Origin of the sequence: Brucella sp. JSBI001 (assembly GCF_026014005.1) — a bacterium.
In the GTDB taxonomy this organism is placed as follows: domain Bacteria; phylum Pseudomonadota; class Alphaproteobacteria; order Rhizobiales; family Rhizobiaceae; genus Brucella; species Brucella anthropi.
This window is the reverse complement of sequence record NZ_CP110339.1, coordinates 2,400,629-2,458,299: the sequence shown is the minus strand read 5'-3', so window position 1 is coordinate 2,458,299 and position 57,671 is coordinate 2,400,629. Positions and strand designations below refer to the sequence as shown.

The following is a 57,671-nucleotide window of genomic DNA, read 5'->3' as shown; positions in this document are numbered from 1 at the left end:
CGCACCTTTCGCTTCTGCATCGCTGACCAGCTCTTCGAGAGCCATGACGCGGCGATCATTGGCGACCGGGCCCATCTGGACCCCCTCATCCATGCCGTTACCCACACGGATCGATTGCGCCGTTTCGATAAAGGCTGCAGTGAAACGTTCATAATGGCTTTCATGAACGAAGAAGCGCGTCGGCGAGGTGCATACCTGACCCGAATTGCGGTATTTGCGGCGCGCCGAGGCAATACCCGCAACGACCGGATCGGCATCCTCGCAAACGATGACAGGAGCGTGGCCGCCAAGTTCCATCAGCGCCGGTTTCATGTGGCGCGCAGCGATTTCGGTCAGGTGTTTGCCGACGGCAGTCGATCCGGTGAACGCAATCGCCCGGATTTCGGGGCGCGGGATAAGAAACTGCGAAATATCGGCAGGAACGCCGAAGACCAGATTCAGCACACCGTCCGGCAGGCCTGCATCCTCGAATGCACGCGCAATATGTGTCACCGCCGTCGGTGTTTCCTCGGAAGCTTTCAGGATAATGGAGCAACCGGCAGCCAGAGCACCCGCAATCTTGCGTGCTGGCTGGCTCATCGGGAAATTCCACGGCGCAAACGCTGCGACCGGACCGATTGGCTCGTGCACGACGATATAGCGAATGCCGGGCGCGCTCGGAATGACGCGGCCATAGAAACGAATGCACTCGCCAGCATCCCATTCGAAGAATTCGCAGCCGCGAATAACCTCAAGCCGGGCTTCGCTGATCGGTTTCCCGTTTTCCAGCGTAATCGCGCGTGCGATCTCTTCCTGCCGCTCGCGCATGAGCGCCGAGGCCTTCATGATGATCGCAGCACGGGCCGCAGGCGCAGTGTTGCGCCAGACCTGATAACCGTCCCACGCCGCCTGAAGTGCCGCCTCCAGATCCTCGCGTTCCGCGACCGCAACCTGCCCGATTTCAGTCTCGTCTGCGGGATTGATGATGGGAAGCGTATTGGCGGTCTTGCGCCATTCACCACCTATGAAAAGCTGCACGTCGGATTTTTGCATCAGAAAGCCTCTGCAATCTAAAAATTCGGGCCACGCCCAGATCATCGTTACGGTCAGAATGGGATGTTTTAATTCATGCGACAATTCATCTTAAAACCATATATCCATGAGGATAACCGCATGAATTAGTATAAAGCTGGCAAGTTTTGCCCGCGCGAAACCACCAGCCGCACTTCGCTACGCGACCGTACAATTTCTTTTCGAAAGCCGATCAGAGCATTGATCTGATCGAATCAGATCGGTGCTCCAAATGTTTGCTTTGAACCGCGCATCTTTTCCGAAACCCGTTTCACACTTTTCGGGATACGCTCTAACACTACAGTTGCAAATTCGTCAGGCCGTGGCGAAAAGAGTGATTTTCGAGTACCGGAGCGGAGCGTACTTAAAGGTACGTGAGCACCGGAACGCAGACAAATAGCTCTTTGCAGCCCGGCATCACGAAGAATGCAACTGTAGTGCTAACCGATGTTGCGAATACCGGTTAGCAGAGCCTGCGACATCTCGGTTTCGGACGAGCACCAGTCCATCAGAATATCGTAATGGTTCCGGTTTGCGACCTCGATGGTTCTCGCCTCTCCGCCTGCTGCAGCCCAGCTTTCGGCATAAGCGCGGGACTGACGCTTGAAACCGTCAGCCTCATGTTCTGCCCATGCCACGGCAATCGGACAACCGCGCACGGGAATGTGGCGGATCGGGCTGAGCTGATCGACATCGGCAGGCCCGAGATTCAGCCATTCCTGCGGAAAGGCTGCCGCCAGTGGTGCAAGCTCGAAAAGCCCGCTGACCGGCATGGCAAACTTCACAACATCCGACGGCAAACCGAAATCGTCCTGCCAGCCTTCTGCAACAAGCGCACCCGCAAGATGACCACCTGCCGAACTCCCCCCAACCGCTATCCGGTCGGGATCGAGACCATATCCCCGTCCATGACGCCAGACGAAGGCCAGAGCTGCGCGCACCTCCCGCGTAATTTCCGCAAGGGAGACTTCGGGCGCCAGACGATAATCGACGACAACGGTCGCAATACCTTCGGCCGCGAGCATCCCCGCCATCATGGCGGAATCTTCCTTTGATAGCGCGCGCCAGTAACCGCCGTGAACAAACACGAAGACCGGACACGGTCCACTCTGGGAAGGCGGGCCGAAAATATCGATCCGCTGTCCGCTTTCTTCATCATAGACGACGTCGAAATGCCGGCCCCAATCGGCCCGGGGCGCGATGCTTGCCTCGCGATAGCGCACCATTTCGGCGGCGAAGGCTTCCGGCGAAACGGTGGCCTTGGCATTGTAATCGCGATCAAGGCGGGCAGGCTCGAAGCCTGCTTCTTCAGTGAGCGCTATCATGCGTTGAACACGCTGATGACGTTAGCCACATTCGCAGGCTGTTCAAGCGTCGGGAAATGGGTCGTGCCCGGCAGCTTCCGAGGCTGGAACCACGGATTGCGCGCCGCAAAATCCACCTGTGCCTGCGTATATTCCGGCTCGAATGGCTGCGAATAGATATGGGTGACCGGACGGTTTTCGGCCATGGCCGCCATGCGCTGCATGGGGCTGCCCCATTTGCGATAAGCTTTGCCGATTTCCCGCCCCGAGCGGGCCCACATTTCATAGGAATAGCCCGCCATCTCGTTGTTCACGTGATTGACGATATCGGCGTTCTTCGTGTCGCCGATCCAGTAATCGAAGAAGCCTGCACGACCATTCTCCCAGACCTGCCGGTCCTGAATACCGTCGATCAGTTCGAAGAAGGTTTCGTTCGGCTGGTTCATGATCCAGTCAATAACAACCGATTTCGGCACGCGGCTTGATCCCAGCCGGTCAGTGACTTCGATATTGGCCCAGCCGCCATGAGAGGTCGAGACGGGAAGAAAGGTCTCAAGCTCCAGCGCGTCGACGAAAGCAACAAGATCGTCGGCTTGCTGGTTGATGTCGAAGTCGCCGTCATGGTCGCGATGGTCGCCGTGACCGCGCCAGTCGAAGCGGATGACGCGATGATTCTTCGCCAGTTCCGGCGCCAGTGTCTTGAACAGGCGGTGATCCTGACACCATCCGGAAAGCAGCACGATGGCCGGGCCGCTTCCGGTTTCATCCCAGGAAAAAACATTGTTGCCAATTTTCATCGAGTTCATAGAAATCTCCATCATCCGGCGTTTCAGGCAGCGCCTGTTGGAATATGCAAAGCGGTCTTCATGCGTTCGGCACCAAGCGGAGCGCATTTCCCGGTAATTCTCAGCACTTGCGAGCGCACATCGTCGGGCCAGTAATTCATGTCGCCCAGTCGCTCCGCAGTATCCTGCGTATGTTCGGTCAGTGGGCGTTCGCGCGCCTCCCAGACAGCCAGCGCTTCACTCACATCCGCATGTTCGTCCAGCGCAACCGCCAGCCCAAGCGCATTCATCAGAGCGCAACCACCACCTTGTCCGAGATAAGGCGGCATCGCATGAGCGCCATCACCGAGGATCGCCACCTGGCCCTTGCTCCATGATTTCAGCTTCAGGACTTCGAATGCATCCCACCGCCCCGCATCGCCGAAACGAGCGATCAAAGATGCAAGATGCGGGAAACTTTCGGTCCAGAGCGCGGTATCGACCGGTGTGCGATAGGCCGCCTCGTCTTCGACCGATGCGCAGAGTGCGATATAGAGATCGGTCTCGCTGGCGGGAGTATAAAGAATACGGCGCGAGCCGGAGAAATGCTCGATATAGCGCGGCAGATCTTCAACGGGAGCGTCTGCGCTATCACGCTTTATCATCATACGCACGGCACCATAGCCAAGCGGTTTGCGGTACATCATGAGATCGAGCGAATCCCTGACCTTGGAATTGATGCCATCCGCCCCGATGACCAGATCGGCGGCAAGGCGCTTACCATCGGCCAGCAGCAATTCACCTTCCGGTGTTGCCCCGACAGCTTCCGCGCCAGTGACGACTTCAACGCCCGCGCGACGCGCAGCATTGAGCAATGCCGTCAGCAATGTCTCACGCAGGATCGTTATAAGGCGCGCTGGTCCGTTGCCATTGATTGGAATCTCTTCCATCGTTTCATTGCGGTGATCGCGCGTATGGAATTCCGGTCCCTCATGAGCGCCGATCACGGCCTCGTCGTAAGCGCCGAGGGCCTTGAGCACATGCAGGCCATTGCTCCAGATATAAATCCCGGCGCCGAATGTGCGCAGATTGGGCGAGCGCTCATGCACCCTTACGCTCCATCCGCGTTGGGCGAGCGCTGTGGCAGAAGCCAGCCCCGCAATGCCTGCGCCAGCGATCTCCGCGTGACGTTTCGTCATTCCAATTCTCCTCAACCCATTTCGAAGAGAGATTTCCAAGTCCTGCCGACAAAGGAAAGTGAATTCTGACCGCGACAGATATGAGGAAATAGAATATCTGTGAGCGGACATATCCTTGAGGAGGCGATATGGCATTGCTCACCAATCATCTGACGATCCGGTATATCCGCATCATCGATGCGATCGAGGAGGAGCGCAGCATTGCGCGCGCTGCCGATCGGTTGAACGTTACCCAATCCGCCGTCACCAAGGCATTGCAGGAAATCGAAGCCCTGACCGGATTGCGGCTTTTCACGCGCACCAACAGGGGCGTTGTCCCGACCCATGCGGGTATGCAGCTGACCACAGATGCAAGACGTCTTCTGGCTCATCTGATGGTGGCCGAGCAAAATCTTGCCGATCTGCGCGACGGGACAGGCGGACGGCTGGCCATCGGGACCCTGCTTTCAGCGTCTGCCGATCTGCTTCCCAGAGCCATCGCCAAAGTCCGGCGCGACAATCGCCGCATCGTGGTCAAGGTCGTGACGGGAACGGATGATGTCTTGATGCCAGCATTGCGGGCGGGTGAGCTGGACATGGTGATAGGCCGCCTTTCCGAGCGGCATGAACCGGTCAATCTCGTGCAGGAAGTCCTGATTCCGGATAACGCCGTCGTCGTTGTGCGCCGCGACCATCCATTGACGTTGCGCCCCGCACTTCGCCTTCATGATCTGATCGAATGGGACTGGATTTTGCCGCCGAAGGAAACCAATCTCCGCCTCCAGATTGATCGCACATTCCGCGAGGAAGGCGTTCCGCCGCCTGCACAATCCGTCGAATCCGTCTCACCGCTCATCAATAGGGGCCTGCTTTTGCAGGCGGATTATATTTGCGTCATGCCCGCGCAGGTGGCGCGGATTGAAGAAGCGTCGGGACAGCTCGCCATCCTGCCGGTTCAACTTGGCGCGACTTCCGGCTTTCTGGGGATCACCACCCTTCCTGAGAGCAACCGTTCCGCCACGGCCGACCTGTTCATTCAGGTGCTTCGGGAAATTGCCCGGACAGGTTGAAGACAGGTTAAAGACAGGCTCCCTCCCACCCCGAACACACCCTTCTGATATTCCTGAGCCTCATAGCAGTGCGAAGAGTGTTCAGTTTACGGACTTCAAGTTTCAGCATGAAATGACCGGCAAGACCTCCTGTCCGGAACAGCGTTTTCAAGCGCGGGACAGAGAAAAGGTCGTGAAGGGCAATCAAGAGAGGAACTTTCATGCTCAAGCTTTCACTGCTTGGTGCTTCGGCACTCTGTCTATCTCTGGCCGGAACTGTCGCGGCTTTCGCCAAGGAACCCGTCACCATCGGCATGATCACAACCTTGTCCGGCCCTGCCGGTTATCTTGGGCAGGACATTCGGGACGGTTTCCAGCTCGCAATCGATCAGAATGGCGGTGAGCTGGGAGGCAAGCCGGTCGCGCTCAAGGTCGAGGATGACGGCCTCAAGCCAGGCAACGCCAAGCAGATTGCCGAAGCCATGTTGTCCGAACAGGGCGTAAAACTCTTTACCGGCATGGTCTTCGCCAATGTCGCCGGTGCGGCTCTGCCAGATATTCTCGACGAAGGCGGCATCTATATCAGCCCCAACACCGCCTCTGCCGAATTTGCAGGCAAGGAATGCCACCCGAACTATTTCGTCAGCTCCTGGCAGGATGACAGCCAGGGAGAAAGCGCTGGCGCGCTGGCGCAATCAATGGATTATCCTTCGGCATTCCTGATCGCGCCGAATTATCAGGCCGGGCGCGAGACGATGGATGCGTTCAAGCGCTTCTACAAGGGCAAGATCATCGGCGAAGTCTATACCCAGATGGACCAGACCGACTTTGCCGCTGAAATCGCGCAGATCCGTGCCGCAAAGCCAGCGATGGTCTATGAATTCGAACCGGGCGGCATGGGCATTGCGTTTCTGCAGCAATATCAGCAGTCAGGTCTGCTGAAAGAAATCCCGATGGTCGTCCATCCGGCATCGCTCGATCAGGTGATCGTCAATGTTGTCGGAAAGGCAGCAGACGGCGTACGGGTGACCAGCCACTGGAACGACGATTTCGACAATCCGGAAAACAAGAAATTCGTTGCCGCCTGGAAAGCGAAATTCGGGGATCGCCCGATCACCTATTATGCCGCACAAGGCTATGATGCCGCGCTGATGATGGGTGCCGGACTTGCTGGCGTCTCGGGTGACGAGATCGATGCCAAGACATTCCGCAAGGCATTGCTTTCCGCGCAAATTCCTTCCGTGCGCGGAGAATTCAAACTCGGACCGAACCAGCATCCCGTTCAGGATTGGTATGCGCTGGGTGTAGCCGAAGGCGCCAACGGCAAGCCTTATCTGAAGACCGAGAAGAAAGTCCTGACCGCACATGGCGATATCTATGCCGCACAATGCAAGATGGATGCGGAATAAAGCTTCCGAATAGAAAAAGCCCCGCTACTGCGGGGCTTTTCGTTAAGCAAGTGCATCAGATGACCGTCGTGGCGACACGGTTCTCGATCGCGCGCACAAGGTTGAGCGCGGTCATTTCAGACGATTTCGGGTTGGTCGCGAGCGGACCATTTTCAAAACGCAGATGCATCCGACCGAAATCGCCTTCGGCAATGATCTCATGCGTGTTGAGACGCGCTGCCGGGTCTGCAACCAATGTGACACGGGTACGATCAAGACCAATCCCCGCGAGTGAAGTAATCACCGCGACATTGGCATTTTGCGGAAAAGCATCGGCTGCCTTGCGGGCCGTATCCGTGAAGAAGACCGTGGCCTCACTGATTTCATCGAGCGGCACCAGCTGGGCGGCCTGCGTGCCTGCCCATGCTTTTGCAGGCTTGATGATGCGATGCTCGACACTTTCAATCGAAAGCCGGCTTGCGGCCGAAAGCGCATCAATGCCGCCCAGCGCACCGGGTGGGATAATAAGCTTCGCGCCGCTGGCCGCAGCCGCATCCTTCAGCCTTTGAAACAGGGCGTCGTCGACGAAAGCCGATGTCGATGAAATCGCAAAATCCATTCCGGCGCAAAGCGCCGCCTCGCCCCACGGCAAGACGCTGGGGCGACCTGCCGCCTCCACCACGAGACTTGCGCCGCTGGCTGCAAGCTCGGCAGGATTTTCAATAAGCACGGCACCCGCAGGCAATCCGTCACGGGATGCCGACCGGTCACGCACCGCCACCGCGCCGATCCTTACTGGACTTTTCCGCTCGGCGAGAAGGTCCGCAACCCGCTTGCCGATAGCGCCCCATCCAACGAGGACGATCGTCTCAGATACCGACATAAGCATGCACCTGCTCACGGTCGCGTTCGAGATCGGCACTCGTCCCGCGCCAGACCGTTCGGCCTTTCTCGACAATATAGTGGCGATCCGCCAACTTCTTCAAAACCGCGATATTCTTATCGATCAGAAGGATCGACTGACCCATTTCGCGCAATTGCATGATGCAATGCCAGATTTCCGTGCGAATGACGGGGGCAAGCCCTTCCGTCGCTTCATCGAGGATCAGAAGATGCGGGTTCGTCATCAATGCACGCCCGATGGCCAGCATCTGCTGTTCGCCACCTGAAAGCGTGCCCGCCGTCTGATCCGCCCTCTCCTGCATGCGCGGGAAAAGCGCATATATCTTGGCAAGATCCCATGGCGACTGTCGCTTGCAGCGGTTGGATGCGGTTGCGACCAGATTTTCCCGCACGGTCAATGTCGGGAAAATCTGTCGGCCCTCCGGCACAAGACCGACGCCAAGGCGTGCCACTTTTTCGGGGCTGTAGCTGGTCGTGTCGCGCCCCGCGATCTGGACCTGTCCCCCTTTTGGAGCGAGCAGACCCATCAATGTGCGTATGGTGGTGGTCTTGCCCATGCCGTTGCGGCCCATGAGGGTGACCAGTTCCCCTTCATTCACCTCCAGCGAGACGTCGAACAATACCTGCGAATGGCCATAGGCGGCCTGAAGTCCTTCGATTTTCAGCACAGTTCCTCCTCCCCGCCGAGATAGGCTTCCCGCACAGCTTCACTTGCCCGAATGTCTTCCACCGTACCTGTGAGGATGAGGCGACCATAGACCAGCACCGATATGCGGTCAGCGAGCGCAAACACCGCCTCCATATCGTGCTCGACGAGCAGCATCGAAACCTTGCCGCGCAGCCCCTGCAAAAGCTCGATCATTTCCTGGCTTTCGACATGGCCGAGACCAGCCATCGGTTCATCGAGGAGCAGAAGCTTCGGCTTTCCGGCCAGCGCCATCAGCAGTTCCAGCTGCTTGCGCCCACCACTCGACAGATCGCCTGCAAGCTTCTCCGGGTGATTGGCCAGACGGCTTCCGGCAAGGATTGCATCAACCTCACGCCAGATGGCGCTGCGGCCTTTCAGACTGTCGAGAATCCGGAAATTGTGCCCCTCGCGCGCCTGCACCGCCATCGCGATGTTCTGGCGCACACTCATGTCGTTCAGGAGCGTCGATATCTGGAACGTGCGTCCCAACCCGCGCCCGACACGCGTTGCTGCGGGTAGATCGGTGATATCTTCACCCATCAGGCTGATCGTCCCCGATGTGGGCGTCAGCTCACCACACAGCTGATTGATGAGCGTGGACTTGCCCGCTCCGTTCGGGCCGATCAGGGCATGGATATGCCCTTCCGTGACGTCGAGCGTCACATGATCCGTCGCGACCAGTCCGGCAAAGCGTTTCACCAGATCGCGGACCTGCAATATCGTCGTCATGCGGGCACCTCAACTTTCCGGTCTTTGCGAAACGGACGGCAAAGCGCGCGCCAGCCGCCGACAATGCCGCCCTTGGTTCCCAAAACAACGACGAGCAGAATGATGCCCATGGCAAGCTGCCAATGTTCAGTCCAGGAGGCGAGATAGGTCTGCAGGATCAGGAAGGCGGCTGCTCCCCAGATCGGCCCGAAGAACGTGCCGACCCCACCCAGAATGACCATCACCATCAACTCACCCGATTTGGTCCAGTGCAGCGTATCCGGGCTTGCAAAACGCATGAAGATGGTGAGAAGCGCGCCAGCCAGACCAGCGCCCATTCCGGCAAGGACAAAGCCGTAAAGCTTGTAGCGATAGGTTTCGATCCCCATGGCCGTCATGCGCCGCTCGCTCTGGCGAATGCCGGAAAGCACCGCGCCATAGGACGAATGGACAACCCGCCACAGGAAAGCGAAATACAGGATCATCGAAACGAGGATGACATAATACATCGTCGTCTTGTCACGCAGGCTGAGGCCGAAAAGATCATTTGCCCGGCGCACGATGATACCGTCTTCGCCGCCATAGGTTTTGAGCGAAACGAAGAGGAAGAACAGCATCTGGGCGAAGGCGAGCGTAATCATGATGAACTGCACGCCGGAAGTGCGCAGCGCCAGCGCACCGATGACCAGCGCGGCAAGACCTGCCACCAGCATTGCCGCCGGAACGGTGATCAGAAACTGGTCGGAACCCGGAATGAAGCCGAAAAGCAATGTCTCTTCGGCGTGGTGGAAATAAAGGATACCCACGACATAGGAGCCGATCCCGAAGAAGGCGGCATGACCGAAGGAAACCATCCCGCCATAGCCGAGGATCAGATTGAGGCTGGCCGCGGCGATGGCATAGATCATGATCCGGGTGACAAGGCTGGATGCAGCCGTCTGCCCCAGCGCTTCGGCCCCGAAGGGGAAAAGTGCAAGCGCCACGCAGCCGAGGAAAACAAACAAAATACGATATGACATGATTCAGGCTCCCACCGGAAAGAGGCCTCTCGGGCGGAACAGAAGAACGATGGCCATCAGCAGATAGATGCCCATGGACGCAATGCCCACGCCAAGCGCGTCAGCTTCGGCCCCGGCCATGAATTGACGCAGAATGGAAGGCAGAAAGGCGCGCAGGCAGGTATCGATGATACCGAGCGAAATACCGGCAATGAAGGCTCCCTTGATCGAGCCAACGCCGCCAATAACCACGACCACGAAGGTGGCAAGCAGGATTTGCTCGCCCATACCGACCTGAACGGCAAGGATCGGTCCGGTCATGAATCCTGCAAGACCCGCAAAAGCCGCACCAAGCGCAAACACCAGCGTATAGAGCAGACGGATATCCACGCCGAGCGCGCGGACCATATCGCGGTTGGTCGACCCTGCCCGAACCAGCATGCCGATGCGGGTGCGGTTGATGAGCAGATAAAGACCACCGGCAACCAGCAGGCCAGCCACAATGATGAGCAGCCGGAACGGCGGATAGCTCAGGCCTGAAAACAGTTCGATCGGCTGCGAGAGCGATGCAGGCAACTGCGTGAAAATCGGTTGGCGGCCAAAGATCAGCACGGTCAGCTCATTGAAAATCAGAATGAGCGAAAAAGTCGCCAGCACCTGATCCAGATGATCGCGCTGATAGAGCTTTCGCATGACGCCAAGCTCGATCACGATACCGGCAATCGTCGCGGCCAGAATAGCTGCGGGCAAGCCCAACCAGAAATTCCCGGTCTGCACGGCCACCCAGGTGCCGATGAAAGCGCCGATCATATAGAGCGAGCCATGAGCGAGGTTGATGACGCCCATGATCCCGAAGATCAGCGTCAGCCCTGCTGCCAGAAGGAACAACATGACGCCGTAGAGAAGGCCATTCAAAAGTTGCTCGAAGATGAGTGTCATTGGAGGAAACGACCTTCATGAGAAATGAAAAGAAGCGTGGCGCGCACTTTCGCGCGCGCCGGACGGTGGCTGTCAGAGCTTGCACTCTGCAGAATAGGAATCACCGTAATTTTCGATCAGCTTCTTCTTGATCCTGGTGGTCGGGTTGCCGTCCTCGCCCTTGACGACATCAAGGAGATACCAGTCCTGCAACGGATGCTGGTTCGGACCGAAGGCAAAATTGCCACGCACGGACTGGAAGTCAGCCTTCCGCAGCGCTTCGCGCACCGCATCGATATCGTCAACGCCGCCGGTCTGCTTCAAGGCAGAAGCAATCAGGCGAGCCACGTCGTAGCCTTGCGTGCCGTAATAGGTCAGAGGCCGGTCAGGATAAGCGGCTTTCCACTTTGCCACGAGTTCCTTGCTCGCCGCATTGTCCATATCCGGGCTCCAGTGGCTGGTGGCCATGATTCCGACCGAAGCGTCACCCAGTGATTTGAGGATCACAGCATCGCTGGACGGTTCGGAAAGAACCATCGGAATCTTGCCGAGAAGACCGGCCTGCTGATACTGGCGCATGAACGCAATGCCCATGCCGCCCGGATGAAACTGGAAAACCACATCAGGGTTTGCGGCGCGAATTTGCGCCATCTCAGCTGAATAATCGGTCTGGTCGAGCTGGGTGTAAATTTCACCGACAACTTCGCCCTTGAACCGGCGCTTGAAGCCAGCCAGCGCATCCTTGCCTGCCTGATAGTTCGGCGCAAGAATGAAGGCGCGCTTGAACCCTTCCTGTTCCGCAGCAATGCCCGATGCCTCGTGGAGCGAGTCATTCTGCCAGGAAACCACGAAGTAATTCGCATCGCAGCCCTTGCCCGCCATGTTCGATGGCGCGGCGTTGGCGCTGATATAGATACTGTCATTATCGATGATATCCGGTACGGTTGCGCCGGCTACATTCGAGAAGATGATGCCGGTAAAAAGCTTGACGCCGTCTTCCGACATGAACCGCTCGGCGATCTGTCGTCCGTTGCCGGGCTTGGCAGCGTCGTCCTCGACCTTCAGTTCAACCGGCACACCACCGAGCTTGCCGCCTTCGGCATCAATGGCAAGCTTCATACCATCGCGCACGTCCTGACCGAGATAACCTCCCGGACCTGACAAGGTCGTAATCACGCCGATCTTGACCGGTTCAGCAGCAGCAGCACCAGTCGTCAGCCCCGCCAGCAGGCCGATCATCAGGAGTTTGTTTTTCATTTCATTTCCCCTTGTCTTTTTATGGATGGGCGCCCGGCAGTTCCGCCGGGCATGCCTCGTCAGAGCGCAACCCAGCCTTCCGGCGGGTTCTTGCCGGGGTGGACGGTATTGCAATGTGGGCAGGTCCGCAGTTTCTCGTCATTGTAGAAAGCAGCATAGAGCGGCGGCAGATCGTCGACGATGGATTCCAGATCCACTTCAGCGCGATGAACGAGACCGCTGCATTCGAAACAATACCATTCGACGGCATCGAGAACGCCTTCAGGACGGGCCGGTTCGATCACCAGACCGATGGAACCTTCTTGCGGGCGCTGCGGCGAATGACGGATATGCGCCGGCAGAAGGAAGATATCGCCTTCGCGGATCGGCACGTCGTAAAATTCGCCCGTCGACGTGTCATGCAGCTTCAGCAGCATGTCGCCCTTGAGCTGGTAGAAGAACTCTTCGACCGGATCGTCGTGGTAATCGGTGCGCTTGTTCGGGCCGCCAACGACCGTCACCATCAGGTCCGCGTCCTTGAACACCAGCTGATTGCCGACAGGCGGCTTCAGCAGGTGCTTGTGTTCATCGATCCATTTCTGGAAATTGAAAGCGCTGAGTTTTGTCATTCTTGTTCCCCTTTTCGGTTCGATCAGGACAGTTTGAGACCGCAGCTATCAAATGCCTCCCGGATTGCCCGTTTTTCAGCGTCGGTCAGCTCAAGCATCGGCGCACGAACAGGTCCACCAACCTGGCCGAGCAGCTCCTGCCAGTATTTTTGATGCGAAGTGGGCTTTTCAGCCGGTCGCGTCGACTTGAAGGCATGACGGACAGGCTCGAGGCTCTGCCAGACGGCGCGCGCCTCGGCCTCTTTGCCCGCAAAGGCCAGGTCGGTATAATCGCGCATGCGGCGATCAACCTTGGTCTGCAGCGTGTAGGGCGGTGAAGAGCAGAGATAGAGCTGCCAGCCCAGTTCGAGAATATTATCCAGCCATTCGTCTTCCGATGCGGTCGAGACCAGAATGCGGTCGCCTGCAAGTTCCGTGAGCTTGCGATACATGTCGCGTGGGACCGAATATTTGATCGCGACGACGGTTTCTATATCGGCCAGACGATTGCAGAGCTCAGGGCTCATCAGATAACCGCTATCCGGATGCGACCAGAGTGCAAGGCCGATATCCACCTTGGAGGCAATGGTTTCATAGTAGCGCAGCAGCGTTTCGTCCTGCGCACGCAGGAAATGCAGAACCGGTGCATGGACGACGATATAGTCCGCGCCGCAGGCCTGCGCATGCTTGGCCAGATCGATAACCACATCCATGTTCTGGTCCGAGCAGGACATGATTGTCTGCGCCTTGTCACCTACTGCCGAGACAGCCAGATCGAACATGCGCTTGCGCTCGTCAACCGACATCGAGAAGAATTCGCCCTGCTTTCCCGCGACGAAAAGTCCGTCAATGCCCAGATCGTTGATCCAATGGTCGACATTCTTGCGAAAGCCGCCTTCATCGATCGATCCGTCCTGATTGAAAGGCGTGTTTGCCGCAGCCCAGATACCGCGCATCGTAGCGCGCGAATGGGCCTTGGCGTTCTGACGGTCATACTTCATCGGAATCCTCGCTTCGGGGCGGGTCACTCCAAACCCGCGTCTCCCTGATCGAGCCTGACTTTCTTTCATTCGAGAAGTCTTGTAAGTAGAATATATTCATAAACAAAAACTCATAAGTGAGCCGATGCGTCCCACTCTCCGCCAGATTGAATGTTTTCAAGCCGTGGTCGAACTGGGAAACTTTTCCCGCGCAGCCGAGCGTGTCAGGACGACCCAGGCCAATCTTTCCCACACGATCCGTGATCTGGAAACGGTGCTGGACGCGCGGCTTTTCGACCGGACGACACGGCGCGTCAGCCTGACGGATGCCGGACGTGCCTTTGCCGAAGGTGCGCTTGCCGGTCTTGCCGAAATTGACCGCGCCGCCGAAGTCGTGCGCGATCTGGGGAAATTGCGGCGCGGTCAGGTCAGCATCGCAGCCCCGCCTTTGCTGTGCACGACGGTGCTTCCTCATCTGGTTCGCCGCGTGGCTGATGAACACCCCAACCTTGTCATCAAGATCGAGGATGTCGGACCCGAAATCGTCATCGAACAGGTTCGCAACGGGCGTTGCGACCTCGGCGTTGGCACGTTTTCCGGTGAAGATTCCGACGTCGAAAGCCAGATGGCACTGCGCGATCAGCTGATGATTTTCGTGTCGCCCCATCACGATTTCGCCGGGCATGAGCAGGTCCGTTGGGCAGAACTCGACGATCAGCCCATCATTACGCTTACCCAGAAAAGCAATATCCGGCTTTTGACGGAAATCGGCTTCGAACAGGCAAAACTGGCGCTTCGACCGCATATGGAGGTCAACCAGATTCACTCGGTGTTGTCGCTGGTCGAGGTCAATGCCGGTATCGCTGTTCTACCCGCCTATGCCTTTACCGCGCTGCGCGGTCGCGGCATCGTGGCCCGCCCCCTGACGGACCCGGCCATCGTGCGCGAGGTGCGCCTTATCACGCCCCGCGACCGCGAACAGTCTGCAGCCACCGTCGCCGTACGATCCATCCTGCGAAACCTGCTGCGTCAGATGATCCCCGAAATTCCCGGAACCGGCAGCGCCAGTTAAACCACTTCTACGCATGCCTCCCGATCCTTTTGAGCTTGCTTCACGAGCCTTTGCGCGTTCAAATGCTGCCGCACCGCTGTTTAGAATCATCTGAAAAAGTCGATACTGAACAACCCGTTGAAGGTCGGTCGCGTCGCAAGCAAGGGAATGCAGCCTCATGAATACATACGGAAAACTATTTTCAGCCGCGCTGGTCGCGGCTGCGCTCAACAGCACGGCGGTCGGACAGGTCTTTGCCAAGACGTTGATCTATTGCTCCGAGGCATCTCCTGAAATGTTCGATGCGGCGCAAACGACATCCGGCGCCGTGTATGACGCGTCGGCGCGCAATGTGTCCAACGGACTTATCAAGATCAAGCGCGGCTCGACGGAACTGGAACCCGGCCTCGCGGAAAGCTGGGACGTTTCTGCCGACGGCAAGGAATATACGTTTCACCTGCGAAAGGGCGTGAAGTTTCACACCACGAGTTTTTTCACTCCGACGCGTGAATTCAATGCAGACGATGTGATCTTCACGTTCGACCGTCAGGGGAACAAGGACAATCCCTACTACAATCAGGGTACATGGCCGCAATTCGGAGCTTATTCCTTCCCGTCGCTGATCGAGAAAATCGAAAAGATCGACGATCACACGGTCAAGTTTGTGCTGACGCATCCCGAAGCGACGTTTATCTCGACGCTGTCGCTGACATTCGCCGTCATTCAGTCCAAGGAATATGCCGACAAGCTGGTCGCCGAAGGCCGCATTGCGGAGTTCAGCCAGCAGCCAGTCGGAACCGGCCCTTATCAGTTTGTCGCCTATCAGAAGGATAGCGCCATCCGCTATCAGGCCAATCCCGATTACTGGGCGGGCAAGCAGAAAATCGACAATCTCATCTTTGCGATCACGCCGGATGCGGCAGTGCGCTATCAGAAACTGAAGTCGGGCGAGTGCCATGTCATTGCCGCTCCCAATCCCGCTGATATTGCAGAGATGAAGAAAGACCCGGCCGTCGAAATGCTGCACAAGGAAGGTTTGAACCTGTCCTTCCTAGCCTACAACACCCAGCAAAAACCGTTTGACGATGTGCGTGTCCGCAAGGCGCTCAACATGGCAGTCAACAAGGCTGCTATCATCGATGCAGTGTATCTCGGCTCTGCGGTCGCTTCGGTCAATCCGCTCCCGCCCAGTGTCTGGGGCTACAACAAGAACGTCAAGGACGACGCTTACGATCCTGAACAGTCGCGCAAGATGCTCGATGAAGCAGGCGTCAAAGACCTGAAAATGAAGATCTGGGCCATGCCCGTGCAGCGGCCCTATATGCCGAATGCGCGCCGTGCAGCCGAGCTCATTCAGTCTGACTTCGCCAAGGTGGGGGTAACGGCGGAAATCGTCACCTATGACTGGGGCGAATATCTCAAGCGTTCGCTGGATAAGGACCGCGATGGTGCCGTCATGCTTGGCTGGACCGGTGGCATTGCCGATCCCGACAACTTCCTCGCCGCTCTTTTGAGCTGCCAGGCCATCGGCAGCGCCAATCGCGCAAACTGGTGCGATCAGGACTTCGAGAAGCTCATTCAGGCGGCCAAGCTGACCACCGATCAAGCCGAGCGCACCAAGCTCTACGAGCAGGCGCAGGTCGTGTTCAAGGAACAGGCTCCCTGGCTGACCATTGCTCATCAGATTGTCGAGCAGCCGATCAGCAAGAAGGTCAAAGACTTCCGCATCGATCCCTTTGGCGGCTATCTGTTCGAAGATGTCGACATCGAAGAATAGGCTTCGTCCTCCGCCGGTTTGATGACCGGTGATGAAATTCTGGGTAGCGGGCATAGAGCATAATCCGACCGGAGTGAAACGAGGATCGATAAGATTATGCTTTGGAAAGAAAGTTTAGAGCGCCGATCTGATTGAATCAGATCGGCGCTCTAAACGCCCGCTATTCTTCTTTGGTTCTCGGATCAAATCCGGGCCGATTCCGACCAATAACCGAGAAAATATAATGGATATCGTAGACCGCTTTCTAGCCTATACCCGCATCAACACGACCGCTGTGCCGAATGCAGGCAACCTCCCGTCGAGCGAGGGACAAACCGATCTCGCAAAGTTGCTCGCCAGCGAAATGCGCGCCATGGGTATGGATGTTGAAGAGCGTGACCACTCGATCGTTGTCGGCACATTGCCTGCCAATGTCTCGAATGCCGATCAGCAGTTTCCGACGATTGCATGGGTCGCCCATCTCGATACGTCCGGCGAATACACGACCGATACCCGTGCTCATGTGGTCGATTATCGGGGTGGAGATATCCTGCTCAACGAAACGACCGGTGCTGTCATGCGGCTTGCCGAGTTCCCGGAGCTGGAACGTTATGTCGGGGACCGGATCATCGTGACGGACGGCACCAGCCTGCTCGGCGCCGATAACAAATCTGCCATTGCCGAGGTCATGCATGCCATGCAGGTTCTGACCACGCATCCCGAAATCGAGCACGGCACGGTCAAGGTTGTTTTCGTTCCCGATGAGGAAATCGGATTGCTCGGAGCCAAGGCGCTCGACGTCGCGTCCCTGAACGCCGATTTCGCCTATACGCTCGACTGCTGTGCGGTTGGCGAGATCGTGTATGAAAACTGGAACGCCGGTGAATTCCGCCTCAACTTCAAAGGCCAGCCAGCCCATCCGATGTCGGCCAAGGGCAAGCTGCGCAATGCCATTCTGTATGCCCAGCAATTCATTGCCATGATGCCGGGCGGCGAACGCCCGGAATATACGGAAGGTACCGAAGGCTATTATTGGGCCAAGGGCATTCAAGGAACAGTCGCCGAGACCAACCTGATCATCGACATTCGCGATTTCACGAAGGACGGTTACGAAACACGTCGTGCGTTCATCGAAAACCTCGCCGCAAGTTTCAACCAGCTTCATGGCGAGGGTACGGTTCATGTAGACTACAAGGCTGTCTACCGGAACGCTGCCGAGAGCCTGCAAGGCGAAAATCGCTATCCGGTCGTTCTTGCCCTTCAGGCCATGAAGGCAATAGGCGTGACACCGACACCGCTGCCGATGCGCGGCGGTTATGACGGTGCGGTGCTGTCCGAAAAAGGACTGCCATGCCCGAACCTGTTCTGCGGCGCGCACAACTTCCACTCGATTTACGAGTTTCTACCGGTCGGTTCGCTTAACAAAGCCTCCGAAATGGTCATCGAAATACTAAAGAGCGCACGGATAACCGACAAAAGCATTGGTTGATCCGACACAGACATTGAGGAGACGTGAATTCATCTCGTCTCCTCGCTCTGTCTATGCCTTCGGCCACCGGCAAAGCGGTTCTGTTTTAGAGCATTTCCTGTTTTGATTGAATCATTAGAAATGCTCTATCTGTTTGTTTTACGCATGTCTCCCGAAACCGGTTCCCACTTTCGGGAGACATGCTCTAGTATCCTATTGCAGCACCAGCGACGGCACGGCTGTCGATAGCGCCGTAATAGCGGTTGTCACCACCCTTTTCGATTGCTGCCATATCCTTGCCGCCGACAAGAATGCCAGCTGCCTCGCCCCAGACCGGCCAGTCAGCGTCTTCCCCGACCGTATAGCCCATGCCGGTCAGCAACCGGATCGTATCCGGCGAAAGCGCGTTCGCTTCCATATAGACCCTATCCGGCAGCCACTGGTGATGGATGCGCGGGGCATCGATAGCCTCCTGAATGTCCATGCCGTGATCGATGACATTCATGATCGCCTCAAGCGTGATCGTGATGATGCGCGAACCGCCGGGGCTGCCGATGACCATGAACGGCTTGCCATCCTTCGATACGATAGTCGGACTCATTGAGGACAACGGTGACTTGCGCGGTTCGATGGCATTGGCTTCGCCTTGTATGAGACCATAGAGATTGGCCACGCCCGGCTTGATGGTGAAGTCGTCCATCTCGTTGTTGAGGAGAATTCCGGTGCCCTCAGCCACCTTGGCCGTGCCGAACGATCCGTTCAGCGTATAGGTCACGGCGACAGCATTGCCGTCCTTGTCCACGATGGAATAATGCGTCGTTTCGTTGGACTCCTTGAATTCAGCCGGCTTCAGCGCCTCGCTGACACCAGCGCGATAAGGATCGATACGACTGCGAATTTCTGCAGCATAGGCCTTGCTGGTGAGCTTCTCGATCGGATTGTCAACGAAATCAGGGTCGCCCAGCGCCGTGTTGCGGTCCACATAGGCGTGGCGCATCGCTTCCACCATCAAACGCGTGGTTTCCGCGGAACCATAGCCCAGATAGGAAATCGGGTAACCCTCAAGCACGTTCAGGATTTCACAGATGATCAGTCCGCCGGAAGAAGGCGGCGGCGATGAGACGATGTCATAGCCGCGATAGCTGCACTTGACCGGTTCCAGCTCACGGACCTTGTATTCTTCGAAATCAGCCTTGGCGAGAATGCCGCCATTCTCCTTGCTCGATTTGACAATCAGATCGGCGATATCGCCCTGATAGAAGGCCGATGGCCCCTTTTCCGAAATGGCCGAAAGCGACTTTGCCAGATCCGGCTGGACAAGCTTCTCGCCCAACGGAATCGCTTTTCCGTCTTTCAGGAAGATTTTGGCAGCTGCCGGGTCTTTCGCAAGTCTTTCATTGCCGTCAGCAAAGGAGAGAATATCGCCCAGTTCAAGCGTAAAGCCATCCTTGGCAAGTTTCAGTGCCGGGTCGATCAGCTCCTCGCGCTTGCGGGTGCCATATTTTTCGCGTGCTTCCTCAAGGCCAGCCACCGTGCCCGGTACGCCGATGGCGAGATAGGTTTCAGTGCTGGCGCCTTCGACCGGCTTGCCATCCTTGTCCAGATACATGGTCTTGGTGGCGGCGAGCGGCGCACGCTCGCGAAAATCGAGAAAGGTGCTCTTGCCGTCCTTGAAGCGGATCGTCATGAAGCCACCCCCGCCGAGATTACCGGCAGTCGGATAGACAACCGCCAGTGCATAGCCGACAGCGACAGCCGCATCGACGGCATTGCCACCGTTCTTCAGCACATCGATACCGACCTGCGAGGCAAGATGCTGGGCCGTAACCACCATGCCGTTCTGGCCTTCGGCCGGGGCTGGCGATGCCGCATGAGCCGATGGCAGATGGCCTGCAACGGCAATGACAGCGGCAAGGGAAAGCGATTTCAGTCTGTAATGCTGCATGTCTTTCCTCCCATGTGTTCTCCCGAATGGGAGTCCGACAACAACGTCCGCAATATCTTGCGCAAAAGCAAGCGTGAGAAATTCTATCCAGCCGAACTTGCGGATAGAGCGCTAAGAGATGATAATGCGAAGTATTCGGTTCAGATGCTGCTGGAGTTGCAGCCGAGCCCGAAGCCTAGCCAGTTCCTTCCGGAACACTCTGGCCATTCGGGCTGTATTTCCATTCCATTTCTGATGATGCGATCTCACCTTGCAGGAGAAATCCATGACCTATGCTCAATGCGCATGCGGAAATCTGACAGTAACACCCAACGGGCCACCGCAATTGACGGCACTGTGCCACTGCTTCGCCTGTCAGCGGAGAACAGGTTCGCCATTCAGTGCAAATGCCTTCTACGCGATAGGCTGCGTTGAAATTTCAGGCGCATCGACGGAATTCATTCGGACGGCGGAAAGTGGCCGCAAGGTCCGGATGCATTTTTGCCCGGCTTGCGGCTCGACCGTCTATTGGCTGCCTGATGCGGCCCCTTCCGTAATCGGCGTGGCGGTTGGCCTTTTTGCCGATCCGGCTTTTGCCCAGCCCACCCTATCTGTATTCGAGCAATCGAAGCATGAATGGGTGTTCCTTGATGAAACGATGGAGCACTTTCCACGTTTGCCGGAAAACGACTAGAGCATGTCTCTCGAAAGTGGAAACCGGTTTCGGAATAAAGACATGCGTAAAAACAAACGGATAGAGCATTTCCTATGATTCAATCAAAACAGGAAATGCTCTGGCGGTCTGCTTCCGACAGATCGTCAAACTATAACGATCATTCTTCTGGAACTTTACGCACCGGTCGTTGCCAGCGTTCGTAGCAGGGTTGAGAAAGTGAGGGAGCGGTTCGCGTCAGACTGGCTGTCGCTGATGCCGTCGTTTCGCGACAGCGACTTGCGGACATTGCTCGGACTGTAGCCAAAATGCTGCGTGAATGCCCGCGTGAAATTGGCTGCCGTATCGAAGCCAAACAGCTGCGCTATGTCGGACACCCTGCGGTTTTCGGATGCATCCGCAAGCATCTCATGTGCTGCAAGCAAACGCTTCTGGCGAATATAGTTGAGCACCCCGCCCGAGCCTTCGAACAGCTGATAGAGATGTGTGCGTGAGATGGCGAGCTCCTTGCTCAGTGCATCGGGCGTGAGTTCACGGGACGTGAGATTTTTCTGGATGAAGCGTCTGGCCTTGGTCATCAACCCCAGAGAGGCCCCGAGAGACGCATTGTGTTCGCTCGCATCGTTTTCCTTTACCAAAGGGGCGATCGTGTCAAATACGATCTGGCGCAGGGCGTCGCGCAGCTCCGGCAGGTCTTCGCTTCTGATATGGTCAAGCCCCGCCTGGATCGTCGATACGAAATCGATCAGCAGCTTGGCGCGATAGCCTCCGAGCGTCGCATTGTTGCACGCTTCCGGCATACCGCCCAGACCGGCGAAATGATCGACCGGAATGATCAGCAGCACCACGTCCGTTGCCAGCGCACGACCGCGAAACGGATAACCAAACGAACGGATATTGATCATGCCGGGCTCGTTTTCCGCCACACGATCATCCACCGCCGTCCATGTGCGACCGCTTCGCAGAAAACTGATCTGCCAGTGATCAATCGGGCTGAAACGAACCTTTTCCGCTGTACGTTCATAGCTGAATGGAGGAACAGTCTGTTCTATCAGCAGCATGCCGCGCAGATCCCAGACTTTCTGGGTAACGGCAAAACCGTCTTCGGCGTTCACACCATCCGGCATCCGCACATCATAGAGGGGAGCCACGTGCTGTTGCCATGTGGGAAACTGTGCGCAGGGTTCCAGCTCTTCGGTCGTAAAGACCAGCGGGGTCAGAATATTGGTGCTTCGGGCATCTTCTCCAAGGGGCGCGAGTGGAACGCGCACTGACTGGCGGCGCTCCACAAAATCGGGCTTCAGATCACGCGAGGCCTTGTCGCTCGGGGATGTCACGGCAACTCCCTAAACCAACCCGGAGGCTCGAGGCGCGGTAATGGCGACCCAAGCCCTGGGTTGATAGTAGCATTTGCACGTATAAAATCAAAATAAGCTGGAACACTATCAGCCACGTAACCGTTCAGACCGGTAGCCGACGTTTCCTCTTACGCGCCGACAACCCCGCTTTCCCGGCCTTTTCCCAGATTTGGCCGGAAGTGTCGGAGCGCGCAAAACGGTCTCTGAAATGAGTTGATTGCATCCCATTTGATGAAAATTTTCAGGAAAATCCGGCCAGAATATTAAAACGCGTCCGATAGAAAGCACGGTAATAACAACCGGAGGCAATCGCATGAACAATGTATTTGCATATACTGTGCGCCGCGAAAGCTTGAAATGGGCTGCCGCTATTGTCGTTGGACTGTCCGCTTCATTATGCCTGACGGCAGGCGCCGAAGCCAAGGATGCCCGCAAGCAGAAAAGCGAAACGGTTTCCGTTTACCTCGTCAAGTATAAGGTGAATAGCCAAGCGCGCTACAACAAGCCTGCATCGGCCAAGGTCATCAGGGTTTCCGCCACGCAATATGCGGCCGGTACGCCCTATGTGTGCACGCCGAGCGGTTTCGGGCAGAAATCCCGCTGCTTCATCCGCGATTAGAGCACAATCCGACCGGCGTGAAACTGTTTTCGGAATGCGCTCCATGGCATACCGGCTCGCAAGAACTCCATACAGATCAGCGAGCCGGCATGCTTGCCTGGCGATTATCTCGCCTTGGCTTTCATGATCGCCAGTCCCTTGCTAACACGGTCGCCGCGCAGCAGCTTGGCGGCCTCATCGGTCGGGCGTGGCGGATTGTTGCGGAAGACATACCAGCTGCCGCCCAGTGAGCGCTTCTGATAGATGACGCCATCTTTCTCGCGATGGAGGAAGCAGGTCGTATCGCTGCCGCCGCCCATCTTGTTGACCCAATAGGCCTGCAGACAAAGCTTGCCGCGATTGGTGGCATACCAGCGCCCCTGCCCGTAAGACCACGCCCTGCCTTTCTGCGACCAGGCGATGAAACGATGTCTGTCGGCAGAGAAATAGCCGCCGCCATCCTTCCATTTCCATGACTTACCGGAATAGAGCGCCTCAAGCGCGTCGGCTGACAGCGGTGCAGCCGCCGCAGCCTTGATGGCGATCGGATCCTCGGTTTTCTGTTTCGGCGCCGCATCGGCAGCGCCTGCCAGAAGAAGTACGGACAACGCCGCACTTACGGTTCTCAAACGGATCGAAAACATTGTCGTATTCCTGTTCAGACGTTGGAGCATTTCCAGCAAAAGTGCGAAGCGGTTTTGCGTGAGGTAAATGCGACATCAATCAAGCGGATGGTTCGCAACCCGCCAGTCAGGCCGCCCGACACCCCGTGGCCACGGATAGACTTCGCGGTCGTTGAAGTAGACGGTCGCAGTCAGTTCCGGAAATTCGGGCTGCGGCTTGTTGGTTTCCTGTGCCCAGGCCCGGACATAGGCGTCGCTCCCTTCATAACCGAGCTCGGCGATAACAATCGGCTTCTTGAAGCCTACCACCCGGTCGTATCCCGGTTTTGTCCGTTCAACGAATGTGGACGCATGTCCCAGTTCCAGCATATCGTAAGGTTCGTAGCCGAACACCGACAGGCCGATCACATCGACATAACCATCGCCCGGATAATAGGCCTCAAGCCCCGCATCTCCCTTCGGCGACCACATATACTTGGCATTCGGCAATGACTTGCGGCAGACATTGACCGCATGCTGATAGGCACGGACATAACCCTGTGCCGACCAGTAGGACCAGGTGAACTGGCCCGTCTTGTCGTCCATTTCCTGCGCCCAGCGAATGGTCACAGGGCTCTTCAGCTTCGAAGCAGCGGAGCAGACGGCAGCCATGTTTGTATCGTAATGCCCCCGCACGATTCCGCTCAGGAGATCATCCGGTGCAACGCGCCAGTCGCGAGCCCATGACCAGGGTTCGACGGTGATCAGCAGTTCGCGGCCCCGTTCCTGCGCATAGGCATCAGCGGTTGACAGGCTCGTCAGGTCCACATCCTCCCACGGAAGGAACAGATGCTCGATGCGGGAATTGGGATCGTTGGTGAAATCCCCGTGCGGATCATAGGCCCCGAACTTGATGGATTGCGGGGTAATGACCGGGCGCTTGTCGTGGAACATGTTGCGGGTGTCGACATTGGCACCCGAAACACCGCTCGCTGCGTAAACAGCGGTTGAAAGCAGCCCACCGCAAAGAATTGCTGTTGCTATTTTGTATGAGGTTTTCATCGCCGCCTCCTTTATTGTACGGGCGATTGGGCAGCGGGCAACGCCAGATTCAGCGCTTCCGTTTTGGGCGTTATTGTTTCGATGGAGAGGAGCTTGCGCGCCTCGTCATCCTTGTTTCCGCTGGCATGGCGGAAGACGTACCAGACACCGTCCGGCTCACGTTTCTGATAGATCGTCCCATCGGCGATACGGTGAGAGAAGCAGGTCTTGTTCGGGAAGACGCCCTGAGCCAGATGCCATTTCGCATCGAAGCACATCTGGCCCGACCAGGTGATCCGCCAGCGGCCTTCAGCCCAGGCCTTGCCCTTTTCGCCATCGACACGGGCGGTGAAACGGCGGTTCTGGCTTTCCATCCGGCCAGCACCGTCAGCCCACTGCCAGTTCTTGTCACGATAGAGTAGGTAAAGCTCGGCAGGCGTCATCACACGGGCGCCGTCGGGCAAACCATCTGCCGGAACCGTTGCCGCTCCAGCCGGTCCGCTTAGCCCCGCAAGCAGGACAACCAGCGGCAAGACACATCTGCTCCGATCAGTGTTCCGACCAGATCGGGACCGTTGGCCTTCAAACATCACATGTTTCATTTGAACCTCCCACGACCTTCAGGTTGCGCGCACCCGCCAAGGGTTCTTGCGATTGACGGATGCGCGCGTGCGGCAGAACGTTTGTTGGTCTTGTTTCCTGCCGCAATTGAACAGGGCGGCCGATTGTCGAAATCCGGAAGCCCAGATTCTCGGCAACCGCCGGTGAAAAGACATTGCGCAAGTCGACGAGTACGGCGTCCCGCATGACCTGTTTCATCCGAACGAGATCAAGCTTGCGGACACTGTCCCATTCGGTCACGACCACTGCCGCATCGGCAGTGCTCAGGCACTCGTAAGGGTCGTCGTAAAACTCGACGTCGCTGAGAAGACGGCGCGCATTCTCCATTCCGGCCGGATCGTAGGCCCGGATGCTGGCACCGAAGCGCTGCAAGGTTTCGATAAGCGGGATGGACGGCGCATCGCGCATATCATCCGTATCGGGTTTGAACGTCAGGCCGAGGACGGCAATCGTCCGGCCTTCGACACTGCCGCCGAGCGCATCCAGCACCTTCAGCGCCATGCGACGCTTGCGCGCTTCATTGACGGTAACCGTTTCCTCGACCAGTCGCAGGGCGACCCCGTGATCCTGCGCAGTGCGCAACAGCGCTATCGTATCCTTCGGAAAACAGGAGCCACCATAACCCGGCCCCGCATTGAGAAAACTGGTGCCGATACGCTTGTCCAGCCCCATGCCGAGCGCCAGCTCGGTGACATCGCTGCCGACTTCCTCACACAGATCCGCCAGTTCGTTGATGAAGGTGATCTTGGTGGCAAGAAAGGCATTGGCTGCATATTTGATCAGTTCCGATGTCCGGCGCTGCGTGATCACGATTGGCGTCTTTGCGGCCTCAAGCGGTGGAGCATAAAGGGCGACGAGCGCAGAACGAGCGCGCTCATCTTCCACGCCGATGACGACGCGATCGGGCTCGAGGAAATCGCGGATCGCGACACCCTCACGCAGGAACTCCGGATTGGAAGCAACAGAGAATGTGCCGGGTCGGCGCACCGAGCCGATGATCTTCTGCACCACATCGCCTGTGCCGACGGGAACGGTGGACTTGACCACGACGACGCTATGGTCTTCGATCAGCGGCGCAAGCTCGCGAGCGGCCATATAGACGAAGGACAGATCGGCATCGCCGTGCCCGGCCCGTGCCGGTGTGCCGACGGCGATGAAGACAAGTTCCGCGCCCTTGACGGCTTCCGCCAGATTGGTCGTGAAGCTGAGCCGGCCAAAGGCGAAATTGCGTTCCACCAGTTCATCCAGCCCCGGCTCGTAGATCGGCACGATGCCGCGCTCCAGCCGGACAATCTTCTGGGCATCCTTGTCGACGCAGACGACCTCGTGTCCCCATGCCGCGAAGCACGTGCCACTGACCAATCCGACATATCCCGTACCGATGACAGCGATCTTCATAATCGTCGCGCCTTTCCCGCTAGTTCGTTCCACTGGCGGTATTCGTGCGCCAGCGTGGATTGAAAATTGTCCTGTGGACGTCACGTCCGCCTACACCGGCACCGGCAACCGAGAATCGGTCGTCAAATACCGTGAAGCTTTTCGTGCCCCAGCTCAGTGCCTCGATGCCGTCGCGGCCGCGCTCGACAGTGGTAAAGCCAGTCAGCGCGACCAGCGCCGTAAAACTGCATGCCATTGCCGGTCGATAGAGGCGGCTCGTCATCCGCACGTGATTTTCGCGTGTGTGCTGGATCACGATCATCGCCATCAGGAACAGGTAGAAACACGCATTGATGATGGCGAAGATGAAGAAGCCTCGCGTCTGATCGGAACCGCTGACCAGGAGGACAGGCAGAATGGACAGACCGGAGATCAGCGCATAGGGAGCGATCACCCGCAGTGGCACCGGATCGACCTCGGATGAGCCTTTCGGCGTGACACGAAAATCGACAAAGGAACCGGTCAGCCAGTCACGGAAGGCTGCGAAGGTTCCAGCCAGAACCCAGGGCCACCGCGCCAGCAGGAACAGCATCGCTTCCCAGCTGAAAATCCTGCCGTCGACAGGGCGGAACGTCTTGCTCGACCGCCACCAGAATGCCAGCGCCAAAATCACGAGCGATTGCGGCATGAAGTGCATCAGGAAAGCGGGATAGGTAACGCTGACGAAATTATCACCATAAGCCAGAATGGCTATCGGCAGAACGAATGTCAGCGCCAGAAAGAAAGCATAGAGAGGATACCAGAGCTGCGAGAACAGAAACTGGATCTTCAGGCGCAGCGGCAACCGACCGATCAGCTTCGGCGTATATTGCAACAGGATCATCACGAGGCTGCGCGACCACTGGAATTCCTGCGTCACAAGATCGGCGAAGGTGCGCGGACCGTCGCCATGGGCGATGGCATCCAGTGCATGAACACCCCGCCAGCCATGCGCGTTCATGAACAGGGTCGTGGAATGATCCTCGGCCAGTTCCGGCCCAAGACCGCCGATCTCCTTCAGCGCTGCCGTGCGTACCGCATAATGAGAGCCGATGCAGACCGGGGCAAAGCCTCCGTTGTAACCGGCCTGCAGCGAGCCATGCATGCTGGCTTCCACATAGAGACGCCCGCGGGCCGACCAGCTTTCATGCGCATTGCGATCACAAATGCTCGGCGCGGAAACATAACCGACAGCAGGATCAGCGAAGGGCCGCAGCATATTGAAGAGATAACCCGGCTCAGGCACATGGTCGGCATCGAGCTGCGAGACGAAATCATAGCGCTCATAGCCATAGTGATCGTAGAAGAAGGCGAGATTGCCTTCCTTGCACCGGGTACGGCGCGGCCAGGTCTGCCGATGATAGTCGGCACGGCCCTTGCGTGTGGAAACGAACACGCCATGCTCACGGCACCAGGCAAGTGTCGAGGGTGAAGGATCCTCATCGGCAAGCCATGTATCGTGCGGCACATCCTGCGCCAGCATGGCGCGCAATGTTTCAGCCACCACCTCGAAAGGCTCAGACGGAGCCTTGGTGACGACCATGGCGACGCGGCTTCCGGCGGGGATGCGAAGCGGGCCGGTCGGGCGCGCTGCGTGGAAGAAAATAGTGATGAAATAAAGCGGCAGGATCGTGATCCAGGCCAGCAGCGCGGTCACCAGAATCGAGCCGAGCAGATGATTGTGCTTCGCGCTGATGAACCACCATTGCCAGAAATAGGTGATAGCGAGCGCCCACAGGATGATGCCCACCACATATTCCACCCGCTTGCAGCCAGTGAAGATGGGCGCCAGCAATGGTTCCCTTTCGCCGTTGTCGCCGTCAATGGCCGGATGAATTTCGCGCCGTGTCATGTCCGCATCTCCAGACCAAAGAAGGGCGCAGCCGTGCGGATGATCGTGTCGAGATCGGAATGGAGTGTGCTAAACCCAAGCTTCGCTGCCGCTTCAGCCGGGTCGGCATAAAGCACCGGCGGATCGCCAGCCCGACGCGCGCGCATTTCGACAGGCACCTTGCGTCCGGTAAGCCGGTCTATCGCATCCACGATTTCCTTGATGGATGTTCCGCGCCCGGTTCCCAGATTAAGGACCAGATTGCCGCCGCCATTCAGCAGATGCTCGACCGCAAGCACATGCGCCCGCGCCAGATCAACCACGTGAATATAGTCGCGAATGCAGGTGCCATCCGGCGTTTCATAATCGTCGCCATAGACTTCCAGACAATCCGCCATGCCCGCCGCAGCCAGCATGGCGCGCGGTATCAAATGAGTTTCGGGATCGTGCTTTTCGCCCAGTTCGCCATCCAGATCAGCACCGCAGGCATTGAAGTAGCGCAGTGCCGCATAGGGCATGCCATAGGCTGCCGAGTAATCGGCCAGCATATGTTCCGCGATCAGCTTTGTGCGTCCGTAAGGGTTGATCGGATTCTGCATTTCGCCTTCGCGGATGGGCAGCACATCCGGAATGCCATAGGTGGCACAGCTCGATGAGAAAATGACCGGGCGTCCATCTGTCAGGCGGCTGGCCTCCAGAACGGACTGGATGCCGCCGACATTGTTGCGATAATATTTTGCGGGGTCCGTGACGGATTCACCCACATAGGCCGAAGCCGCAAAGTGGATGATGGCAGCCGGATCGAAGGTTCTGATAGCAGCGATAAGCTGTTCCTGCGAAAGCGTGTCGCCCTCGACAAACTCGCCCCAGCGCACGGAAGACCGGTGGCCCGTCGACAGGTTGTCATAGACGACCGGCGAGAATCCGCTCTTGTGCAGAAGCTTGGCGGTATGGCTGCCAATGAAGCCGGCACCACCGGTGACGAGTATATTTTGCCGGGTCATCTCGCCACCTCGAAGAGCTCGCCCGATGGTCTGACCAGCTGGCGTTCAAAATAGGCGATCGTCTGCTTCAGCCCTTCGACAAGTGCAATCTGTGGTTCCCAGCCAAGTTCACGCTTGGCGAGCATGATGTCCGGGCGCCGCTGGCGCGGATCATCAGTTGGCAGCGGGCGATAGACGATGCGCGAGGACGAATTTGTCAGCGCAATGATCTGCTCGGCCAGCTCACGCACAGTAAACTCGCCCGGATTGCCGAGATTGACGGGCTTCTGAACCTGGCTGCTCATCAAGCGGCTGAAGCCTTCGATCAGGTCATCGACATAGCAGAAAGAACGGGTCTGCGAGCCGTCGCCATAGATGGTGATATCTTCACGCTTGAGGGCCTGAACGATGAAGTTCGACACGACACGACCATCGTCGGGCCGCATGCGCGGGCCATAGGTGTTGAAGATGCGCACGATACGGATATCGACGCCATACTGCTTGTGAAAATCATAGAAAAGCGTTTCGGCCGAGCGCTTGCCTTCGTCGTAGCAGGACCGGGGGCCGAAAGAGTTCACATTGCCCCAATAGGCTTCCGGCTGCGGATGCGTTTGCGGATCGCCATACACTTCCGAGGTTGAAGCCTGAAAAATCCGAGCCTGATAATGCGCGGCAAGTTCGAGCAGATTGAGCGAGCCAATGACGCTCGTCTTCATCGTGTGCACCGGATCGGCCTGATAGTGCGGCGGCGAAGCGGGGCATGCGAGATTGTAAATCTCATCCACCGGCAGATCGATCGGATTGACGATATCGTGGCGCACGAAGCTGAACGTGTCGTAACGCAGGAGATTGCGCAGGTTCTCAAGCCGCCCCGTCGAAAAATTATCGACGCAGATGACGAAGTTTCCTTCGTTCAAAAGACGTTCGCAAAGATGAGAACCGAGAAATCCGGCACCGCCTGCTACAAGAATGCGCCGTGTTGACATGCGCTCTGCAGATATACCCGATGATCTGAAGTTTATACTCACGAGAACCTCCAACGCTACTTCTTCACTTGCGTGATCCGGCAAAAAGCAAAGAATTTCCCTCAACGCACCCGAATAGAAGCGCGCCGGTCGGTGTTTTTCGATTGCTTTACTAGATGATTGAAGATAGCCGGGCTGAAGTCTTGAGTCGTTAGCGTAGAATCCGGAATCTTATCCTTGCGTCCATTTTTGAAATGGAGCGATTTCTGTTATCCGGTGCTTTCGTGCTGCTGTGAATGCGCTATTTTGCGCCATATTCCAGAGCATGTCATCCATAAGGGAAACCGCTTTGGGAGGCATGTTCTAGAGCATAATCCGACCGGAGTGAAACGAGGATCGATAAGATTATGCTTGAAATATAATAGGTGAGAGCGCAGGTCTGATTGAATCAAATCTGCGCTCTAACGCAGAATATCGGACAGACGCTTCTGTTCTTTTTCAACGCGCTCGAGATTGAGGCCCGCCAGAAGATCAAGAATATGGGTCTTCATCAAGGCCGCAGCGTCGTCGCTCCTGTGCTCTTCGATGGCATCGACCAGCGCGTGATGCGCGTCGCTCTGGCAGGTCGTCTCGCGCCGTTCCCAATAGAGCGAAATGATGAGCGAGGAACGCGGCAGCAGATCGCCGACAAAACCCGCCAGGATCGAGTGTCCCGAAATTTCGGCCAGATGCGTATGGAAAAGCGCCGACAGCATGATCGCCTCGCTGTCGCGTCCGGCATGAAGTGCTTCATGCTCGTCATGGAGATGCTGGCGCAGCTGCTTGACCTGCTGGGGCTTGATGACCTTCGCTGCAAGCGAAGCCACCTCCGGCTCGATCAGCAAGCGCGCCTCGAACACTTCACGCGCTTCCTCGCGCGAGGGTTCGGCAACGAAGGCACCGCGATTGGGTTCCAGACGCACCAGCCTGTCATGCGCCAGCGCCTGCAGGGCGGAGCGAACAAAGGCACGGCTGACGGAATAGATCGTCGCCAGCTCGTCCTCCGGCAACTTGGTGCCCGGAAGCAGACGATGGCTGACGACCGCCTCACGCAAGCCGTTATAGACCGGAAGCCAACGCACATTCCCGCCGTTTTGGTCTGTCATGTTCGTCGCAGCCAGGTTCATCATCATCCAGTAGAAGCTGTTCAAATGGCAGATGCAATCGGTCGATACTGCATCCGCAAATCCTCTATCAATTTCCTTACATATCGAACACAGGTCCGGCGAGTGTCAACAATGTCGCGAGTTTTGATGCACAAACCCGGCTGAAATCATCTGAACGTCAATTCTGGGGCGAAAAAGGTTCAAAAATACCTTGAAAATCCTTCATTCGCGGCAGCTGATAGCCACCCAGTTTCGATGTTTTCAAGCCGAGACCGACAAGGCTTTCACACAGTTTCACCGCACAGGTCACGCCGTCGATGACCGGCAGCCCATGCTCTCTGGACAGAGAAGCAGCAAGGTCGGCCATGCCCGCACAACCAAGCACAATCGCTTCGGCATGGTCTTCCCGAATGGCCTTCGCGATCTCGTTCGAGACCTTGTTGCGCGCGTCTGATCCCGGAATTTCGAGGTCAAGCACGGCCACGTCGCTGGCCCGAACACGGGCGCAACGTGACATGAGACCATAGCGGGACAGGTTATGCTCGATTGCAGGCACCGAACGCGACAATGTGGTGACAACGCTGAACTTTCCGGCAATCAGGCTTGCCATGTGAAAAGCCGCCTCGCCGATGCCGATCACCGGCATGGTTCCGGCACAGCGCGCTGCATCAAGGCCGGTATCGTCGAAACAGGCAATGACGCAGGCATCGGCGGTCGGGCGCTTCTGCATTTCCCCGATCATGCCAGGAATGGCAAAAACCTCGTCGAAATATCCTTCGATGCTCGGCGGACCGTCGGCGGGATTGCTCGCGATGATTGTCGTGCCGGCACCTGCCACGCTGCGTGCAGCCTCGCCGATCTTGTGCGTCATCGATGCAGTTGTATTGGGGTTGATGACAAGTATTTCCATTTTCCTCGAACCATCGAAATATTTGTTTTCGTTCTGGATGGTCCAGAGCGTCTTTCGGACGCTCTGCCTAGTCTGCAATACCGGCGGTCAGATTTCCCCGCCCAGATAGAGTTTCGTGACGCGATCATCCGTCGCCAGTTCTTCCGAATTGCCGGACAGGACGATCTTTCCGGTCGTCAGGGCATAGGCGCGCTGCGAGATGCGGAGCGCCATGCGTGAATTCTGCTCGACCAGAAGAACGCTCACCTTTTCGTCGCGGTTGATGGCGACAATGGAGCGGGCGATATCCTGCACCAGTTTGGGTGCGACTCCGAGAGACGGCTCGTCCAGCAGCAAAAGCTTCGGTTTGGCCATGAGCGCACGCCCAATGACCAGCATCTGCTGCTCGCCGCCGCTCATTGTGCCTGCGGCCTGCGAATAGCGTTCCTTCAGGCGCGGGAACCGCCCCAGAACCATCTCCAGCGTGTTGGCGATATCCGCCTTGCTGGAACGGGTGAACGCCCCCATCATCAGATTGTCGCGCACGCTCATATAGGGAAAGACGCGGCGGCCTTCCGGTACCATGGCAATCCCCATCTTGACGATCTCGTCCGACCGGGTGCCGTCGATCCGGCGGCCCTCATAATGGATTTCGCCCTTGCGGATCTTTTTCAGCCCCGTGATCGCCCGCAGGATCGAGGATTTGCCCGCACCATTGGCGCCGATCAGCGCGACTGTCTCTCCCTCCTGAACGCTCAGCGAAACGCCTTTCAGCGCATAGACGTGATCGTAATAGAGTTCGGCATCGGAAACTTTGAGAAGCTCTGCCATGGTCAATATCCAATCGTTTCGTCTTCTGCGCCGAGATAGGCTTCGATCACTTTCTCGTTTTCCTGGATCTGTTTCGGCGTTCCTTCCGCGATCTTCTGGCCGAAATTGATGACGACGATCCGGTCGGAAATATTCATCACCGCCGGCATGTCATGTTCCACCAGCAGCACCGTGACACCCCGGTCACGGACCGCCCGCACCATTTCCACCGCCTTGACGGTTTCGTCATGGTTCATCCCGGCAAAGGGTTCATCCAGAAGCAGGATTTTCGGCTCCGTGGCGAGACCGATGGCAATGCCAAGCGCCCGCAAGTGACCATGCGGCAGGTTCTGCGCAACCTCGTCCCGCTGCTTCCACAGGCCGAGAAACTGCAGGATTTCGTCGGCAGAGCGTCCGAATTCCTCCTGATCCCGGCGAGCAAGGCTTGACCCCACATAACAGCCGAGGAAACTCGCCTTGGCGCGCAGATGGTGGCCGACAATCACATTGTCGCGCACTGTCATGCCCTTGAAGATCGTCGTTTCCTGGAAGGTGCGCACCACGCCCTTTCGCGCCACGATATGCGGTGCCAGACCGGAAATGCGCTCACCCTTGAAGCGGACTTCCCCGGAGGTGGGCGTGAGAAATGAGGCGATCAGCTTGAACAGCGTGGATTTGCCCGCGCCATTCGGCCCGATGACCGACAGGATTTCCTTTTCACGCACCGAAAAGGAGACATCGTTGACCGCCACCAGACCGCCGAAACGTTTGGTAACGCTTTTGACTTCAAGAAGATCGCTCATGATCCTGCTCCCTTCTTTCCGGTCAGTCTGAGGCTGAGAAGCCCGTTAGGCAGGAACAGCATCAGGATGATGAGAACGCTGGAGAAGATCAGAAGCTGGAACTTGCCGGTCTGGAACAGGAAGTCCCAGCCGAAATAGAGGACGAAGGTTCCAATGATCGGACCGAAGACATAGCCAAGCCCGCCCAGGAAGCAGTTGAGCATGAAATTGACCGAGTCCGTGACGGTGAAGCTCGACGGATAGATCGACTGCGAGATCGCCACGAACATCGCACCGCCAAGCCCGCCGAGGAAGGACGAGATCGCATAGGCCAGCACACGCAGATTGGTGATGTTGACGCCAATCGACGAGGCAAGCTCCTCATTTTGCTGCAACGACTGGCAAAGACCACCGATGCGCGAATTGATGAGGCGATAAAGCCCCGCGAAGCACAGCACCATCAGCACAATGGATACGAAATAGAAGGCCGCGCGCGGGTTCTGCAATGTTGCGAAATCCGGCAGGATGGTCAGGCCGAAAAGCGATATGCCACCCGGCATCGGAATGCTGACCATGCCCTTGGCGCCATTGGTGATGGGCAGCGCCATCGCCAGAAGACGGGCAACTTCGGTCAGAACCAGCGTGACCATGGCGAAATAGACGCCGCGAAGCCGCAGGATCGGAATGCCGATCAGGATGCTGGCGAAAGCGCAGAACAGTCCGGCCAGAGGAAGCGTCAGCCAGAAGGAGACGCCATATTTCACCATCAGGATCGCCGACACATAGCCGCCCATAAGAGCATAGGCACCCTGGCCGATATTGATGCGACCTATATAGAAGGTGAGCCACACCCCGCCACTGACGATGGAGAGAAGCGCCACCGAAGTGAGCGTATAGTAAAGGTCGTGCCGTCCGGTTGCCTCGATCAGGACCGGAATACCGATGAAGATCAGGGCCAGAAAGGCGGCAACGCCGATAAGCTTTGTTGTCTTTGTCATGATTGCCCCCTCAACCCCACGGCTTGCCCATGAGCCCGTTCGGACGGATGCTCAGGAACACCATCAATGCGGCGAAGATGACGAGATAGGTGATGTCGCCATAGGAGCGCAGCACCGTCAGCCCGACGGATTCCATCATGCCGAGGATGAAGCCGCCAGCAATGGCACCGCTCACGACGCCTGCGCCGCCGATCATCACCATCATGAAAGCCTTGATGGAGATGGCGCCGCCGATGCCGGAATTGACGCCGGTAATCGCGACCAGCAACCCGCCCACCAGACCTGCAAGCATTGCCCCCAGCGCGAAGCCGATCATTGAATAACGATCGACATTCACACCCATCAACTGCGCGGCCACGCGGTCCTGGGCAAGTGCGCGCATGGCGCGACCGGGTTTGGTGTATTGCATGAAAAGAACGAAAGCCGCGATGAAGACCACGGCAAGCACACCGATCAGAATGCGGTCATAAGGCATGATCAGGCTGTCGGAGACGAACACGCCATTGACGATCTTCGGCACGCCGCGTTGCTTTTCACCGAACAGAAGCAGGATCACCGCATCCAGAAAGAAAGCGACGGCCGCAGCAAGCAGCATCGTGCTTTCATCGCGCAGACTTCGCTTGATGACCGGTCGGAAGAGAAATTTTTCAATCAGCGCACCAACGATCATCAAAGTGACCGCGGAAGCCAGAAGAGCGACAACAAACGGCAGGCCAAGCTGTCCGTAAACCGTATAGGTGACAAAACCGCCCAGCACATACATCTGGCCGTGCGCAAAATTGAGGACGTTCATGAGCGCGAAGATCAGCGTCAGTCCCAACGCGATCAGTGCATATTGCGCACCCAGATATAGCCCATTGGCTATCACTTGTTCCATGAAGGCAGACTCCCTCGTGCGAAGTGTCGGGTAAACTGCAAGGCAGGCCCAAAACTCCGTGACAGTTCCTGAAGCATTTCCCGTTTGGCATGAGCCATTGGAAACGCTCTAACTGTTTGTTTTAACGCGCATCTTATTCCGAAAGCCGCTTCGCACTTTTCGGGATGCGCTCTAGCGATTGGGAGGCCCGAAGCAGAAGTACCCCTCTTCCGCTTCGGGCTTTTCACAGGCCTATCGGTTAATCGACCTGGCCGACGAAAAGCGTTTCAAACTTGCCGTCCTTGTATTCTGTCACAACCATCGGAATACCGAGCTGGCGCTTCTGCGTGAAGGACGAGGTGCCGACATAGGTCAGCTTGGAACCGTCGCCATCGCCCTTGACGAAAGGATTGGGCGCGGAGAACGTGTCCACCGTCTTCTTGAATTCCTCGACATTGTCGACCGCAGCCGGGTTGGCCTTCAGCGTCTCGACAATGTATTCGAGCGCATAGACCTTGGTGTTGGACTCGTCATTATATTCGCCATAGGCCTTGGTGTAACGGTCGACGAATTCCTTCATCACGTCGGATGCGATTTCAGGCGTGGAAGCGCCACCCACCGAGATGAAGCCATTGGCGAGTTCGCCTGCACCTTCTTCCAGAACCTTGGCGTCCTGCGCGGTTTCGGTGGAAATGAAGCCCTGATAACCAAGCTCGCGCGCAGCGCGGATCAGCAACGGCGCATTGCCCGGCGCAACGCCCGACAGAACCAGCAGGTCCGGCTTCTGCATGACAATCGGCGTCAGAACAGGCGTGAAGTCGCGCGTATCGTTCTGATAGGCGTCGTTGGTGGAGACGACTTCAAGACCGAGCGCCTTGGCTGCCTCGATACCGCTGTCGCGCTGGCTGAGCGGATCGGATTCATTGGCCGCCACAAAGGCCACCGTCTTGATGCCTTTGTTTTCCTTCAGATATTTATAGATCGCTGGGCCGGACTGATAGTTGGCAATCATGCCGAGAACAGCATTGGACGCTGGTGGCGTATAAAGTTCCTTCGGGAAGGAATAAGGGAAATAGATGATGCCCTTGGCTTCCGCCACCGGGCGGACGGCAGCGGCGCCGTCATCCACATTCGGACCCACGACGTAGTGAATGCCTTCCTGTGCCATCTTTTCCATGCCGGCGATGGCGCGCTTCGGGTCTTTCTGGTCATCGAAGGTAACGACTTTGATCTTGTAGGTATCGTCGCCAATCTTCACGCCGCCCTGCTCGTTGAGCCAGTCGGCACGAACCTGCATCGAGCGAACATTGGATGTGCCCCAGGCCGCCGCAGGGCCGCTGGTGACACCGACGAAACCGATCTTCAGCTCCTTGTCCGCTGCCTGGGAGGCCGACGCGGACATGAGCGCAAATATAGAAACGGCGCCTAGCGCCGCAGTCTTAACAACTGCGCGTCTATTGATCATTTTAGTTCCCCTTACTTAGCTTTACCTTTCCCTCATTTGGCGGAGAAAGGATATTCAAGCTAAACACGCGTTCGAAATATTGTCAACAATCTGAATATTTTTAATGAACGATCTTGGAGCAGCGCGTCATCAATTCCAGAAAATTTCTGAACGGAAAAAGGCGCGTCGGTTTCCGACGCGCCTATTGAAATGACAAACTGGGAACAGACTAGCTCCGCGCCTGCAACTGCGCGAAATGGGCGAGCATTCGGTCCGGCTCGGCCTTGATGCCACTGAAGAGTTCAAACGCGCCGACCGCCTGAAACACAGCCATGCCGCCGCCGTCGAGCACGCGGCATCCGCGCTCCCTGGCAAGCCGGACAAGCGCCGTCTGCAGAGGGAAATAAACAATGTCCGAAACCCAGAGGTGCGGCTGCACCAGCTCAGGCGCAAGCGGCAGACCCGGATGCGCGTCCATGCCCGTTGGCGTTGCATGGACCAGACCCGAGGCCTGTGCCAGTGTCTCCTCCAGATCGGCCCCGGCAATGAAACAGCATTGCGGCTGCACCGAGACAAGCTTGCCAATTACCGCATCGACCTTCGCGGCATCGAGGTCGAAGATGTGGACCTCCCGTGCGCCCATTTCCGCCAGCGCATAGGCAACGGCAACGCCCGCCCCGCCTGCACCGAGCAACACGACACGCTCCAACGATGCATCCGGCAGGCCGCGGCGAAACCCTTCAGCGTAGCCCCACCAGTCGGTATTGTGACCGATGCGCCTGCCGTCGGAAAACACCACCGTGTTGATTGATTGCAGGGCCAAGGCATGGGGCGAAAGTTCATCGACCAGCGCCACCGCAGCCTGCTTGCAGGGATGGGTGATATTGAGCCCGGCAAATCCTGCAGCGTCAGCCTCCGCGACAAGGGCTGGCAGATCGCGTTCCGAACGCCCGTTCTCGGCGATGTCAATAATGTCGTAGCGATAGGCCAGCCCGGCGGCCTCGCCTTCCCGCATATGCATTGCCGGCGAAAGCGAACGTTGAATATTTGCGCCGATCAGACCCACATGCACACGACGTTTGGTCACTTCACTTATCAATTCTCATCTCCGCAGGATCGGACGATATGTCGATCCTCGTTATTCCGGGCTTTTCAAAAGAGCGATGATCGTATCGCTGATCAGGCGGCGATGCCGTGCCTTCACGTCGGAGGCCATCAGATCGGTGCCGAAAATCGCGCCGAACGTATGTCTGTTGGACACACGGAAGAAGCATTGCGCACTGATCAGCATGTGAAGGTCGAGCGCTGAAATGCGCCGTTGAAAGATGCCCTGCTCGCGCCCTCGCTCAAGGATTTTCTCGATCGTTTCCAGAATGGTTACATTCTGGCGCGACAGAACATCGGAGCGTTCCATATGTTCGGCGCGGTGAATATTTTCCACCGCAACGAGCCGCACGAAATCCGGATTGGCATCGTCATGGTCGAAAGTGCTTTCCACCAGACTGCGCATGGCGGATTCCGGGTCCTGATCGTCAAGCGACAGTGAGCTTTCAAGCGTGCGTATCTTGCCATAGGCCCGTTCCAGAACGGCGAGATAAAGCCCATCCTTGCTGCCGAAGTAATAGTAGATCATGCGCTTGGACGTGCGGGTCTGCGCCGCGATTTCATCCACGCGCGCGCCGGAGAAACCCGATGCCACGAACTCCCGCGCTGCGACATCGAGAATATTCTCGCGCGTTGCGTCAGGATCGTTCTTGCGCGGCTGCGCCTTGGCGAGTGCCTTTGCCATAGTCCTCCCCCTTCAGCGTTCAGAGTGCCACAGCACTTTTTGGCATGCCCGCCGGACGCATGTATCGCCGCAGCGCCGCAATGCGGAAGATCGCATTGGCTGCGCCATATCCCTTGTAGCCTCGCCTCTGCACGACTTCGAAAAAGAAGCCCTGATCGTCGGTCGGGCTGTAAAGCTGGAAATATTCCCCGCTCTCGTCGCGATCATAAAGCACGTTCGCGGCCTTGAGCCGGTCGGTGAACTCCGGATCGAGACCGAGACGTGCTTCCAGATCGTCGTAATAATTCGGCGAGATTTCCAGCGTATGGAAGCCGTTGTCGCGCAAAGCCGCAGCCGTCGCGAAGATATCATCCGTCGCAAAGGCCAGATGCTGGATGCCCGACCCGAAGGTCTCGGCAATGAAGCGACCGGCCAGTGTGCGACGGTTTTCCGCACCGTTGAGCGTGATGCGCAGCGTTCCCTCGTCGTTTTCCACCACCTGACTGCGCACGACACCGCCCGGATCGACGATATCGACCATGGGCGACTTCCGCGATTCCGTGAGCGAAGTATAGAAAAGCAGCCAGGTCAGAAGTTCATCGAACTTCATCGTCTGGGCAACGTGATCGATATGGGTGAGACCGACACTGGTCCCTGTATCATTGCCTGCGACCGGCTCGAACTCGATATCAAAGATACGGCCGAGATCGGTCTTCTCATCGAGGAAATAGACCAGCCCGCCGCCAACGCCACGAATGGCGGGCATACCGATTTCGCCCGGATCGAGCGGTTGCTCAAAACTTTCCGCGCCCATGGCCACTGCGCGGGCATGGGCCTCAGCCGCATCGTCCACGACGAGCGCCATGGCATAGGCAGCAGTGCCATGGACGGCATAGGCCGAGCTGGCGAAGCCGCGCGTATCCGTATTGATGACGAGGTTGATGTCGCCCTGCCGGTAGAGCGCAACGTCCTTCGTGCGATGCCTGCCAGCGAGTTTGAAGCCCAGCGCACCAACTGCGGAAACCAGCTGTTCGGCATCATCGGCATGGGTGGCAAACTCGACAAAGCCGACACGGTGCACCTTTGCGCGGGGCGGCATGGCAGCAACCGTCAATTTGTTGTCCGGCTCGACCCGGCGAACCTGATCGCCAAGATAGATCAGCGAGCGGCGTCCGTCGGCGGCGATGGTGGCTGGCGATCCGCCACGGAACTGGTCGTTGAAGATTTCGAGCGAGAAATAACCGTCATAGCCGGTCGCAGCCACCGCACGCATGAAATCCAGCACCGGCAGGTCGCCCTCGCCCGGCATGTTGCGATAATGGCGGCTCCAGTAAAGCAGATCCATATCGATCAGTGGCGCGTCGGCCATCTGGATGATGAAAAGCTTGTCCTTCGGAATGGAGCGGATCGAGTTCACGTCGATCTTGCGCGCCAGAGTATGAAAACTGTCGAGGATAAGGCCGACATTGGGATGATCGGCGCGGCGCACGATCTCCCATGCATCGCGATGGTCGCTGATATGGCGACCCCAGGCGAGGGCCTCATAACCGACGCGCAGATTGCGCCGTGCCGCTCTTTCGCCAAGCTCGCGAAAATCGTCCGCGGCGCGGTCGATGCCACCAATGGCAGCTGGCGACACGTTGGAGCAGACCAGAACGAGATCGGTACCCAGCTCCTGCATGAGGTCGAACTTGCGTTCCGCCCGATCGAAAGTGCGGCTGCGCAAAGGCTCCGGCATACCTTCAAAATCACGGAATGGCTGGAAAAGTGTGATCTCCAGGCCAAGGTCGCGCGCCATCTGGCCCACCTGACGCGGGCTTTCGTCAAAGGTGAGAAAATCGTTCTCGAAAATCTCGACCCCGTCGAAACCGGCTTTGGCGATGGCCCCCAGTTTCTGCTGGAGATCGCCGCTGATGGAGACGGTTGCTATCGAAGTCCTCATGTCACACTCCTGTCTCCGGCCAGACCGGAGTCCACTGGCGGTTCCGGACAAATCGGCCCGGAACCATCTAGTTCAGTATCGGCAAGATATTCAGCCGTACTGTTTTAGTTTTCGCCGCGTACCTTCTTCAATTCGGCAAAGAGTTCATCGACCGTTTCTGCACCGATTTCGGCGGTAAACTTGTCGATGATCGGCTTTACCGCATCGCGCAGGCGCGTGGTTTCTTCCGGCGTAAGCTCGGTAACCTGCATGCCGGTCTTCTTGATCTCGTCCAGCGCCGTCGCATCCTGCTCGCGCGAGACCTTGCGCTGATAGTCCCGCGCCTCGACCGCCGCCTGTTCGATCACCGCTTTTTCCTCATCGTTGAGGCGATCCCAGAACTTCTTGCTGATCATGACGATCTGCGGATTATACTGGTGGCGGGTCAGTGTCAGATATTTCTGCACTTCGTAGAATTTGGCATTGATGATGTTGGCATTGGGATTTTCCTGCCCATCCACCGTACCGGTTTCAAGCGCCGTATAAAGCTCGGTATAGGGCAGCGGCACCGCATTGGCGCCAAGTGCATTGAACAGGGCAACCGGAACCGGCGATTGCAGGGTGCGGATCTTCAGCCCGGCAATATCCTCCAGCTTTGCGACCGGATGACGGTTGTTGGTCAGATTGCGGAAACCGAGTTCCCAATAGGCAAGCCCGATCAGACCCGTATCGGGCAGGCGTTTCATCAAATTGGTGCCGAAGGGGCCATCCATGACCTTGTCGGCTTCCTCGCCGCTGTTGAACAGGAATGGCAAATCAACCGCTTCGAATGCCTTGACGGTGCTGGACAGGATGCCCGCATTCATCACCGTCATTTCCACGACGCCGCCCTGCAAGCCGGAAAGCGTCTGCGGATCGCTGCCCAGAACACCGCCGGGGAACAGTTTCACATTGATCTGCCCGCCGCTCTTTTCCTTCACCAGCTCGGCAAATTTCTCCATGCCCGTGACCTGCGGATGGCCCTTGCTGTTGGCGGCAGCAAACTTGATTGTCTGCGAACGGATTTCAGCCATGGCGGTGGTCGTCATCAGTGCCAGCGGCAGCACCACGCCCAGTGCCATTGTCTTCAGTATTTTCTTCATGTCTTCCTCCCACTCAAAAATTCTGTCTCTGTTTTTACGCATGTCTCCCGAAACCGGTTTCCACTTTCGGGAGACATGCTCTGATTTAATGGAACCAGTTCATCGGGACCGTCACCAGTTGCGGGAACAGTACCATCAGGAAAAGCACCACCAGCTGCGCAATCAGAAACGGCAGCACGCCCGTCATCACCTTCTCAAACGGCAGGCGCGCGACGCCGCACACCACATTCAGCACCGTGCCGACAGGCGGGGTGATGAGGCCGATGGAATTGTTGATGATGAACAGCACACCGAAATAGACCGGATCGATGCCCGCCTCCTTGATGATCGGCATCAGCACCGGCGTCAGGATCAGGATTGTCGGGGTCATGTCCATGGCCATGCCGACGAGAACAACCAAGAGCATGATGGCAAGCAGCAGCAGCGTCTGGTTATCCATCAAAGGCCGCACAAGTTCGGCCAGTTCACCCGGCACATCGGCAACCGTAATCATCCAGGCCGAAACGCTGGCGCTGGCAACGAGGAACATCACCACGGCGGTCGTTTTCGCTGCATCGACCATTGCCGGATAGAGCCTTGAAAGCGGCAATTCCCGATAGATCACGGTTGCGACGAACAGCGAATAGACAGCGGCAACCACGCCCGCTTCCGTCGGCGTGAACACACCGAAGCGAAGGCCGACAATGATGATGACCGGCAGCATCAAGGCCCAGATACTGTCGAGGAAAGCCCGCATCCGTGCACCGGGTTCAGCTTTCTTCGGCAGTTCGAACTGTTCGCGACGCGCGAGGATGAACCAGGTCACGCACAGCGCAACGGCAATCATCAGGCCGGGGAAAATCCCCGCCAGGAACAGTTTGGTGATCGAAACGCCGCCGACCACGCCAAACAGGATGAAACCGATAGAGGGCGGGATGACCGGAGCAATGATCGATGCCGAGGCGATCAGCCCGGCGGCGCGACCCGGCTCGTGTCCGGCATTGCGCATCATCGGAAACAGCAATGCGCCGAGCGCTGCCGCATCGGCAACTGCCGAACCCGAAAGGCTTGCGATCACACAGGCTGCAAAGATCGCGACGAAACCGAGACCGCCGCGCACATGCCCCACCATGACCAGCGCCAGATTGACGATGCGACGCGAAAGGCCGCCCGCATTCATGATTTCCCCGGCAAGCAGGAAGAACGGAACGGCCATCAGCGGAAAACTGTCGGCGCCGTTCAGCACGTTCTGCGCCACGATCTGGGCGTCGAACAAATCCATATACATCATCAGCGCCGCACCGCTGATGATGAGCGCGAAGGCAACAGGGACGCCAAGCGCCATCGGAACCAGAAGGGCGGCAAGAAAGATGAGCAAGGTCATGGTCGGCGCGCCCTACTTGCGATTTTCATCGGTCGAGACGGGCGTGACATGCTCCTCGCTATCCGTCACGAAATGCGTCCCGGCGACATCGATCCGCCCGGTTGCGATGCCGAAACCGTTCCACGCAATGATCAGGAGTGCGGGGACTGCAAAGGCCAGCCCTGCGCCATAAAACCAGCCCATCGACATGCCTGTCGCCGGGGCCAGCGTCGGAATATTGATGAGTGTCTGCGTCCAGCTTCCCGAAAGAACCAGCCATGTCGCGCCGAACATCATGATATGGCCGGCGACCAGCGCAATGCGCGCGCCCGTAGGCGACAGGCGGCGCACCAGCGAATCCACGCCCAGATGCGCATGGTCGCGCATGGCGACCACTGCGCCAAGAAAGGTGAGCCAGATGAAGAAGATGCGCGACAGTTCTTCTGAAACCGTTATGCCCTGATTGAAGGCATAGCGCAGCACCACATTGCCGAACACGAGCACGACCATGCAACCAAGAAGGCAGGCAATGGCGAACCGCGCCGCGGTAAAATAGAAATCGACTAAAGCTTTCATGTTCCTCCTCCCGGCGCATTACTTAAAGACTGCCGCCCCTTTTCGGGTTTCGGGTGAAAGCGACCCGGCATCACCGGCGGGATGTCCCATACATCCCGAGGCGAAACATCGCTTTCCCCACAGTCCTTGACCGATCCGGGCCGACCATCGCAACGAAAGCCCTGCCAGAAAACCATTCCGGTCTCCGGCATGTGCCTCATCGTGACCAGCAATCAATCCTCCTCATCCATCCCGCTTCAGAACGGAATCGCATCGGTCAGCTGCGCCATCTCTCTAAAATGTACTAACTGGTTAGGAAGTCAATCGGTTCTGTTTGAACAAACGCATGAAAGCCTTTATTACAAGGATATCAGAAATGTTCCATCTGGTTCAAAAGAGCGGATTTCTGTGCGAAGCACAGGCTATTGACGAAAAATCAGCCACCGTTCACCAGCGCCAGAATAAGCTGATGGACATTGCCCCCATTGCCCATCTCGACCTTGTCGAAGGCGCGGCCCTGAGCGCGCTGGACGTCCACCATATCGGTGATTTCCTTGATCAGCACCTTGCGGATTTTCTGGCATTTCGGATCGTTTGGAACCGACAGGCCAACGGTCCGGCGCACGATCTCGCGCGTCATGTCCTTGGCATGGTCGCCATGCACAAGCTCATGCTTGCGGATGCCTTCGGAGAAAGTTTCCCAGTGTTCTTTCACCGGGGAATTGAGCTTCTGCGAGGGCTTCGGCAGCGTATAGGTGATCTTCAGCTTCGGCGTGGCGGACAGGATCGTGCAGGCATTGTTGGAGCGGTCGAACTTCCGGTCCCAGGTCAGCACATAGCTGGTATGGGCTATGACGCGGGTTTTGCCGCCGCCGATCTTCGGGCCACGCTCGCCGATGGATTCATAAAGTTCGGGACCGGTTTTCCCGGCAATGGCGTAGGTCTTGATTTCCTCGACGGCTTTCCAATTATCTTCGGCAAGTGCAGGTGCCGCCACCAGAATTCCAAGGAATGCGAATGCTGCCGCTTTTTTCACGCTTGCCCCGATCCATCGATTTGCCCGGATGATTTGCGGGCAAGCTACAATATCAGCGGGCGATGCGTAAGCGGCTTTCCAGCAAAAAGCCCGCCCCGGTTTCCCGAGGCGAGCTTCTCAGATCATATATTGATCTTACTTTTCGATGGTGCGGTTCCAGCGGCTGTTGAGCTGCTGGCGACCTTCATTGACGGCATCCCAGTCGAGCGTATTGGCTGTCTTCATGTAACCGTTGAAAGCGTCGAGCTTGGCTTGCGCATCGGGCGTACCGGCCTTCGCCTTCTGGTTCGACGGAATGAGGTTGCCATGGTCGAGCGCCTTGCTCTGCGCATCGGCGGAAAGCAGATAGTGAGCAAGCTTCTGGCTCAGTTCCGGTTCGTTGTTGCCTGCGAGCACGCATTCGGTCACGGCGAGGACGACAGAGCCTTCCTTCGGCTGTGCATATTCAACCGGAATGCCCTTGGCCTTCAGATTGTTGACGCCCGTCGGCGTCAGCGGGAAGATCGCTGCCTCGCCGGTCTGCACCATTTCCGAAATCTTGGCCGATGACGGAATGTATTCCAGAACGTTCTTGCCGATTGTGCCCGGGAATTTTTCGAAGCCCGGCTCGAGGTTCTTTTCATCACCGCCCTGAATGCGGTTGAACATCAGGAAGGCATGGAGGCCGAAAGTCGAAGCGGAAGCCGACTGGAACACGACGGCGTTCGCATATTTTTCGTCGGCAAAGTCCATCCACGAGGTCGGTGCTGCCCAGCCCTTTTCGTCGAAAAGCTTCTTGTTATAGGCAATGCCGGTCATGCCCATATCGATGCCGATGGCCATGTCGTCCTTGAGGCGTGCGGCAGGCTGAATGTCAGCCAGAACCGGATCATCCGAAATCTTCTGGCACAGGCCGGAACTGATCGCGCGCACCATGACGCCGTCGTCGAGCAGCATGACATGCATCTGCGGATTGTCTTTCTGCGCGGTTGCCTTGGCGAGAATATCCGCCGAAGTGCCCGGCACGACAACGACCTTCACGTCATTGGCCTTTTCGAATTCCGGCAGAACGTGCTCGGTATAGGCCTTCTCCATATTGCCGCCATTCATGCCGATATAGAGCGTCTTGGTTTCAGCCGATGCGGCGGAAGCAAAGGCGACCGACAGGCCGAGCGCCAACAGGGCGGACTTGGTGATGGCCTTGTTAGTGAATTGAGTTTTCATGCTACTCCCCTTTGTGGTTTGAGTTTTTATCGAACCGGTCGATGCGGAATGCATCGATCGGTGTTTCCGTCTCGCCTTTAACGGCGAGATCGCAAAGAACGGCGCCCACAGCCGGGCCGGTCTGGAAACCGGCGCCGCAAAATCCAAAGGCGTGAAAGAGATTTTTGACCCGGCTGCTTGGCCCGATCACCGGATTGTCGTCCGGCATTTCCGATTCAGTGCCGGACCAGAAACGGATAACCTGGGCGTTTTTCAGATGCGGGAAAAGTTCGATGGCGCGCAGCATCACCGATGAAGCCGCATTGACCGAAGGCCGCGAAAAATCCGGGTTTTCAAGCGGCGTGCCGCGTCCGCCGCCCATGACATAATTGCCGCGCGTGACCTGACGGCCATAGAAGCCGCCACCCTCTTCGCCAAGGCTCAGCGGCAGGCGAAACGGCATTGGCTCGGTTACAACCATCGATGGATAGATGCGCTGGAGCGGCACCGGCTCGCCAAATGAAGCCGCAAACTGATCCGACCATGCACCGGCGCAATTGAACAGGAGACGCGAGCGGATTTCGATACCGTTTCCCGCCAGAATGGCAAAACCATCGCCGGTTTCACGCGCTTCGATGACCGGGGTGTTTTCCAGCACCGTGGCACCGGCAGCAAGTGCTGCGCGGGCAAAGGCAGGCGCGACCAGACGCGGATTGGCGTGGCCATCTTCCGCGCAGAGCGAAGCACCCGCGACGTTGCCCGGAAGCCATGGGAAACGCTCTCGCACGGCATTGCCACCGATCAGCTCGACATCGAGCCCAAGCGGCTGCACTGTAGCCGCATAGGCTTCAAGCTTTGCAAAATGCGCCTCCGTGCGGGCAAGTTTCAAATGGCCGCTGCGGATATATTCGCCATCGATGCCGATAAGTTCCGGCAGACGCGCCCACAATGCGTGCGAACGCTGTGCGAGCGGCAGCTGTTCCGGCGCGCGACCCTGCCTGCGAACGCCGCCATAATTGACGCCGCTTGCCTGCGCCCCGCAAAAGCCTTTGTCGAGCAGAATGACCGACAGCCCGGCCTGACGCATGAAAAGCGCCGCCGAACCGCCAACAATCCCGCCGCCAATAATGACCACATCGGCCTGAAGATGCTTTGTCATGACGAAGCGCCTTCTCTGGCCGGAGCGCCAAAGCCAAGCGGGATCGGCTTGACCGGTGCCTGGGCGCGGATGCGGCCCGCTTCTGCGGGCGCCTTGTCCTGCATCGACGCCAGAAGTTCTGCGGCGGCAGCGGTACACATGCGCCCCTGACAACGCCCCATCCCCACACGGGTAAGCGCCTTGAGCCGGTTGATCTCGCGCACATCACCCTTGCCGATAACCGTCTTGGCATCACGCACCGCGATTTCTTCGCAACGGCAAAGCGTGACATCGCCTGCGATTGTATCGAACCAGTCGCGCGGGAACGGGAAAGCTTTTTCGACGATCAGGCGCTCGCGATAGATATGATCGAGCTTTGCGAGAAGGCCGCGTTCGGTGCCTTCGTCAAACGGCAGGCTCCTGTCGCGCAGCAAGGCCATCGCGGCCAATGACCCACGAATTTCAGCAGCATCCGCACCCGCGATGCCCGCGCCATCGCCCGCCACGTAAACACCTTCGCGGCTTGAACGGCCGAGCTTGTCGGCAGCAGGAAGCCATGCGCGGTCACGTTCTTCAAAGCGGAATTCGCAACCGGCGAGATCGGCAAGCTGGGTTTCGGGACGCAGCGCAAAACCATAGGCCAGCGCATCGCATTCAACCTCGCGAACACGCTTGCCCGTGCGATAGCGAATGACTTCGACATGGCCCTCGCCCAGAACTTCATCTGGTCGCACATTATAATGGATCGGCACGCCACCAAGCTTCAGTCGCAGGCCGTAATAAGCGCCGAGAGCGACAATGCGCGGTGCATAGAGCGCCAGATGTGCCAGATGAAACTTTGAAGCGAAGGGCGCTGTGTCGAGCACGGCTGCAACCTTCGCACCGGCATGATGATATTGCCAGGCGACCAGATAAAGCAGCGGACCTGAACCCATGAACACCACGCGTTCGCCAACCGTGCAGCCTTGCGCCTTGAGTGCGGTCTGTGATGCACCAAGCGTATAGACGCCGGGCTTGGTCCAGCCTTTGAACGGCAGAACCCGATCAGTCGCACCCGTCGCCAGAATGAGATGGCTGTAAGGCAGCTGGCTATGCACACCCTTGGTCAGGAGATCGAGACGATCACCCTCACCGCGCGTGATATTCCAGACCAGTGTTTCCGGGCGATAGTCGATTACGCTACGCAACGCGTCGAAGGTTTTGTGCAGCGCTTCGGCCTTATGCGCTTCCGACCCGTAACGGCTTCGATAGCTGCGCCCGTCATCGAGCGGCGGGCGACGATAGATCTGACCACCGGAACGAAAACCTTCGTCGAGCACGATAGGCTTGAGACCCGCCTTGACCAGCGTTTCGGCGGCGCGAATGCCCGCAGGACCAGCGCCCACAATGACCGGATTGGGAACCGCACTCATATCGCGGGCTCCGTCACAAAGGCCATGCCGTCTTCCAGAAGCGTGGTGCATGCACGAAGCTTGTGGCCATCAGCCGTCATGACGTGGCAATCCTGACATGCGCCGATCAGGCAGAAGCCTGCCCGCGGCTCACCGGTAAACTCGGTATGACGCAGCTTTCCCTGCACGGAGAGAATGGCGGTCAGCACGGTATCGCCACGGCGTCCCTCGAAGGAAACGCCGTCAAGCGAGAAGCTGATCGGCTGCTCAGTCAGCCGATACCGTCTGCGGAACTGAGCCGCCGAAGGGGAAACCGGGATCGTCATGATCTGCCTGCTCAACCCTTGCCCACCAGCAGCCGGTCGAGGCCGAACATGCGATCGATGATAATCATGGTCACGGTGGCGACGAGGATCATCAGGGCCGACACCGCTGCCATCATCGGGTCGATGGATTCGCTGGCATACATATACATGCGGACCGGCAGCGTGACCGTGGACGGCGAGGTCACGAAGATCGACATGGTGAGTTCGTCGAACGAATTGATGAAGGCAAGCAGCCAGCCGCCCGACAGACCCGGCACAAGCAATGGCAAGGTGACGCGACGGAACACGGTCCATTCACCGGCACCCAGCGTGCGCGCCGCATTTTCCGCATTGCGATCCATGCTGCCAAGCGAAGCAAGGATAAGGCGCAGCGCATAGGGCGTGACGACAATCGAATGTGCCGCAACCAGCCAGACGAAGGAGCCGGTAAAGCCCATCAGCGAGAACAGGCGCAGGAATGCAACGCCCAGAACCAGATGCGGGATGATGAGCGGCGACAGGAAAAGCGCGTTCAACGCATCGCGACCACGGAAATTATACTGAGCAATCGCGAGCCCCGATGGCACGGCCAGAAGCGTCGAAATGGATGCCGAGAAGAAAGCCAGCTGCACGCTGTTATAGAACGAGGTCATGAAATCATTGTGCGCAAACACGGCAGCGAACCAGCGCAGTGAAAGGCCGTTCCACGGCATTGTCAGCGTGTTTTCCGGCGTGAAGGCCACCAGACACACCACAACCATCGGCGCCAGCATGAAGATGACGATCAGCGTGTGGAAGAAAAGAGCGAAAGGACCGTTCTTCGTCATGGCTCTATCCCAGCTTCTTCTTGGCCTGCCCTTCGAGCAGACGATTATAGGCAATCATGATCACGAGATTGGCGACCAGAACGATGATGGCGATGGCAGCACCCAGCGGCCAGTTCAGCTCGATCAAAAACTCGTCATAGACAACCGTTGCCGCCATCTTGAGACGACGCCCGCCGAGCAGGCCCGGAATGGCAAAAGAGCTGGCCGAAAGCGCAAACACGATGAGACTGCCCGACAGGATGCCAAGCACTGCCTGCGGAAACACCACACGGCGAAGTGCTGTCAGGCGCGATGCGCCGAGTGTCAGCGCTGCGGCTTCCACCGACGGATCGAGCTTTTGCAGCACGGTCCAGACCGGAATCACCATGAATGGCAGCATGATATGCACCAGACCGATGACGATGGCTGTCTCGCTGTAGAGGATTTGCGTCGTCGGCAGGCCGACCATGTCGAGCGCGCTGTTCACGAGGCCATTGCGCCCCAGCAACATGCTCCAGCCAAATGTGCGGACCACGACCGAAACCAGAAGCGGGCCGATGATGACCAAAAGGAAGATCGAGCGCCATGGCTTGCGCATATTGGAAAGAATATAGGCCTCGGGCACACCGATCAGCACCGTGATGACGGTTGTGATCAGCGCCAGCTTGAGCGTGCGCCAGAAGATCGAGAGGTAATAGGGGTCTTTGAGAACCTGCGTATAATTGGCAAGCGTGTAGACGTTCTCGATGCCCTTGTCATAGCTGTAGCTGTTGAATGAAAGCAGCACGGTGAGACCGAGCGGCAGCAGCACCAGCGCGAAGAACAGAAGCGTCGACGGCCCGACCAGAAAGAGCGGCGTCAGATCGCGCTGCCCTTTGGGCGCGGCGGATGTATCCTGTGAGGTGACGGCCGACATGTTCAGTTCACCCCTGCGGTGAGGATACGGCAATCCTCATGGTTCCAGCTAAGGCCGACCGATGTGCCTTCCGATGGCGGCGGGTTGCCGAGATTGGGCAGGGCCACCGAAAGCTGGCCCGCAGGCGTTGTCACGCCGAGCAGCCACTGCGCACCCATGAAGTAGCGCGTCGTCACTTCACCGGCGACATGCCCCTCACCCGCTGCAACGAGCTGCACCTTTTCAGGACGGATGAAGACGGAAAGCTCGCCGGAAACCTGTCTGCCATTTGCAGGGAAGCGGATTGTCGTTTCGGCCAGCGCGATCATATCGCCTTCAGCGCGCGCCTTCAGGAAGTTCGACTTGCCGACGAAGTTGGAAATGAAGTGGTTATGCGGATGCTCATAGAGCTTGTAGGGCGCATCGACCTGCGTGATGACGCCCTTTTCCATAACCACGATGCGATCGCTGATCGAAAGCGCTTCGGCCTGATCATGCGTGACCATGATGGTGGTAATGCCGACAGTGCGCTGGATGCGGCGCAGCTCGAACTGCATTTCTTCACGCAGCTGCGCATCGAGATTGGAAAGCGGCTCGTCGAGCAGCAATACCGGCGGATTGATGACCAGCGCACGGGCAATGGCCACACGCTGGCGCTGACCGCCCGACATTTCACGCGGGTAACGATCGGCAAGTGCGCTGAGATGCACCAGTTCCAGCACGTCGCGAACGCGCTTTTCGCGCTCTGCCTTTGGCACCTTGCGCATTTCGAGGCCGAAGCTCACATTCTGCGCCACCGTCATATGCGGGAAGAGTGCATAGCTCTGGAAAACGACGCCCAGTTCACGCTTGGCCGGAGCGAGGCGCGTGATTTCACGTCCGTCAAGCGTGATGGAACCTGCCGTCGGCGTCACCAGCCCGGCGATCATCTGCAAGGTCGTGGTCTTGCCGCAGCCGGAAGGACCGAGAAGCGAAATGAACTCGCCCTTTTCAATCGCCAAGTTGAAATTGTCGACAGCCGCGAACTTGCCGTAGTGGCGGGAAATTCCGGAAAGGGTCAAAAAGCTCATTGCATCTCCCTCTCGGCCTAATCTCCTCCTGAATGACAGGGAGCAGAAACGCCGTGATATTGTCTCACGTCGCCTCTTCATCGGGGCTGGCTGGCGGGAGCGGCTTGATCGCGCATTTTCTGCGCTGACCGGACCTTGGGTCTTTTGAACGCGTGATTATCCAGCCGCTAACGCAGCCGCAGCGTTCCCCATTGCGTCAAGTTAAAACCGCCGACCCGCTTACAGCATTGGTTGCAATACCTTGCCGGACCTTCCCATTGGCGACGGTTCCAGTTGGCGGAAAATCCCGCAGGAATGCAAATTATAATTTCCATATCCGGAAGAAATTATATATTTCTTTCAAAATACAGAATTTGGAAGCAATCTTATGGATGATATATCTGAGAATCCGAAATCCGGCGCCGCACTTAACTCAAGTTTGGTGAAGGCAATCCATATTTTGAAAGGTCTGGCATCCAGCACCGAGGATGGCGTGCGGCTGATCGATCTGGCGCGGGACCTCGAACTCAGCCAGCCATCGACCCATCGCCTGCTGAAGACGCTGATTGCGGAAAATCTTGTCGAACAGCTTCCCGACAAGAAAGCCTATCGCCTGTCGCTGGAGTTTTTCGCAATGGCGGCGCAGGCGCGCCAGCGCGACGGCATATTGAGCATTGCGCGCCCGTCACTGCTGCGGCTTTCGACAACGTTCAACGATACGGTCTTCCTGCTGGTACGCAGCAACTTCGATGCGGTCTGCCTCGACCGCGTGGAAGGCCCGTTTCCGATCCGCTCCTTTACCGGCGACATTGGCGGCAAAGTGCCGCTCGGCATCGGTCAGGGTAGCCTCGCCATCCTCTCCTTCCTGCCTGAAGAAGAGCGCGAGGCGATCATACGCTTCAACATGCCCCGCATTCTGGACAAATCGTCAGTGGACGAGGTCGACCTGCGCATCATGATCGAGGAAGTGCGCAAGAGCGGTGCGGCAACCTTCAACTTCAACATGATCGACGGTATGGCAGGTCTCGGCGTGCCAATTTTGAACGGCGACGGTGAAGCCGTGGCAGCGCTCAGCATCGGCACGCTTGCCGCGCGCCTCACCGAAAAGCGCCAGCAGACGGTGACGGAACTGCTGCGCAAGGAAGCGGCGATCATCTCGCAAAAGCTCAATCCATTCGACCCGACACTGCGGCATCCAAATCAGGCTTTGTTGAAATAATCGAAAGCTTTAGCCCCGTTGCGCGCAACAGACTTGCTTTGTCCACAGCGGGCAAAAAGTTTGGCGATTGACTCACACACGCCGTCAGCGTTTGATCGCTGTCAGGTGTGGGGGTTCTGTGGGCGGAGGCAAATTATCCAAAGCAGAAAATCCATCTCTATAACGCTACAGTATTGGAGTTCTGTTGTGATCAAATCCACCAGACGGGGAATAATCCACCTTGCCTTTGCTCTCGCCGCATCGACGGCGATGGGCACGTTTGCCACCACGGCGGCACAGGCTCAGGACAAGATCCTGCTCATCATCAATGGCGCGCTCGGCGACAAGTCGTTCTTCGACAGCGCTGCCAAGGGCATGAAGATGATCAAGGACAAGTATGGCGACGACGTCGAGACCAAGATTCTCGAAATCGGCGACGATCCGACGAAATGGGAGCCGGTGTTCCTCGATGCGTCCGAACAGGACTGGGACCTGATCATCGGCGGCACCTACCAGATGTCGGAAACCGTTGGCTCCGTTGCCCAGCAATATCCCGACAAGAAATACATCCTCTATGATGCGAGCGTGCCTTATGAAGAAGGCGGCTACGACAATGTCTATTCCATCCAGTACAAGCAGAACGAAGGTTCCTATCTCGGCGGCATGCTGGCAGCTTCGCTCCTGAAGGAAGGCAAGCTCGGCGATACAGGCAAAAATCTCGGCTTCCTCGGCGGCATGGACATTCCGGTCATCAACGACTTCCTCGTCGGCTACATTGCCGGTGCGCAGTCGGTCATGCCTGATGCCAAGATCGCGATTTCCTATGCCGGATCCTTCATGGATGCCGCAAAGGGTAAGGAACTCGGTCTCGCGCAGTATCGTTCCGACGTGTCGCTCGGCTTCGTCGTCGCCTCGCAGACCGGCCTCGGCCAGCTTTCGGCTGCCAAGGAAACCGGCAAATATGTTCTGGGCGTCGATTCCGATCAGGAAGCGATCTTCAAGGATAGCGATCCGGCCATTGCCAAGCAGGTCGTCAGCTCCGTTCTGAAGAATGTCGATGTAAGCCTTCTGCAAGCTTATGAACGTTTCAAGGCAGGCGACCTGCCGTTCGGCAAGGCGGAAGCGCTTGGCCTCAAGGAAGGCGCTGTCGGCATCGTGCAGGACGGCAACATGGCTTCCATGGCCACCCAGGAAATGAAGGATGCCATCAAGAAGGCTTCCGACGAGATTTCCGAAGGCAAGATCACGGTTCCGACCGCATTCGGCATGAGCACCGAGGATCTTAACGCGATCCGCAACAAGGTTCGTCCCTGATCGTGGAAAATCCAGCTGAAAATATTGAAGGCGGCGATGCTATCGTCGCCTTCCGCCCAATCGTCGCCTTCCGCGATGTGAGCAAGGTCTATCCGAACGGCACGCAGGCGCTTCGCGACGTGTCTTTTTCGATCCGCGCAGGCTCCATCCATGCCATTTGCGGCGAGAACGGTGCGGGCAAATCCACGCTCATGAAAATCCTGTTCGGCATCGAAAATGCCACGGCAGGCGAAATCATCGTCGATGGACAGCACATTGCGTCCTGGTCGCCGGAAGATGCTGCGGCACAAGGCATCGGTATGGTGCACCAGCATTTCTCGCTCGTGCCGACCCTGACGGTTACCGAAAACATCATTCTCGGCCATGAGCCGGTAAAGGCAGGGCTGATCGACCGTGTGAGCGCGCGCAAAATGGTCGAAGCGCTGATGCAGCAATATGATCTGCACGCTGACCCCGAAGCGATCACGGGCGCGCTTTCCGTCGCCGCCCAGCAGAAGGTTGAAATCCTGAAAGCGCTGGCGCGCCGCACGAGGCTCCTGATCCTCGACGAGCCGACAGCTGTTCTCTCTCCGCCGGAGATCGAGGAGCTGATGCGCAAGCTGAAGGCGCTGCGCGACGAAGGCATTACCATCCTCTTCATTTCCCACAAGCTGAACGAAGTGCGCGAGCTGGCCGAAAGCGTAACCGTGCTGCGTGCGGGCGCGGTTGCGGGCACGGAAAAGCTTGCCGACGTGCCGGACGATGCCATCATGCAGATGGTGATGGGCCATGCGGTCGACATTCCGGAGCGCGCCCACAAGCACGGCGCAATGAAAACCGTTCTCGACATGAAGGGCGTTACGACAAAAGCAGCCGACCCGGCAGACCGCATCAAGGATGTGAACCTGACCGTCGGTGCAGGCGAGATCGTCGGCGTCGCCGGTGTCGATGGCAGCGGCCAACGCGGCCTCGTATCGGTGCTTTCCGGCCTTGCCGAAGCGGCCAGCGGCACGATCAGCCTCAACGGTGAGGATATGCTGCGCGCTGATACGGCAAGCTGGCGTAGACAAGGTCTTGGCTATCTGCCAGCCGACCGCTTTTCGCAAGGTGGCGCACCCGGCCTGTCTCTCGCTGAAAACGCGATCGCCGGAACTGGATCAATTACCGCCGACAAGCAGATCTTCTGGGGGCCATTCCTGCGCTGGAATGCGATCAAGGCCCGTGTCAGCGGGATGATAAAGCAATATTCGGTGCGCGCAGGCGCAATCACCGAACGGCTCGATTCCCTTTCCGGCGGCAATGCGCAAAAGCTCATCGCCGCGCGCGAACTTGCCACCAATCCGAAATTCCTGATCGCCGACCAGCCAACACGCGGCATCGACGTTTCGGCGGCAGCCTTCCTGCATCGCCGTATCGACGAAGTGGCGCAAGGCGGCTGCGCCGTGCTGCTCGTCAGCGCCGATCTCGATGAATTGCTGCGCCTCAGCGACCGCATCATCGTTCTTTTTAACGGACGCATCGTTGCCGTTATGGAAAACGGGCCAGACATCACACCGGCTGTCCTTGGACCTTATATGCTGGGGACACGAGCATGATTCCAAAAAGTGTAACGCGGTTTTTGGATGAGATCATGCTCAAGCAGAGAGTTGCAGCGTAATGCGCAGACTGATTTCCTATCTCATTCCATTCTTCCTGACCGTGCTTGTCATCGCCGTCATCATGGCCGTGCTTCTGGTGCCGCTGGCGCTGATGCAGGACAATCCCGCCGGGGTTCTTAAGACGTTTTTCCTCGGACCATTCGGCAGCATTCGCCATATGGGCAATGTGGTGGAAGCGGCAACGCCGATCATGCTGACCGGCCTTGCGATCACCATCATGTTCCGCTCCGGCCTGTTCAATCTCGGCGCGGAAAGCGGCTTCTTCCTCGGCGCGCTCGGCGCTGTGGCGGGCGCTGTTCTGCTCCCTTCGCTTGGCTGGTTCTCGCTGCCGGTCGCGATCCTCTGCGGCGCGGTTGCGGGCAGTTTCGCCTGCACCATTCCGGCAGCACTGCGGCTGCGTTTCGGCGCATCGGAAATGGTGACGTCACTCGTTTTGAACTACGCCTTCCTGTTTCTCGGCCTGTTCGTCCTCAACTATGTCATCCGCGACCCGGCTGCGGGCGGGATGATGTCGCTCAGGATTCCGCCGGATGCCAAGCTTGACCGTCTGCTCGCCGGTACGCGTCTCAACAGCGGTTCGATCATTGCCATTCTGGCCTGTATCGCTGGCGGCATCTGGCTTTACTGGACGCGCTCGGGCCTCAATATCCGTATCGCAGGCTCCAGTCCGGGCTTTGCCAATCATCTTGGCCTGCCACTCAAGGGCATCATCATGCGTGCCCAGATTGTCGGCGGACTGGTGGCGGGCATGGCCGGTGCGCTGGAAGTGCTCGGCCTTCATGCCCGCTTTGCCTGGCTCGATCTGCCCGGCTATGGCTGGACCGGCCTTGTCGTCGCCATTCTGGCGCGCGAAAATCCGTTCCTGCTTATTCCGTCCGCACTTTTCCTTGGCTTCGTGCAGATCGGCGGCGATCTTCTGGCCCGCAACATGAACATCCCGACCGAAGTGGTGGGGCTTGTGACCGCCGCCATCATGGTGGGCGCGACGGCAAGCGTCATTCACAATCATCCGACCGTATTGCGGCTGATCCGCAACCTTCGCAATCGCGAAGGAGAACAAGCGGTAGTGCAGGCCGGAGTACAACCATGAGCATGGTTCTCGCACAAATTCTCGATCCATCCTTCATCGGCACCATCCTGCGCGTGGCGACACCGTTGTTGCTGGCAGCACTCGGCGTGATGATTTCCGACCGCGCAGGCGTTCTCAATATCGGCATGGAAGGCATGATGCTGTCGGCGGCGCTCATTGCCGTTCTGGCCAGTGCCGCCACCGGCAGCCCGGCTGTCGGCCTGCTGGCCGCGCTCATCACAGGTGCAGCTCTCGGCTGGTTGATGTCGCTTTCGGTCAACCGGCTTGGCACTGATCTCATCATGACCGGCATTGCACTCAACATCGCGGCTGCAGCGGCAACGACGCTCGGGCTTTTTCTTGCAACGGGCGACAAGGGCATGTCGGGCGCGTTGAAAAGCGGCGCTCTGCCAAGCCTCCCCGTGCCTTTCATCGGCAATATCCACATATTGACCTTTGCCGCCCTTCTCGCTGTCCCGGCGGTCAGCCTCCTGATGATGCGCACACGCTTCGGCCTGCATCTGCGCGCCACCGGCGTCGATCCGAAATCGGCACGCGCCGCCGGTATCCATACGGGCCGGGTACAGATGATGGCGCTTGTTCTGTCCGGTCTCTTCGGCGGTGCAGCCGGTGCCTATCTGTCGCTCGGTTATGTCACATGGTTTGCCCAGAACATGACTGCAGGTCGCGGTTTCATCGCCATTGCGGCGGAAGTCATGGGACAGGGAACCGCATGGGGCACGCTTGTGGCAAGCCTGGTTCTTGCGGCGGCTGAATCTTTCGCCATCACGCTTCAGAGCCTCGGACTGCCGTTCGAACTGATGCAGATGATCCCTTATCTCGTCCCGGTCGTTGTGCTGACGATCCACGCGGCGCGCCGTCAGCGGCGCGCAAAGCAATTGAAAAACTCCTGAAATGCATAAAAATGAGAATGAAATGA

The 57,671-nt window shown here is 57.8% G+C and carries 54 protein-coding genes and 1 pseudogene (2 of these 55 running past the window's edge); 13 read left to right on the top strand and 42 right to left on the bottom strand.

The annotated features are described in order from the left end of the window. From LJ361_RS11530 to LJ361_RS11515, 4 genes are all read right to left on the bottom strand, one after another. Positions 1–1,032, bottom strand: partial view of an NAD-dependent succinate-semialdehyde dehydrogenase gene (locus LJ361_RS11530; RefSeq protein ID WP_151576772.1) — the 5' portion only. It extends 405 nt beyond the left edge of the window; only the first 1,032 of its 1,437 coding nucleotides appear in the window; the start codon lies at positions 1,030–1,032; its stop codon lies off the left edge, out of view. 458 nt (positions 1,033–1,490) lie between these two features. Continuing rightward, positions 1,491–2,375 (bottom strand): alpha/beta hydrolase, encoded by an 885-nt coding sequence (locus LJ361_RS11525; RefSeq protein ID WP_151665154.1) that lies wholly within the window; start codon positions 2,373–2,375, stop codon positions 1,491–1,493. Then, positions 2,372–3,160, bottom strand: a complete 789-nt coding sequence (locus tag LJ361_RS11520) for an alpha/beta hydrolase (protein WP_151607376.1) — start codon at positions 3,158–3,160, stop codon at positions 2,372–2,374. The genes LJ361_RS11525 and LJ361_RS11520 overlap by 4 nt, the downstream gene beginning before the upstream one ends. Positions 3,161–3,183: 23 nt before the next feature. Continuing rightward, positions 3,184–4,317, bottom strand: coding sequence for an FAD-dependent oxidoreductase (locus LJ361_RS11515; protein ID WP_264811554.1), 1,134 nt, complete (start codon positions 4,315–4,317; stop codon positions 3,184–3,186). Between the two features lie 128 nt (positions 4,318–4,445). On the opposite strand from LJ361_RS11515, the gene LJ361_RS11510 reads away from it, so the two are divergent. Both LJ361_RS11510 and LJ361_RS11505 read left to right on the top strand, forming a co-directional pair. After that, entirely contained in the window at positions 4,446–5,366 is a 921-nt protein-coding gene (locus LJ361_RS11510; RefSeq protein ID WP_010660599.1) for a LysR substrate-binding domain-containing protein, read from the top strand. 200 nt (positions 5,367–5,566) lie between these two features. Beyond that, the gene (locus tag LJ361_RS11505) at positions 5,567–6,754 is read left to right on the top strand and encodes an ABC transporter substrate-binding protein (RefSeq protein WP_029928735.1); all 1,188 of its coding nucleotides are present in this window, start codon (positions 5,567–5,569) and stop codon (positions 6,752–6,754) included. Positions 6,755–6,809: 55 nt separating this feature from the next. Here LJ361_RS11505 and LJ361_RS11500 read toward each other — a convergent pair whose 3' ends face one another. From LJ361_RS11500 to LJ361_RS11465, 8 genes are all read right to left on the bottom strand, one after another. Continuing rightward, entirely contained in the window at positions 6,810–7,616 is an 807-nt protein-coding gene (locus tag LJ361_RS11500) for an aspartate dehydrogenase (protein ID WP_264811553.1), read from the bottom strand. Next, entirely contained in the window at positions 7,603–8,304 is a 702-nt protein-coding gene (locus tag LJ361_RS11495; protein WP_012093676.1) for an ABC transporter ATP-binding protein, read from the bottom strand. Before LJ361_RS11495 ends, LJ361_RS11500 begins: the two co-directional genes overlap by 14 nt. Continuing rightward, on the bottom strand, positions 8,298–9,053 hold the full coding sequence (locus LJ361_RS11490) for an ABC transporter ATP-binding protein (RefSeq protein WP_010660594.1): 756 nt from the start codon (positions 9,051–9,053) through the stop codon (positions 8,298–8,300). Before LJ361_RS11490 ends, LJ361_RS11495 begins: the two co-directional genes overlap by 7 nt. Beyond that, positions 9,050–10,051 carry a branched-chain amino acid ABC transporter permease gene (locus tag LJ361_RS11485; RefSeq protein WP_264811552.1) on the bottom strand — a complete coding sequence of 334 codons (1,002 nt, stop codon included), beginning with the start codon at positions 10,049–10,051 and terminating at the stop codon, positions 9,050–9,052. The genes LJ361_RS11490 and LJ361_RS11485 overlap by 4 nt, the downstream gene beginning before the upstream one ends. Positions 10,052–10,054: 3 nt before the next feature. After that, positions 10,055–10,969: a branched-chain amino acid ABC transporter permease gene (locus LJ361_RS11480; protein WP_010660592.1), complete on the bottom strand. Its 915-nt coding sequence runs from the start codon at positions 10,967–10,969 to the stop codon at positions 10,055–10,057. A 72-nt stretch (positions 10,970–11,041) separates the two neighbouring features. Further along, a complete protein-coding gene (locus LJ361_RS11475; RefSeq protein WP_010660591.1) occupies positions 11,042–12,205 on the bottom strand; it encodes an ABC transporter substrate-binding protein in 1,164 nt (387 codons plus the stop codon). Positions 12,206–12,264: 59 nt separating this feature from the next. After that, the gene (locus tag LJ361_RS11470) at positions 12,265–12,813 is read right to left on the bottom strand and encodes a 3-hydroxyanthranilate 3,4-dioxygenase (RefSeq protein ID WP_010660590.1); all 549 of its coding nucleotides are present in this window, start codon (positions 12,811–12,813) and stop codon (positions 12,265–12,267) included. A 23-nt stretch (positions 12,814–12,836) separates the two neighbouring features. Continuing rightward, a complete protein-coding gene (locus tag LJ361_RS11465; protein WP_029928726.1) occupies positions 12,837–13,793 on the bottom strand; it encodes a dihydrodipicolinate synthase family protein in 957 nt (318 codons plus the stop codon). A 124-nt stretch (positions 13,794–13,917) separates the two neighbouring features. Here LJ361_RS11465 and LJ361_RS11460 point away from each other — a divergent pair, with 124 nt between their 5' ends. The 3 genes from LJ361_RS11460 (at position 13,918) to pepT (ending at position 18,068) form a co-directional block, all read left to right on the top strand. Beyond that, entirely contained in the window at positions 13,918–14,844 is a 927-nt protein-coding gene (locus LJ361_RS11460; RefSeq protein WP_010660588.1) for a LysR family transcriptional regulator, read from the top strand. Positions 14,845–15,001: 157 nt separating this feature from the next. Continuing rightward, entirely contained in the window at positions 15,002–16,600 is a 1,599-nt protein-coding gene (locus LJ361_RS11455) for an ABC transporter substrate-binding protein (RefSeq protein ID WP_151665157.1), read from the top strand. 223 nt (positions 16,601–16,823) lie between these two features. Further along, positions 16,824–18,068: a peptidase T gene (gene pepT / locus LJ361_RS11450; protein WP_264811550.1), complete on the top strand. Its 1,245-nt coding sequence runs from the start codon at positions 16,824–16,826 to the stop codon at positions 18,066–18,068. Between the two features lie 184 nt (positions 18,069–18,252). On the opposite strand, the gene ggt is transcribed toward pepT, so the two are convergent. Then, positions 18,253–19,992, bottom strand: a complete 1,740-nt coding sequence (ggt, locus tag LJ361_RS11445) for a gamma-glutamyltransferase (RefSeq protein WP_264811549.1) — start codon at positions 19,990–19,992, stop codon at positions 18,253–18,255. 265 nt (positions 19,993–20,257) lie between these two features. On the opposite strand from ggt, the gene LJ361_RS11440 reads away from it, so the two are divergent. After that, a complete protein-coding gene (locus tag LJ361_RS11440) occupies positions 20,258–20,665 on the top strand; it encodes a GFA family protein (protein ID WP_151665160.1) in 408 nt (135 codons plus the stop codon). 155 nt (positions 20,666–20,820) lie between these two features. On the opposite strand, the gene LJ361_RS11435 is transcribed toward LJ361_RS11440, so the two are convergent. After that, a complete protein-coding gene (locus tag LJ361_RS11435) occupies positions 20,821–21,981 on the bottom strand; it encodes a helix-turn-helix domain-containing protein (protein WP_036588186.1) in 1,161 nt (386 codons plus the stop codon). A gap of 334 nt (positions 21,982–22,315) precedes the next feature. Here LJ361_RS11435 and LJ361_RS11430 point away from each other — a divergent pair, with 334 nt between their 5' ends. Further along, positions 22,316–22,621, top strand: a complete 306-nt coding sequence (locus LJ361_RS11430; protein ID WP_010660582.1) for a hypothetical protein — start codon at positions 22,316–22,318, stop codon at positions 22,619–22,621. Between the two features lie 104 nt (positions 22,622–22,725). On the opposite strand, the gene LJ361_RS11425 is transcribed toward LJ361_RS11430, so the two are convergent. The 28 genes from LJ361_RS11425 to LJ361_RS11290 all read right to left on the bottom strand — a co-directional run bounded on the left by LJ361_RS11425 (position 22,726) and on the right by LJ361_RS11290 (position 51,534). Continuing rightward, positions 22,726–23,244: a DUF995 domain-containing protein gene (locus LJ361_RS11425; protein ID WP_012093686.1), complete on the bottom strand. Its 519-nt coding sequence runs from the start codon at positions 23,242–23,244 to the stop codon at positions 22,726–22,728. A 75-nt stretch (positions 23,245–23,319) separates the two neighbouring features. After that, positions 23,320–24,264: a glycoside hydrolase family 26 protein gene (locus tag LJ361_RS11420; RefSeq protein ID WP_010660580.1), complete on the bottom strand. Its 945-nt coding sequence runs from the start codon at positions 24,262–24,264 to the stop codon at positions 23,320–23,322. Between the two features lie 11 nt (positions 24,265–24,275). Beyond that, entirely contained in the window at positions 24,276–24,833 is a 558-nt protein-coding gene (locus LJ361_RS11415) for a DUF995 domain-containing protein (protein ID WP_376787377.1), read from the bottom strand. Continuing rightward, positions 24,826–26,262: a UDP-glucose dehydrogenase family protein gene (locus LJ361_RS11410; protein ID WP_010660578.1), complete on the bottom strand. Its 1,437-nt coding sequence runs from the start codon at positions 26,260–26,262 to the stop codon at positions 24,826–24,828. Before LJ361_RS11410 ends, LJ361_RS11415 begins: the two co-directional genes overlap by 8 nt. Positions 26,263–26,281: 19 nt before the next feature. Then, on the bottom strand, positions 26,282–28,132 hold the full coding sequence (locus tag LJ361_RS11405) for a glycosyltransferase family 2 protein (RefSeq protein WP_264811545.1): 1,851 nt from the start codon (positions 28,130–28,132) through the stop codon (positions 26,282–26,284). Continuing rightward, positions 28,129–29,115, bottom strand: coding sequence for a UDP-glucose 4-epimerase GalE (gene galE, locus LJ361_RS11400; RefSeq protein ID WP_151665163.1), 987 nt, complete (start codon positions 29,113–29,115; stop codon positions 28,129–28,131). Before galE ends, LJ361_RS11405 begins: the two co-directional genes overlap by 4 nt. Beyond that, positions 29,112–30,080 (bottom strand): UDP-glucuronic acid decarboxylase family protein, encoded by a 969-nt coding sequence (locus LJ361_RS11395; RefSeq protein ID WP_010660575.1) that lies wholly within the window; start codon positions 30,078–30,080, stop codon positions 29,112–29,114. Before LJ361_RS11395 ends, galE begins: the two co-directional genes overlap by 4 nt. A 440-nt stretch (positions 30,081–30,520) precedes the next feature. Continuing rightward, positions 30,521–31,225 carry a GntR family transcriptional regulator gene (locus tag LJ361_RS11390; RefSeq protein ID WP_029928696.1) on the bottom strand — a complete coding sequence of 235 codons (705 nt, stop codon included), beginning with the start codon at positions 31,223–31,225 and terminating at the stop codon, positions 30,521–30,523. Between the two features lie 157 nt (positions 31,226–31,382). Beyond that, positions 31,383–32,114, bottom strand: coding sequence for an aspartate/glutamate racemase family protein (locus LJ361_RS11385; RefSeq protein WP_012093691.1), 732 nt, complete (start codon positions 32,112–32,114; stop codon positions 31,383–31,385). 87 nt (positions 32,115–32,201) lie between these two features. Beyond that, on the bottom strand, positions 32,202–32,924 hold the full coding sequence (locus LJ361_RS11380) for an ABC transporter ATP-binding protein (protein ID WP_029928694.1): 723 nt from the start codon (positions 32,922–32,924) through the stop codon (positions 32,202–32,204). 2 nt (positions 32,925–32,926) lie between these two features. Then, on the bottom strand, positions 32,927–33,706 hold the full coding sequence (locus LJ361_RS11375) for an ABC transporter ATP-binding protein (RefSeq protein ID WP_012093692.1): 780 nt from the start codon (positions 33,704–33,706) through the stop codon (positions 32,927–32,929). After that, complete coding sequence (locus LJ361_RS11370; protein ID WP_010660570.1) at positions 33,703–34,683, bottom strand: branched-chain amino acid ABC transporter permease; 981 nt, start codon at positions 34,681–34,683, stop codon at positions 33,703–33,705. The genes LJ361_RS11375 and LJ361_RS11370 overlap by 4 nt, the downstream gene beginning before the upstream one ends. Positions 34,684–34,693: 10 nt before the next feature. Next, positions 34,694–35,560 carry a branched-chain amino acid ABC transporter permease gene (locus LJ361_RS11365; RefSeq protein WP_010660569.1) on the bottom strand — a complete coding sequence of 289 codons (867 nt, stop codon included), beginning with the start codon at positions 35,558–35,560 and terminating at the stop codon, positions 34,694–34,696. A gap of 238 nt (positions 35,561–35,798) precedes the next feature. Beyond that, positions 35,799–37,004, bottom strand: coding sequence for an ABC transporter substrate-binding protein (locus tag LJ361_RS11360; RefSeq protein ID WP_010660568.1), 1,206 nt, complete (start codon positions 37,002–37,004; stop codon positions 35,799–35,801). A 208-nt stretch (positions 37,005–37,212) separates the two neighbouring features. Beyond that, positions 37,213–38,082: a shikimate dehydrogenase gene (locus LJ361_RS11355; RefSeq protein ID WP_151665164.1), complete on the bottom strand. Its 870-nt coding sequence runs from the start codon at positions 38,080–38,082 to the stop codon at positions 37,213–37,215. Between the two features lie 39 nt (positions 38,083–38,121). Further along, positions 38,122–38,772 (bottom strand): TetR/AcrR family transcriptional regulator, encoded by a 651-nt coding sequence (locus LJ361_RS11350; RefSeq protein WP_010660566.1) that lies wholly within the window; start codon positions 38,770–38,772, stop codon positions 38,122–38,124. Positions 38,773–38,791: 19 nt separating this feature from the next. Further along, positions 38,792–40,693, bottom strand: coding sequence for a bifunctional sugar phosphate isomerase/epimerase/4-hydroxyphenylpyruvate dioxygenase family protein (locus LJ361_RS11345; protein WP_151665165.1), 1,902 nt, complete (start codon positions 40,691–40,693; stop codon positions 38,792–38,794). Between the two features lie 104 nt (positions 40,694–40,797). Then, positions 40,798–41,814 (bottom strand): TRAP transporter substrate-binding protein, encoded by a 1,017-nt coding sequence (locus LJ361_RS11340; protein WP_010660564.1) that lies wholly within the window; start codon positions 41,812–41,814, stop codon positions 40,798–40,800. A gap of 85 nt (positions 41,815–41,899) precedes the next feature. After that, positions 41,900–43,177: a TRAP transporter large permease subunit gene (locus LJ361_RS11335; protein ID WP_010660563.1), complete on the bottom strand. Its 1,278-nt coding sequence runs from the start codon at positions 43,175–43,177 to the stop codon at positions 41,900–41,902. Between the two features lie 12 nt (positions 43,178–43,189). Next, positions 43,190–43,732, bottom strand: a complete 543-nt coding sequence (locus LJ361_RS11330) for a TRAP transporter small permease (RefSeq protein ID WP_010660562.1) — start codon at positions 43,730–43,732, stop codon at positions 43,190–43,192. Between the two features lie 415 nt (positions 43,733–44,147). Continuing rightward, positions 44,148–44,747 (bottom strand): DUF922 domain-containing Zn-dependent protease, encoded by a 600-nt coding sequence (locus LJ361_RS11325; protein WP_010660561.1) that lies wholly within the window; start codon positions 44,745–44,747, stop codon positions 44,148–44,150. 135 nt (positions 44,748–44,882) lie between these two features. Further along, complete coding sequence (locus LJ361_RS11320; RefSeq protein WP_010660560.1) at positions 44,883–45,950, bottom strand: ABC transporter substrate-binding protein; 1,068 nt, start codon at positions 45,948–45,950, stop codon at positions 44,883–44,885. A 1-nt stretch (position 45,951) separates the two neighbouring features. Then, complete coding sequence (locus LJ361_RS11315) at positions 45,952–47,088, bottom strand: NAD(P)/FAD-dependent oxidoreductase (RefSeq protein ID WP_010660559.1); 1,137 nt, start codon at positions 47,086–47,088, stop codon at positions 45,952–45,954. Further along, positions 47,085–48,479: an NAD(P)/FAD-dependent oxidoreductase gene (locus tag LJ361_RS11310; RefSeq protein ID WP_264811540.1), complete on the bottom strand. Its 1,395-nt coding sequence runs from the start codon at positions 48,477–48,479 to the stop codon at positions 47,085–47,087. Before LJ361_RS11310 ends, LJ361_RS11315 begins: the two co-directional genes overlap by 4 nt. Then, on the bottom strand, positions 48,476–48,784 hold the full coding sequence (locus LJ361_RS11305; protein WP_010660557.1) for a (2Fe-2S)-binding protein: 309 nt from the start codon (positions 48,782–48,784) through the stop codon (positions 48,476–48,478). The genes LJ361_RS11310 and LJ361_RS11305 overlap by 4 nt, the downstream gene beginning before the upstream one ends. A gap of 11 nt (positions 48,785–48,795) precedes the next feature. Further along, a complete protein-coding gene (locus LJ361_RS11300; RefSeq protein WP_010660556.1) occupies positions 48,796–49,590 on the bottom strand; it encodes an ABC transporter permease in 795 nt (264 codons plus the stop codon). 4 nt (positions 49,591–49,594) lie between these two features. Continuing rightward, a complete protein-coding gene (locus LJ361_RS11295) occupies positions 49,595–50,485 on the bottom strand; it encodes an ABC transporter permease (protein ID WP_010660555.1) in 891 nt (296 codons plus the stop codon). A 2-nt stretch (positions 50,486–50,487) separates the two neighbouring features. Continuing rightward, the gene (locus tag LJ361_RS11290; protein ID WP_029928672.1) at positions 50,488–51,534 is read right to left on the bottom strand and encodes an ABC transporter ATP-binding protein; all 1,047 of its coding nucleotides are present in this window, start codon (positions 51,532–51,534) and stop codon (positions 50,488–50,490) included. Positions 51,535–51,901: 367 nt separating this feature from the next. Here LJ361_RS11290 and LJ361_RS11285 point away from each other — a divergent pair, with 367 nt between their 5' ends. The 6 genes and pseudogenes from LJ361_RS11285 to LJ361_RS11260 all read left to right on the top strand — a co-directional run. After that, positions 51,902–52,732, top strand: a complete 831-nt coding sequence (locus LJ361_RS11285) for an IclR family transcriptional regulator (protein WP_010660553.1) — start codon at positions 51,902–51,904, stop codon at positions 52,730–52,732. Positions 52,733–52,918: 186 nt separating this feature from the next. After that, the gene (locus tag LJ361_RS11280; protein WP_010660552.1) at positions 52,919–54,025 is read left to right on the top strand and encodes a BMP family ABC transporter substrate-binding protein; all 1,107 of its coding nucleotides are present in this window, start codon (positions 52,919–52,921) and stop codon (positions 54,023–54,025) included. 2 nt (positions 54,026–54,027) lie between these two features. Continuing rightward, on the top strand, positions 54,028–55,599 hold the full coding sequence (locus tag LJ361_RS11275) for an ABC transporter ATP-binding protein (protein WP_010660551.1): 1,572 nt from the start codon (positions 54,028–54,030) through the stop codon (positions 55,597–55,599). A gap of 61 nt (positions 55,600–55,660) precedes the next feature. Next, complete coding sequence (locus LJ361_RS11270; protein WP_010660550.1) at positions 55,661–56,752, top strand: ABC transporter permease; 1,092 nt, start codon at positions 55,661–55,663, stop codon at positions 56,750–56,752. Further along, positions 56,749–57,645, top strand: coding sequence for an ABC transporter permease (locus LJ361_RS11265; protein WP_012093707.1), 897 nt, complete (start codon positions 56,749–56,751; stop codon positions 57,643–57,645). The genes LJ361_RS11270 and LJ361_RS11265 overlap by 4 nt, the downstream gene beginning before the upstream one ends. Position 57,646: 1 nt before the next feature. Then, positions 57,647–57,671, top strand: a pseudogene (locus tag LJ361_RS11260) (ADP-ribosylglycohydrolase family protein) (its annotated part continues 899 nt past the right edge of the window); the annotation flags it as partial.

Excerpts from the sequence above, each read along its gene's own strand:
- LJ361_RS11525 (WP_151665154.1), bottom strand. The coding sequence starts at position 2,375 with ATGATAGCGCTCACTGAAGAAGCAGGCTTCGAGCCTGCCCGCCTTGAT.
- LJ361_RS11520 (WP_151607376.1), bottom strand. The coding sequence starts at position 3,160 with ATGAACTCGATGAAAATTGGCAACAATGTTTTTTCCTGGGATGAAACC.
- LJ361_RS11515 (WP_264811554.1), bottom strand. The coding sequence starts at position 4,317 with ATGACGAAACGTCACGCGGAGATCGCTGGCGCAGGCATTGCGGGGCTG.
- LJ361_RS11510 (WP_010660599.1), top strand. The coding sequence starts at position 4,446 with ATGGCATTGCTCACCAATCATCTGACGATCCGGTATATCCGCATCATC.
- LJ361_RS11505 (WP_029928735.1), top strand. The coding sequence starts at position 5,567 with ATGCTCAAGCTTTCACTGCTTGGTGCTTCGGCACTCTGTCTATCTCTG.
- LJ361_RS11500 (WP_264811553.1), bottom strand. The coding sequence starts at position 7,616 with ATGTCGGTATCTGAGACGATCGTCCTCGTTGGATGGGGCGCTATCGGC.
- LJ361_RS11490 (WP_010660594.1), bottom strand. The coding sequence starts at position 9,053 with ATGACGACGATATTGCAGGTCCGCGATCTGGTGAAACGCTTTGCCGGA.
- LJ361_RS11485 (WP_264811552.1), bottom strand. The coding sequence starts at position 10,051 with ATGTCATATCGTATTTTGTTTGTTTTCCTCGGCTGCGTGGCGCTTGCA.
- LJ361_RS11480 (WP_010660592.1), bottom strand. The coding sequence starts at position 10,969 with ATGACACTCATCTTCGAGCAACTTTTGAATGGCCTTCTCTACGGCGTC.
- LJ361_RS11475 (WP_010660591.1), bottom strand. The coding sequence starts at position 12,205 with ATGAAAAACAAACTCCTGATGATCGGCCTGCTGGCGGGGCTGACGACT.
- LJ361_RS11470 (WP_010660590.1), bottom strand. The coding sequence starts at position 12,813 with ATGACAAAACTCAGCGCTTTCAATTTCCAGAAATGGATCGATGAACAC.
- LJ361_RS11465 (WP_029928726.1), bottom strand. The coding sequence starts at position 13,793 with ATGAAGTATGACCGTCAGAACGCCAAGGCCCATTCGCGCGCTACGATG.
- LJ361_RS11460 (WP_010660588.1), top strand. The coding sequence starts at position 13,918 with ATGCGTCCCACTCTCCGCCAGATTGAATGTTTTCAAGCCGTGGTCGAA.
- LJ361_RS11455 (WP_151665157.1), top strand. The coding sequence starts at position 15,002 with ATGAATACATACGGAAAACTATTTTCAGCCGCGCTGGTCGCGGCTGCG.
- pepT (WP_264811550.1), top strand. The coding sequence starts at position 16,824 with ATGGATATCGTAGACCGCTTTCTAGCCTATACCCGCATCAACACGACC.
- ggt (WP_264811549.1), bottom strand. The coding sequence starts at position 19,992 with ATGCAGCATTACAGACTGAAATCGCTTTCCCTTGCCGCTGTCATTGCC.
- LJ361_RS11440 (WP_151665160.1), top strand. The coding sequence starts at position 20,258 with ATGACCTATGCTCAATGCGCATGCGGAAATCTGACAGTAACACCCAAC.
- LJ361_RS11430 (WP_010660582.1), top strand. The coding sequence starts at position 22,316 with ATGAACAATGTATTTGCATATACTGTGCGCCGCGAAAGCTTGAAATGG.
- LJ361_RS11425 (WP_012093686.1), bottom strand. The coding sequence starts at position 23,244 with ATGTTTTCGATCCGTTTGAGAACCGTAAGTGCGGCGTTGTCCGTACTT.
- LJ361_RS11420 (WP_010660580.1), bottom strand. The coding sequence starts at position 24,264 with ATGAAAACCTCATACAAAATAGCAACAGCAATTCTTTGCGGTGGGCTG.
- LJ361_RS11415 (WP_376787377.1), bottom strand. The coding sequence starts at position 24,833 with ATGTTTGAAGGCCAACGGTCCCGATCTGGTCGGAACACTGATCGGAGC.
- LJ361_RS11410 (WP_010660578.1), bottom strand. The coding sequence starts at position 26,262 with ATGAAGATCGCTGTCATCGGTACGGGATATGTCGGATTGGTCAGTGGC.
- LJ361_RS11405 (WP_264811545.1), bottom strand. The coding sequence starts at position 28,132 with ATGACACGGCGCGAAATTCATCCGGCCATTGACGGCGACAACGGCGAA.
- galE (WP_151665163.1), bottom strand. The coding sequence starts at position 29,115 with ATGACCCGGCAAAATATACTCGTCACCGGTGGTGCCGGCTTCATTGGC.
- LJ361_RS11395 (WP_010660575.1), bottom strand. The coding sequence starts at position 30,080 with ATGTCAACACGGCGCATTCTTGTAGCAGGCGGTGCCGGATTTCTCGGT.
- LJ361_RS11390 (WP_029928696.1), bottom strand. The coding sequence starts at position 31,225 with ATGAACCTGGCTGCGACGAACATGACAGACCAAAACGGCGGGAATGTG.
- LJ361_RS11385 (WP_012093691.1), bottom strand. The coding sequence starts at position 32,114 with ATGGAAATACTTGTCATCAACCCCAATACAACTGCATCGATGACGCAC.
- LJ361_RS11380 (WP_029928694.1), bottom strand. The coding sequence starts at position 32,924 with ATGGCAGAGCTTCTCAAAGTTTCCGATGCCGAACTCTATTACGATCAC.
- LJ361_RS11375 (WP_012093692.1), bottom strand. The coding sequence starts at position 33,706 with ATGAGCGATCTTCTTGAAGTCAAAAGCGTTACCAAACGTTTCGGCGGT.
- LJ361_RS11370 (WP_010660570.1), bottom strand. The coding sequence starts at position 34,683 with ATGACAAAGACAACAAAGCTTATCGGCGTTGCCGCCTTTCTGGCCCTG.
- LJ361_RS11365 (WP_010660569.1), bottom strand. The coding sequence starts at position 35,560 with ATGGAACAAGTGATAGCCAATGGGCTATATCTGGGTGCGCAATATGCA.
- LJ361_RS11360 (WP_010660568.1), bottom strand. The coding sequence starts at position 37,004 with ATGATCAATAGACGCGCAGTTGTTAAGACTGCGGCGCTAGGCGCCGTT.
- LJ361_RS11350 (WP_010660566.1), bottom strand. The coding sequence starts at position 38,772 with ATGGCAAAGGCACTCGCCAAGGCGCAGCCGCGCAAGAACGATCCTGAC.
- LJ361_RS11345 (WP_151665165.1), bottom strand. The coding sequence starts at position 40,693 with ATGAGGACTTCGATAGCAACCGTCTCCATCAGCGGCGATCTCCAGCAG.
- LJ361_RS11340 (WP_010660564.1), bottom strand. The coding sequence starts at position 41,814 with ATGAAGAAAATACTGAAGACAATGGCACTGGGCGTGGTGCTGCCGCTG.
- LJ361_RS11335 (WP_010660563.1), bottom strand. The coding sequence starts at position 43,177 with ATGACCTTGCTCATCTTTCTTGCCGCCCTTCTGGTTCCGATGGCGCTT.
- LJ361_RS11330 (WP_010660562.1), bottom strand. The coding sequence starts at position 43,732 with ATGAAAGCTTTAGTCGATTTCTATTTTACCGCGGCGCGGTTCGCCATT.
- LJ361_RS11320 (WP_010660560.1), bottom strand. The coding sequence starts at position 45,950 with ATGAAAACTCAATTCACTAACAAGGCCATCACCAAGTCCGCCCTGTTG.
- LJ361_RS11315 (WP_010660559.1), bottom strand. The coding sequence starts at position 47,088 with ATGACAAAGCATCTTCAGGCCGATGTGGTCATTATTGGCGGCGGGATT.
- LJ361_RS11310 (WP_264811540.1), bottom strand. The coding sequence starts at position 48,479 with ATGAGTGCGGTTCCCAATCCGGTCATTGTGGGCGCTGGTCCTGCGGGC.
- LJ361_RS11305 (WP_010660557.1), bottom strand. The coding sequence starts at position 48,784 with ATGACGATCCCGGTTTCCCCTTCGGCGGCTCAGTTCCGCAGACGGTAT.
- LJ361_RS11300 (WP_010660556.1), bottom strand. The coding sequence starts at position 49,590 with ATGACGAAGAACGGTCCTTTCGCTCTTTTCTTCCACACGCTGATCGTC.
- LJ361_RS11295 (WP_010660555.1), bottom strand. The coding sequence starts at position 50,485 with ATGTCGGCCGTCACCTCACAGGATACATCCGCCGCGCCCAAAGGGCAG.
- LJ361_RS11290 (WP_029928672.1), bottom strand. The coding sequence starts at position 51,534 with ATGAGCTTTTTGACCCTTTCCGGAATTTCCCGCCACTACGGCAAGTTC.
- LJ361_RS11285 (WP_010660553.1), top strand. The coding sequence starts at position 51,902 with ATGGATGATATATCTGAGAATCCGAAATCCGGCGCCGCACTTAACTCA.
- LJ361_RS11270 (WP_010660550.1), top strand. The coding sequence starts at position 55,661 with ATGCGCAGACTGATTTCCTATCTCATTCCATTCTTCCTGACCGTGCTT.
- LJ361_RS11265 (WP_012093707.1), top strand. The coding sequence starts at position 56,749 with ATGAGCATGGTTCTCGCACAAATTCTCGATCCATCCTTCATCGGCACC.